Below are 57,671 nucleotides of genomic sequence, written 5' to 3' on the forward strand. Positions count from 1 at the left end.
ATCCCGCAATTGCTGGGCGAGCCGTTCGGCTTTTGCGTCCAATTGACGATACGTCAGATGGCGGTTCGCTTCCACAAGCGCCAGCTCATCGGGATACAACGCTACCTGTTCAGCAAACAGCTCGGGGATCGTCCGGTTCCAGGCCCCACCTGTCCGTTCTGCATCCCGCTTGCCGCTCTCGTTGAACACATGCACAATCTCCCGTCGCTCTTGTTCGGTCAGAAAGTGAAGCTGATCCAGCCGTTCATGGGAACAACTGCTGATCGTCTCAAGCACATGCATATAATGGCGGGCCATTCTCTCCACGCTCGCTTCATGCAAACTGGCGCTGTTGTATTTCACGAGAATATCCAACCCTTGATTCGGCATGATCATGAGGGTGAAATCATAATGGGTTTGTTCATAATCCGCTTCATCCAAAATCTCGAATCCAAGTTTCGGTGAATGTTCTGGCGTGGCTTCTTCTTGCGAAAAGTTCTGAAAAGTCACAATATGATCAATGAGTGTCCGTTTGGGTGCAGACTGCGCTTGAATATGAGCCAATGGAACGTAATCATACTGCTGACTCTCCATCAGCGACTGCTGTACCTTGTCAAGCAATTGCCCTACCGTGTCTTGATCCTCTGTGCGGATGCGCAGCGGAATCGTGTTAATGAACAGACCGATCATCTGCTCCACACCTTCGATTTCAGCGGGTCTTCCGGTAGAAACCATCCCGAACACCACATCATTCGTCTGATTGTACGTGCTGAGCAAAAGGCCCCAAGCAGCTTGCATCACGACATTCAGCGTCGTCTGATGGGTACGCGCCAGTTTCTCCAGACGATCAGCTATTTCTGAAGGGATCACAAATCGCTGCTCGCGATGATCTGTTTGAGGCTTCGCAAGCCGACCCTGCTCTTTCCCGGGAATCCCCCCATACCCTTCATAACCGCTTAAATACTCCGACCAATATGCCATCGCTTCCTGCTTGTCCTGTTGCTCCAGCCATTTGATATAGTCGGAATAGGGTCTGGCAAACCCCGGGTCAGCCTGATTCTCCTCGATAAGCTGTTCATACAGCTGCATAATTTCCTGTACAATACGCCGTAAACACCAGCCATCCATCACAATATGGTGGTAGCTCCAAATGAGACGGTATTGCTTTTCCCCGTATATCAGGATGGTTACTCTCATCAGCATGTCCTTGGCCAGATCAAATCCGGTCTGTTGATCCTGTTCCATGAAAGCATTCAGACCGCTCTGAAACGCTTCTTCCGAAAGGTCTGACCAATCTTCCACCTGAATGTGAAGCTGCTTTTCCTTAAACACGATTTGCTTGGGGCTTTTCAATTGTTCATGGTAAAAGTTTGTACGCAAAATATCATATTTCGCAATGAGCAGATTCAGGCACTTCTGCAGCTTGTCGATGTGAAGCGTTCCCTTGAGCGTGCAGGCAAACTGCTCGAAATAGGCCGAAGAATCCGGTTCCTTCAGTGCATGAAACAGCATGCCTTCCTGCATGGGTGACAGCGCATGAATCCCTTTCACCTCTCGTTTATTGTTCATCTTCACCTCTCCCTATCGGACCCACTGGTCGGATGTCATGATCTGATTCTCGTCACAGACGAATCCGTATCCTTGCATCACGGTCAGCTGTCATAAAAAGACAATATCGCATCCAACTCTTCAATGGAGACATCCTCTCCGCCTACATCTGACGGGGTCATTTCCGTGGTCTCCTTTTCCATGCAATGCTGAATAATCTGCTGCAAACTCTCAATAAAGAGATGACCGATATGAGCGATCGTTCCCGCTGTGTACTCTCCCTGACTGTAGGTAATAGACAAAGTAAAGACACCGTTTTCCACGATTCCTCCGATATCGAGGGCTACCTCTCGCCTGCTCTCTGGACTTGCCGTCTGCCCATGAGACAATGGAGACAGCTGGAACACATCCGTTTGAACATCTTCATCAAACTGTCCCAAATAGTTGAACTTGATTTCAGGCTGAAGCTGAAAGGTCATGTCTGGTTTGTATGCAGCAGGTGTGAGATATTTCAAAATGCCGTAACCTGCCCCCTTTTTGGGTACTCTTCGCAAGCTTTCCTTTACAGATTTCAACTGATAGGACAGCGACTCGTCATGAGACATATTCAAAATGACAGGGAAGGTGGAGGTAAACCAGCCAATCGTGCGACTCGTATCCAGATCCGTTAATTCTTCCTCCCGTCCATGTCCTTCCAGACAAACGAGGATCTGTTGACGCGAGGCCCATTTCTTCACAGCCAATCCGATCGCGGTTAACAGCACATCATTGATCTCAGTGCGGTATGCGTGATGGACAGGGCCCATCAACAGGCTCGTGTCTGCCATCGGAAGTGCAAAGTGAGCGGTCTGATTATTCAGAACTCGTATATCGCCGTTATACGTATCCTTTGGCAGAGGCGCCATATCCATCGACTCGACCTCTCTCCAGTAAGCCTGCTCTCGAAGCATTTCGGGACTGGTTGCATAATCCGAACAGGCCGCTGCCCAGCTCTTGTACGAATCCGTTTTGGGAGGCAATTGAATCGACAGTCCGGATTGAAGCTGTCCATAGGCTGTGGCGAGATCCTCGAACAGAATGCGCCAGGAAATGCCGTCCATGACCAGATGATGCACCACGATCAGCAGATGATCGCCTGGTTCCGCTCGAATCAAGCCCAGTTTCACCAAGGGACCTTCCTGCAGATTCAGGCTGCTCTGAAGCTGCTGGGTGAAGATGCCGGCTTCTGTCTCCAGATGGGAGGCATGCGGGATGTGCAGCGTCTCCAGTTCAAACAAACCGTCACACATTCCCCGATTTTCCTGTACCCACTGGTCATGCTCGATGTGATAAACCATGCGCAGTGCATCATGATGTTCCATGATTCGCGTAAATACCGTCTTGAGCATCTCTTCATCAAAACGTTCTCTCGCATGCAGCATAACGGCCTGATTCCAATGATGGGAATGGACAAATGAATGGTCGAAGAACCAGTGCTGTATCGCCGTCAGCGGCACGTTTCCTGAGACAATGCCTTGGTCGATCTCTCTCCGTACCGAACGGATATAAGGAACCAGATTCTCAATTTGCGGATGCTGGAATAAATCTCTCATTTTTAATTGGTAGCCGTGCTGATTCAATCGGGACGTAATCTGAATGGCCTTTATGGAATCGCCGCCCAGCTCAAAGAAATGATGGGAAATGCCGATTTTTTCAATCCCCAGCACCTGCTGCCAGATGTCCACCAGCAAGGCTTCAAGCTCATTGCGCGGCTCCACCTGTGCGTGGTCAAGTCCCAATTTTCGAGCCGGTTCAGGCAGTGCATGCCGATTCACCTTGCCATTTTCCAACAAAGGCAGGTGATCAAGACATACGATATAGGCCGGAATCATATACGCAGGCAAGACATCAGCCAGTTGTTTCTTGAGCTGTACTTCATCCATCTCCTTGCCGGATACGACATAAGCGCACAAATAAGGAGACCCTTCCTTCACATCTTTTGCCACCACAACCGCTTCCAGAATGGACGGCTGTTGCAGCAATACGACCTCGATTTCCTCCAGTTCAATGCGGAAGCCTCTTATTTTCACCTGAAAGTCTTGTCTGCCGATATATTCAAGCGTACCGTCAGACAGCCATCTCGCCATGTCTCCGGTCCGGTACAACCGCTGCCGCTGTGCTGAAAACGGATCCATCATAAAGGATTGCGCCGTACGATCAGCATCATGGATGTAACCCCGACCTACCCCTATACCGGCGACACAGAGCTCACCGACCACGCCAATCGGACAGAGCTTCATCTGCTGATCGACCACGTACAGCTGATTATTGGGTAAAGGCTTCCCAATGGGAATGGATAGACGAGAAACCGGAGGCCTATGCATCACATACTGAGTCACATCATCAGAGGCTTCAGCCGGGCCATACGCATTGATCATCGGGATGTCGGGACACAATTCGAACCAGCGCCGGACAAGATTAGGCTTGACCGCTTCTCCTGTGATCATCAGCGCTTTGAGAGATTCAGATAGCGACGCTTGCAGCTGCTTTCCTTCAATTTCGTCCATCATGACATGCAGATAGGTCGGGACCACTTCCAGCAAGGTCACACCATCCTCTATGACGGACTGCGTAAACCGGGCCACGTCCAGCACCCGTTCACTGGAATAAATAACGGTCATGCCGCCAATCGCCAGTGGGCCAAACAATTGCCATACTGAAATGTCAAAGCATTGATGGGCATTTTGGGCAAATACCCAGCTCTCATCGAGTAAGAGCTCATCCACTTCTGCCAGAAGATGATTCAACATCCCTTTATGCTCGATCATCACCCCTTTGGGCTTTCCTGTGGAACCAGAGGTGAACAACACATAGGCCAGGTGATCCGGTTGAGGCTTATCTGAGAGATCCGTAATCTCTTCACATTCCAGCTCCGACTGAACCCGATCCAGACAAATCACCTTGCCGCCCTCATATTCCGTTTCAAGCTGATCGGCATAGGTCGAAGATGTCAGAAGAAACCGGGCCTGACACTCCTCCAGTATCGTCCTTTTTCGCTGGTCACCTGCTTGGACGTCCATCGGAACATAAGCGCCTCCGGCTTTCCATATCGCCAGCACACTGGTCACAAATTCAGGTGAGCGCTCCAGCATCACCGCACAAATGTCTTCACGACGAAGACCGAGACGTTGAAGGTATCGAGCTAACTGATTCACTTTGCGATTAAGCTGTCCGTACGTGAGGGTCTGCTGCTCACAGCGCAGCACCAGTCGTTCCGGATTTTTGGCTGCCACCATTTCAAAACGCTCGCAAAGTGTGCGGTCAAAGGCATAGTCCGCTCGCTTGCCATTGAAATCTTGCAAAATCCGGTTCTTCTCTGATGCTGTCAGCATATCGATCTGACCAAGCAACTGTTGAGGGTCAGCGATGAGTTGACTTAATATTTGCAGGTAATGATCGGCCATCGCTTGAACCGTCTCTGCATGGAACAGATCAGTCCCATATTGCAGATCAAAGTAAAAGGCGTTTTCATCCATAAAGGCATCCAGCATCAGATCAAACTTTGCCACATCATGGTTCATGTTGTACGCGGTGATGTTCATGTCATGCAGCTCAAATTCCTGATCCTCTGCCTCAAAAAAACTAAACATCGTGTCAAACAGTGGATTTCTGCTCACATCTCTGGTCATATCCAGCTGATCCATTAATCGCTCAAATGGATAGTCCTGGTGCGCCATTGCTGTCCAGGTCTGCTCCGCAACTTGTTTGACAAACTGGGCCGCCATCAGATCAGGTTGCGGGGAGGTTCGAATGGCCAAGGTTTGCACCAGCATGCCAAGCAATGGCTGTACGTCAGGATGCTCCCTGCCTGAAACAGGTGTACCGACAATGATGTCATGCTGTCCGGAATACTTCATAAGCAGAATATGATAAGCAGCGAACAGAAAGGCAAAAGGGGTTGTTCGCTCTTTCACACAGAATGACCGAATCTTGGCAGAGAGGTCTTCGTCAGCACGGAACCGGTAGGTTGATCCCCGGAAGCTCTGCACAACGGGTCTTGGACGATCCAGAGGCAGATTCAAGACCGGAAGCTCCCCTTCAAAAACTTCCAGCCAATACTGCTCAAGCTCCCTGAAGGCTTCCCCTTCCATCCGTTGGTTGTGCCAGGCTGCATAATCCTTGTATTGAATACGCAGGGCAGGCAATGTTTTTCCCTCGTACAAGGCCATAACTTCCATCAGCATTCGTTTGCCTGATACGCCGTCCGAAATGATGTGATGCATATCCAGGAGCAGGATCGTTTCCTTCGGAGCCAGCTGCAGCAATTTCATTCGGAACAAAGGGCCTTGATCCAGCTGGAAAGGTTGAATAAAATCACGCATGATTCGATCAGTCTCTGCTTCACTCGCCTGCTCCAATTGCTCATATTGCAAGTGCCATGCCATCTCTGTATGAATGACCTGCTCAATCTGTCCCTCATTCGAATGAAAGGAGGTTCGAAGAATTTCATGTCGTTCGATGAGCGCATCGATCACCGCTCGAAAACGCGGTACATCCAGGTTGCCCTGCACATAATAGGCAACCGGCATATTGTAGGCCGTGCTTTGGCTTTCTTCCAATTCGTGCAAGACGAACAGACGTTTCTGGGATGCACTGACCTCATACGATCCCCGTTTCTCGACAACCGGAATCGGTGAAGTCGATCCCTTGCCGCGCACACGCAACTCGTCAGACAATGCCGCAATGGTCGGGTATTTGAATATGTCTCTGACAGAGAGCTCGATTTCGCAGGTTTCATACACTTTCGATACAAGAATGGTGGCTTTGAGCGAATGCCCGCCACATTCAAAAAAATGGGTTTCGATATCTAATCGCTCCGTACCCAGCACCTCCGACCAGATATGCAACAGGGCCTGATCCATCGCATTGCGAGGCGGGGTCAGCTTTTCCCCTTGTTGGCTGGTTGGCTTAGGTAGCCGTTTCCGGTCTATTTTCCCGCTTGTATTGAGCGGCAACTCATCCATCCTAATAAAGTGTGCAGGCACCATATAGGACGGGAGAAGACCTTCGATGTCTGCTTTCAATTGCGCAGGAGAAAGGTCATGTCGGGACGTGTAATACGCACACAATTGCTTGTCTGCCCGATCGTCGTCCTGGATCACGACCACACTTTCCTTCACTTCCTCATGCTGAACCATCTGACTTTCGATCTCCCCTAGTTCAATACGGAAACCTCTTAGCTTCACCTGATGGTCTTTTCTTCCCAAAAATTGCAAATTACCGTCTGGCAGCCATTTTCCAAGGTCTCCGGTCCGATACATGCGATCCCTTGAAGTGGACACAAACGGATCATCCAAAAACACGGAACGCGTTCGATCCTCTTCATGCAGATATCCCCGCCCTACGGGAATGCCAGCCACGCACAACTCTCCCTGTATGCCAATCGGGCACAGCTTCATATCTGCATCCACGACATACATCCGTACGTTCGGCAGCGGTTTGCCGATCGGTACCTGTTTAACCCCCTCAGGAGGCTTGTTCATCCGGTATTGGCATGTATCGTCAGAGGCCTCGGCCGGACCGTACGCATTGATCATCGGAATGTCAGGACACCACTCAAACCACCGCTGCACAAGCGGAAGGGGCGCTGTCTCCCCCGTGATCAGCAAATGGGTCAGCTGATCCAGCCTGACAGACTGGGCGTGCATCTCATCCAGCATGACATGTAGATAAGAGGGAACCACCTCCAGCAGCGTGACGTGATCAGCTTGAAGCTGCTGCAAGAATGCACCTGGCTGCAGGACCCGTTCTTCGGAATAGATGACCGTGGTTCCACCAAGCGTTAAAGCGCCGAACATCTGCCATACGGAGATATCAAAGCAATGGTGGGCATTCTGTGCAAATACGAGGGTAGCATCCAGGTCCAGCAGCTCCGCTTCTGCCAAGATGTGGTTGACCATGCCCAAATGTTCGATCATGACACCCTTCGGTATCCCGGTTGAGCCAGACGTAAACAGGCAATAGCATAAGTCATCCAGTCCGATATCCAGACCGGGATTACAGGTCTTCTCTTCAGATAATTCCAGCGCAAGCTGATCCAGTCTGATCAGCGTGGCCGATGACCGTTCATCCCACCCCTGCAGGCCCTGATCTCCGTACAGCAATACGCAGGCTGCATTCGCCTGACGCAATATGGCCTGTTTTCTTGCGATTGGATGCTGGACATCAAGCGGGATGTAGGCCCCGCCTGCCTTCCATACGCCGAGAATACTTTCTATCATCACCGGGGACCGATCCATATGAATGCCGATCAGATCGCCCTTTCTGATCCCTTTTCTAAGCAACATATGTGCGATTCGGTTGGCACCCTCATTGATTTCCTTATATGTATACGTCACGTCCTCCACCTTCACGGCGATGCGATCAGGATGCTCTCTGGCATGCCGCTCAAAATGCTGGAACGCCGTTTTGTCCAGCTGGTACGAAGCAGGCTGAGGCTGAAAGGTATGCAGCAATTCCTTTTTCTCTTCACCTGTCAGCAGATCCAGCTCATGCAGCGGTCTGTCCGGTTGTGCCAGCAGCTGAGCGGCCAGTCTTCTCCAGTGCCCTTCGAGCCTTTTCATAAAGTCCTCATCATACACATGACCATTATACGTGAGCAGCACTTCCAGCTCTTGCTGAGGGAACAGGGTCACATCGAGATCATAATTCGTATGTTCATCCATATGGGTCTCTGTCACACGAATGGAAGGAGCAAGGCCCTGCTCGCTAACCACCTGCACATCCATCGGGACATTTTCAAATACCAGCACATGTTGAATCAGTTTGTTTTTCAACGGGGTATGAGACTGAATGTCTGCGATGGAAACATAACTGTAATGATTGGCCTCGAGCATGTCGTGATGGATCTTCCCGAGCAGTTCCGTCAACCTCACGTCAGGTTCCATCCGAATTCGCAGCGGTACGGAATTAATAAACAGGCCGACCATCGTCTCCATACCGGGAAGCTCCGGTGGCCTGCCAGACACTACCGATCCAAACACGATATCATTCGAACCGTTATATTTCCGAAGCAGCAGTCCCCATAGCGCATGCATCACCGTACTGAGGGTAACCTCATGCGTGGCAGCCAGCTTCTCAAGACCTTCGGTCGTTTCACGGTCAAAGGCAAAACCGTGTCTTCGGTAAACATATGACGTTTCCGGCTTCTGCAACAGCTGCGGAGGAACCACAGACGATTCCTCCACACCATCCAGATAGTCCTTCCAGTAATCCAGCGCCTGTTCCTGATCCTGTTCCTCCAGCCAAGTAAAATAATCACTGTACGGGTACACGGGGCCCAGCTTCGCAGGCTCCATCTTTTCCAGTGACGTATAAAAGGCGAACAGATCCTTGGCCAGCAAACTCAGACACCAGCCATCCATCAGTATATGATGGAAGCTCCAGACGATCTGATACGCCTCATCCGTCAGTTTGAACACTCGCATCCGAAGCAGTCTGTCTTCCTCCAGATCAAAGCCATGTCGCTGGTCGTCCCGCTTATACTGATTGATCCACTCTATTTGTTCGGATGCATGCAGATGCGAGAGATTGGTGTAGGAGATGGTCGTGCTGCGCTCTCTGAACACAACCTGCAAAGGCTGATCGACTTCTTTGGATACAAATGCCGTACGCAATACATCATAGCGGGCGATCAACAAATTCAAACTTTTCTCCAGAAGATGGATCTGAAGATTCCCTTCCACCCTCAGACTGACCTGTTCCACATATGCCGATGAATCGGTGTCCAGCAAGGCATGAAAAAGCATTCCTTCCTGCATGGGCGTGAGCGGATATACATTTTGAATTTCCTGGACACTCATAGGTTCACATCCTTTCCGTATCAAGGTATGACATTACTTTTTCTTTTTGTTTTTCCCCAGTCTATGGGCCAACTTGTCCAGCTGCGTCTGAGAGAGCTGCTTATAATGAAAATCAGTCGCGGTGGTCTCCGTTGATTCACGCTGACAGCAATAGTCAATCAGTGCCATCAAATGGTGTTTGTAGAGCTCTGCAAACCGGATTGCCGACGTTTCATGGAATTCCTGGGGATGATAGGACATGTGAACCGTCAACTGATCGCGCACGATCATGCCATTCATCTCCAGTGGATAGCGCTTCTCCACGTTCGCCCCGATCTCCCGTCCAGTCGAGCGTTCAGAGATCGAAAATTCCGCAGAAAGCTGCTGCTGAAACTGGCCCAGATAGTTGAACAAAATATCCGGTTGCAGCTGGAAATGCAGTGGAATTTCCATATCGGTACGAGACTGCTTGGCATATTTCAAGAGCTCATAGCCCATCCCTTTGTGAGGAATTCGTCTGCGTGCATCCTTCGTTCGCTTGATCACTTCTGCTGGATCTGCAGCAAACTGCGCGACAAATGGACACATCACCGTAAACCAACCGACAGTTCTGGAAACATCCAGTTCACCGCGTATATCCTCTCTGCCGTGGCCTTCAACCTGAACCAGCACTTCTTCATGTCCCGTCCAGGATTGAACCGCCATTGCGACAGCCGCCAGCAACAAGTCCTCGGTTTTGGTACGGAAAGCTTTATGAACCTCTTGGAGCAGTTTGCCGGTATAGATTGCATCCATCGAAAATGAATGACTTTTCATCTCTCCCGCATACCTGTGTTTTACTTGGCCATCTGTCGGGAGCGGGGCAATGGCCCGATCCTCGATGGCTTTCCATTCCCTGATTTCCTTGCGTATCCGGTGATCTCTTGCCAGTTCGTTCACATGTCTTGACCAGGACAGGAAGGAGTGCGTCTTCGCTGGCAGGACAGGTCGTTCAGGGAGCTTGGCATAACCATGAGCCAAATCCTCCAGCAAGATGCGCCAGGAAACGCCATCCACGACCAGGTGATGAATGACAATCAGCAGATGATCCCCTTCTGTTGTATGAAACAACACCGCCTTTATGAGCGGACCCTTCGCAAGATCGAATGAGGACTGAATGGCATTGGCCTTTTGCACCATTTGCTGCTGCCAGTCTTCTGCCTGAACAAGATCCAGCCGTTCCAACTCAAATCCATGATGCTCCAGACCTCTGTTCCATTGCATGATCTGGTCATTATTCTTCGCAAATACCATCCGCAGCGCATCGTGATGCGCCAGCAGCAAATGGAAGGCTTCACGCAGACGATCTGCTTCCAGTTCGGTCTTGCTGTGCAGCATGACGGAATGATTATAGTGCTGAATCGCATCCCAGTCTTGCTCCAACAGACGCTGCTGAATCGGAGTCAGCACTGCCATCCCCTCTACCGCACCTTGTTCGATCTTGGAGGCACCAACTGCACATACATATTTGCTTACTTCCTGTATGATCCGGTGCAGAAATACATCGCGAACTTCCATCTTCCAACCTTCAGATCTTAATCGGGCCGAGATTTGCATCGCTTTGATAGAATCGCCGCCGAGTTCAAAAAAGCTCTGCGTGGTGCCAATCCCCTGGATGCCAAGCACCTCTTCCCAGACGTCTACCAGCATACGCTCCACTTCATTCACTGGGCTTACGATCTCTTTATCGGCCAGTCTCGTTTCCGGTTCCGGAAGCGCCCGGACATTCACCTTCCCGTTTTCATTCAGCGGCATTTTGGTCAAAAACACATAATGCACGGGCACCATGTAATCTGGAAGTTTCTGCAGCAAATACGTCCTGATTTCTTCCTGCTGCAAATGTGAGTCAGATGTGACCATATACGCACACAGGACATGCCCTTGATTTTCTTCTCTTGCCATGACGTGTGCTTGCTGGACATGGGCATACGTCAGCAAGCAGGCTTCGATTTCAGCAAGCTCGATTCGGTATCCACGAACTTTGAGTTGGTGGTCCATACGTCCCAGGTACGAAATGGTACCGTCCTCCTGCCATTTCGCCAAATCCCCGGTCCGATACCCTCTCACGCCTGCCAGCGCTGGCAGCGGGATAAAAGCTCGTGCGGTCAAGTCCTCACGGTTCAGATAGCCTCGGGCCAATCCGGCTCCAGCAATCATTAACTCACCAGGAACACCAACAGGCACCAACTGACCGTACCTGTCCACAATACAGGCCTGAACCTGTGAAATAGGTTTGCCGATGACAGGATGCTGACAGAAGGCATCCAGCTCGCTTCCCTCTATGCGATGCGCAATACAGCCAATCGTTGCTTCTGTCGGCCCATAATGGTTAATGAATTGAACGTGCGGATAAAGCCGATGGAAGGCCTGCAAATCCGCCGTTCGAATCTTCTCACCCCCAAGGACTACCGTTCGCAGAGACATCGATGCTGCCGACTCTGTTGCCGCACAATCTTGCGCATACTGAGCCAGCATATGAAACATGGACGGGGTGGTTTTGATATAGGTCAGCCCTTGAGACTGCATATATCGCCATACATATTCCGCATCCGCGTACAGATGCGGTTCCAGCAGATGCAGTTCTGCACCCGCAGCAAGAGAAGAGAACAAGGCCGTATAGCCGAGATCAAAGCTAGCCGATGACAGCAGCGCAGTTTTATCCGTATCCTGAATGGCTGCAAAGCGTTTAAACCACTGGATATAGTTCAGCAACCCTCGATGTTCAATCAGCGCGCCTTTCGGCTTGCCAGTGGTGCCGGAGGTATAAATGATATACGCAATGCCGTTTTTCTCCCTCGGGCACTCGACTGGTGTGCCCATTCCTTGAAAGGTGCGAACCGCCTGCAAATCAAAGACAGGGAAATCCTCCTTTGCCTTCGCCTGATCCCGTTCATAACCAAGCAGCATCCAGGCACCGCTGTCAGACAGCATGAACCGAATGCGGTCATCCGGAAAAGAGGGATCAATCGGGATAAATGAAAAACCGGCTTTCAGAATACCTAACAGTCCCACAATGGTCTCAGGTCGAGGTTCTGTCATGATTGCAACCGTTTCTTGACGATGAGACAGATTCGGAAGCCGCTCTCGAATGGCAAGCAGTGAGGCAGCCAACTCATTGGCCCGGGCATTCAGCTGCTGGTATGTGTAGGTGTGATCCTGGCACACAACTGCCGTTCCGTACGGCGTTAATTCGGCCTGTCGCTCAAAGAGAGAAAGAAAATCGGATTCATCTTCATTTTCACTTCCCACATCTTCATCCAGTTTGAAATCATTAAACTGCTCCACAATCTGTCTATGTTCTGCTTCAGACAGCAGCGAGAGAACGTGGATCGGTAGATGCGGATTTTGCAGCACCGTTGTCAGCAACTGGCCATAATGCCTTGCCATCCGTTCCACCGTGCTGGATTTGAACAGCGCGGTCGCAAACAGCCATTCCAGCCTCCATCCCTCTCCGGTTGACACGGCGGTCAAGGTTAGATCGAATTTGGTCTCACAACGCTGAATGTCCAGTGTCTGGATCTCGATATCCGCCATATCCAAACCGCTCATATCTTGATGCTGATAATTAAACATGACATCGAATACAGGATTGCGGCTCAGATCACGGGGCAGAGACAGCCTTTCCACCAGTCGTTCAAACGGATAATCCTGATGCTCAAAGGCATCCAGACAATGTGACTTCACCTCACTCAGAAATTCAGCAAAGGTCTGCTCGCCACTGGATTGATTGCGCAGGGCCAGCGTTTGAACAAACATCCCCATGACCGACTTCAGGTCTGTATGATTTCGGCCAGCGGTAGGCGTGCCGATGACGATGTCATCCTGACCCGCATACTTCGAGAGCAGGAGGTGATACACGGCTAGAAACAGCATGAAGGGGGTGGCTTCACAATCCCGGGTCAGGTCGCGGATTCCCGTTGCCAATTCCGGGGACAGCTCCATGGTCAGCCGCTCTCCTTCAAATTGTTGCTGCGTGGGCCTTGGAAAGTCTGTAGGAAGCTGCAGAACGGGCCGTTCACCCTGCAGACGGTTCATCCAATATGCCGCCTGGTCGTTCGTTCTGTCCTCGCTCCATTGCTCGTGGAACCAGGCAGCGTAATCTTTGTATTGAATACGGGGCTCGGCCAGCTCTACACCACGATATAGCTGATTGAACTCATCAATGAAGAGAGCCACAGAAGCCGCATCGGAAATCAGATGATGCATGTCCAGCAACAGCACATGCGCGTTTTCATCAAGTGACCCGACTGCCAATCGGATCAATGGGGCACAACCCAGATCAAAGGGTTGGATAAAGGCGTCTGCAATCGCCGGTAGTTGGGAGGCCTCAACCTGACCAAGCTGCTCGACCTGAAAATCCAGATGATCCTGAATCCGTTGATACAGCTCGCCCTCCTGCCATACAAAGGAGGTTCGGAAACTGTCATGACGCCGCACGATGTGCTGGAATACCTGCGTCAACCTCTTCACATCCAGCCTGCCGTTCAATTGAAGAACGGTGTTCATATGGTAAGCCGTATTCACCGTATTCATTTGATCCACCAGGTACAACCGTTTCTGAGCTGGTGAAGCGATATAGCTGTCCTGTACAGGCTGTACAGGAATAGGCTCATAATCTGAGTGTGCCAACGTATGGATATAGGCAGCAAGCCGGCGAATCGTCGGATGATCAAACAGGGCTCTTACCGGTATTTGTCTCTGCAATTCCTCTGTCATGCTGGCTGCCACTAGTGTTGCACGGAAGGAATGACCACCGATTTCAAAGAAATGATCGTCGAGTCCCACCCGATCCAATGACAGAGCCTCCTGCCACAACCGTGCAATCTGCTGCTCCAACCGCGTTTGAGGCGGTGTATATGCCTGCTGCGACTGATCCGATGCGGTCGGCAATGGCAGGGCATGGCGATCTACCTTTCCATTTGGTGTCAGCGGAATCGCCTCCATCGCAATCATATAGGTAGGCACCATATAATCTGGCAAAGCTTCATTCATTCGTTCCCGGAGCGGCGAAATGGCAGCAGCATCACAAACCACATACGCACACATGTAAGCTTGCTCCTGATCATCCAGTCGTGCGACAACGACGGCATCGTGTACGTCATCCTCTTTGACCATCACTTGTTCAATTTCACCGAGCTCAATCCGGTAACCTCTGATTTTCACCTGGAAGTCCAGTCTTCCCAGACATTCAAGCGTACCGTCTGCCCGCCATCTGGCAAGGTCACCTGTCCGATATAAGCGGGTGCCCGGCTGATACGGGTGTGCAATAAAGCGTTCCTCAGTCAACGCAGGCTGATTCCAGTAGCCATGCGCCAAACCATCTCCTGCAATGTAAAGCTCACCCGGCACTCCGATCGGCTGCAACTGATGATGGGCATCCAATATGTAGACCCCGGTATTGGCTATCGGTCTGCCTATATCCACCTGATTGCTTCCAGTCAGGTCACTGACGCATGACCATACCGTCGTCTCGGTCGGTCCGTACATGTTGAACATACGCAGACGGTCGAAGGCATGCAGGGAGGCCAGCAGAGATGGAGACAGAGCTTCCCCACCGACCAAAAGGTCCTGAACCTCCTGCAAGCCTGACCTCGCGTGCGAGGATCGCAGCAACATATTCAATCGTGAAGGAGTAAGCTGCAGCATGTCGACCTGATGAGAAGTCATTAGCGCGGCGATGGCATCAGGGTCCAATTGTTCCTGTTCCTGTGCCAGCACCACCTTCATGCCAGACACAAGCGGCACCCATACTTCCAGCACAAAAATATCAAAAGATATCGTAGTCAGTGCCAGCATGGTTTTATCGTTCGAAAAGTCAATCTGTTCCTTCATGGCCACAATGAAATTGTGAACAGCCCGATGGGAGATCATCACGCCCTTCGGTTTGCCCGTCGAACCAGAGGTGTAAATGACATACATCAAATCCTCGCCGTTCTGGATAGAGTCTGGATTCATTTTCGTCATCGCGATTTCTGTCAGGGCTGGCACCCACACTGGAAGTGCAGAGCATGAAAGGTCGTTGAAACAGGACGCATGGGTCAGGATCATGGATGCTTCGCTATCTGCCAGCATATATTCGATCCGCTGCTTCGGATAACTCGGATCAACCGGCAAATACGTGCCCCCTGCCTTTAAGATCGCAAGCAGCCCGACGATCATCTCTGCTGACCGGTCTAACATGATGGCCACGGTATGACCCGCCTTGAGTCCTTCCTCCTGCAGTTTCCGTGCCAGGGTGTTCGCCTTCTCATTCAACTGCCGGTAGGTAAGCGCCTGTTCGCCGCATACGACAGCCACGGCCTCTGTTGACTTTTCTGCCTGTGTCTCCACCAACTGCGAAATCGTCTGGTTTTGATCATAGATGCGTTCAGCACCTTGAAAGGAAACCAGCAGCTCATGCTCTTCTTCCGAGGTCAGCCATTGCACGTGAGACAAGGGCACCCGACTGTCAGTCAGGACAGCACACAGGATCTGCTCATAGTGACGCAGCCAGCGCTGCATGGTATCCGGATGGAACAGGCTTGTCCGATAATCCAGATGTAGCGTCAGCGACCTGTCCCAGTCCTCCGCGATGAGCGACAGATCATAGGCGGATACGCCCGGATTGATTTCCACCGGTCTGAATTGCAGATCGTCCACCTGCACGGTGCTGATCTCCATGTTCTGGAGAATGAACATCGTATCAAATAACGGATTCCGGCTCAGGTCACGCTTCACATTTAATTTCTCCACCAGCAGCTCAAATGGGTACTCCTGATGTTCAAATGCCTGGAGAACGACAGTCTGTACCTGCTTCAGAAAGTCGTTGAACGCAAGTTCCCCTGCCGGGCGGCAGCGCAGCGCCAAGGTATGAATGAAGACGCCGAGCATATCTTCCGTTTCCGGATGGGTGCGTCCCGAGACCGGTGTTCCGACAACCAGGTCCTGCTGACCGGAATAACGGTGAAGCAGAACCCCATATGCCGCAAACAAGACCATAAACAACGTGGTTTCTGTCTCTTGTGCAAATTGATGCAGTCTGGCTGTCAGTCCCTCGTCCAGCCGCAGTGAAACTCTTCCACCTTGCTTGCTGGCCTGCTGCTTTCTCTCCATGTCGACAGGCAGATTCAACAGGGGCGCAGGCTCAACAAATTGAGACAGCCAATAGTGTTCACTTTCAACAAGCTGGCTGTTTGTCAGATAGGTATGCTGCCAGGCCGCAAAATCTTTATATTGAATGGAGAGAGGGGGCAATTCCTCACCCTGATAAAGTCGCAGCAGTTCCTTGAAGATCATCGACATGGAGTAACCATCAGATATCAAGTGATGCATATCGATCAATAGCACATGCGAGACGTCTGAAAGGCGGAGCAGACGAACTTTGAACAAAGGGGCCTTCTGCAAGTCGAATGGCTGGACAAACGCCTGAATCGCTTCTTCCAGTTGGTCGGACGGACAAGGGATGACCTCCAGTTCAAATGGTTCCACTGCCTCAGGATTCAGCTTCTGCACAATCCGATCCGGCTGCCTCTCAAACGAAGTTTGAAACACCTCGTGCCGTTTCACCATTGCGATGCACGCTTCACCGAGTCTCTTCACATCCAGCGGCCCGTCAATCCTGATCTGCCCCGGAATATGGTGCACCAGACTGCTGCGGTCTTGCTGTCCTTCTTCCAACATTTCCAGTACATAGATTCTTCTTTGAGCTGCCGTCATATCATAAGCTTCCTGCTTGCCCGTACGGGGGATCGGAATAAAAGACTGCTTTTCCTGTTGCTGTACAAAAGCGGCCATTTTGCGAATGGTTCGGTGTTTGAAAATCTCGCCCAGCGGCATCTTGACGTAAAAATGCATATGCAGCCTGGAGAGTAATAAGGTCGCTTTCAATGAATTGCCGCCTGCAGCAAAAAAGTCTTCTTCTGCACAGATCCGTTCCAGCTGTAAAATCTCGCACCATAGATCATGCAGCTTCTTCTCCACTTCATTTGCAGGTGGCTGCATCACATTGTCACGATCTGGCGCCGGAAGCAACCGTTCATCCAGTATGCCATCTGAAGTCAGCGGCCAGACCGCCACCTTGATTACCGCATCAGGAACGAGAAAAGAAGGTAACGTCCGCAACAAATCATCTGGTATAGGGGCCTGCAAGCCGGTATGCGAATCGATAGGCAAACCGGGGTGTAATGCAGGGCTGGATAATTGAGCATCAGCAGCTTCTGAAGGTATATAGGCGATCAGACGATCTGACCTCTGATCGCTATCTGTGTGAGCTACGACGCGGCACACGGATACACCGGTCAGCTCCTGAATTCGATTTTCCAGCTCGTTCAGGTAAATGAGTCGTCCCTGGCGATTAACGGTTCGATCAGTCTCTCCGAGCTTCAAAAGAGATCCCTCTACCGTACAGATTGCCCTCGTCCCGGTTGCGGTCCACTCGCGAATCTCGGCAGCTGTGGCCGTATTGCCACGCACATCATGATCTGGACTGTCGGAAGGAACTTTCACATACAACTGTCCAATCGTACCCAGTGGTGCAGGCTGCATGTGGGTATGACGAACGCTGAAGGTTTGCCTGCCTGTCTGCTCCGTATTTGCTTGCTGGACACTTGCCTGCTCTGCACTTGTTTGCTGGGCACTTGCCTGCTTCCATATTTGTTGCAGTCGCTCTTCTTGCCAATCCGGTACAATCGACAGCTCGCTCACCTGTATGTCAGGCTGCCGGATCAGCATGTGAAGCAAGTATTCAAATCCCTGTACCCATATGTTCATGGTCTCTGGAGAAACCAGATCCACCTGATAATCGAAATCGAGCCAGACCTCAGATTGAGCTTCCGTCACATTCAGGAAGATCGCATAGGGCAGGTATTGAACCGGATAAGGCACAATCTCGGTCTCTAGTTCTGTGAAGTTCAGTGATCGAACCGGTCGATCCATATTGAACATGACAGGAAGGTCAGGCAGAGACTTTCCATCTAGCTGCCATGCCAAACTGGCCATCGTGCAAGTCTGGATACTCTCCAGGCTCCGCATCGTTTCACGGACTTTTCCCGCATAATCTGCAAAGGTATCCTCTTCCTTTATCTTGGTGCAGAAAGGAAGCACATGCACACAGCTGCCCGTGAGCAGAGGAGCATCCATATGCGCTTGACCTGCTGTCGGAATACCGATGACCAACTTTTGCTGATCGGCAAGGCGGTACAGCCATATTTTGAAAATCGTGAGCATGGTGACAAACACACTGTTTTGCAGCTTGATGCTGAGTGTACGCAGTGCCTTTATCTGATCTTCACTTAGATATAGGGTATGTCTGGCCGCGCGAGCGGAAGGCTCCTGCTTCCAAACGGGGGCTGGAAGCTGAAGCATAGGCCACTCTTCCTGAAGCAGCAGGGCATGGTTTTCAACTGCTTCTTGCACGCGATCAGCCTGATTCTCTTCTTCCAGCCACTGCACATACCGACGAAAGGGCACGGATTCCGGGAGAGCTGGTTTCATTCCCGCACATAAAGCCGAGTAAATGGCAGCCAGCTCTTGAAGACAGGTCGCGATGGACCAGCCGTCCATCAGCAGGTGATGAAAGGTCAATACGAGCACAGCCTGTTCTTCCGATTGCTTCACTAGTGAAATTCGGTACAATACCTGCTCCGCAGTCAGATCAAATACCTGCTCTGCATCCTTTCTCAGCCATTCATTCAGTTTCTCTTGTTCATTGCCTGAATCAGACACACGCCCATCCAGCACCTGCAAGGATGCGTTCACCGTTGTTAGGATGCGTTGCTGCTGACCATCGGCATGGATAACCGTTCGAAGTGATTCATGTCGATCAATGAGCAACTGCAAGGCTTCAGATAGTACCGGAACCCGCAAATGTCCACGCAGCTTCAACATGACGGACTGATTCAATGCCGCAGAAGCTTCACGATTCGCAGAAGAAGCGATCCACATTTGCTGCTGCTCCGAGGTTAATGCAAATGTCGATGTCGTCTCAGCTTCGGACTGCACAGGATAACGGTCTTCCGACTGTACGATCACTGGATCACGGTCATTGGAATTGTCTACAAAGGCAGACTTGTTCTTCTGTGTCTCCCACCCTTCCGGGGGAGCGGGCAATCCTTGCCCTTCCGGGGGGGCGGGCGAAAATCGCCCTTCCGGGGGTACAGGCAAAAATCCGCCTCTGCGCAAGTCTGCAACGGTCTCTTTTACTTTGGAAATGATTTCTCTGATATCTGCTTCTGTATGGGCGGTGGACAGGAAGCAATTGCGGCCTTCCCAAATGTAAATGCCCTTATGTATGAGATGGTAGAAAAAGAGCTCGATATCTCCGAACGAGACGAATCGGAACAAAGAGCCAAAATGAACCATATGGATCGGAACGGCTTCTTCTTTAAAATATGTATTTAACGTTTTCACCAGCAGGGCGGTACGATCATGAAGGAGGGCGTAAAGCTCCGGCCCCTGCTGTTCAATCTGATCCAGGACGGCCAGTACGACGCGCATCGTTAAAGGGTGTGTACAGAACGTACCGCCCACAAACGTCTTACGAGAGGCTTCTCGTGGATAGGAATCATCCCCAAACTGCCAGGTTCCCCCGTCGATCGGATTCATAAAGTTCGATTTGCCTGCCACGATCCCGATCGGCATCCCGCCACCGATGACCTTGCCGTATATAGCGAGATCGGCCTCGATGCCAAACCATTCCTGTGCGCCTCCCGCAGCGATGCGGAAGCCGGTGATGACCTCGTCAAAGATCAAGGCCGCGCCGCTGCCTGCCGTAATATCTCTCAATTGCTGCAAGAAAGCCTTCGGTTGCAAGTCCGGTCTTCGACTCTGTACGGTCTCCACCATCACCGCCGCAAGTTCATGTGCCTGATCCTGGATGATCCGGATCGAATCAGGCTGATTATAAGGCAGGACAATCAGATCCTGCATATACGTCCCGGGGATACCCGGTGCCATCGGATAAGCTTCGTCTGACCTTTCAGGGTGGGAGACCCCGAGCACGCCATCGAACGTACCATGGTAGGAGCCGGAGAAGATCACCACTTTTGATCGACCAGTTGCTGCCCTCGCCAATCGCATCGCCACCATGACCGCTTCCGTACCGGAATTGTAGAATGCCACTCTGTCCATCCCGGTCAGTCTGCTAATTCGTTCTGCCGCTTCCCCTGCCAATTCAGACATCGGGCCTAATGGCGGTAAATCCCGATCTGCATGGTCTTTGTATACGTTGCGAAGCCATTGCGGATGGTGGCCAAAAGCATACACACCAAAACCCATTGTCAGATCAATATACGCATTCCCGTCCACATCCCACATTTTGGAACCAGCAGATTGCTGAGCTACGATGGGATACACGATCTCTTTCCAATAGGAGCGAAAGCCGGAAACATGGCGATTGTTCGCATGGACGAAGCGCGTTTCGTCCGCAGCGATCTTCGAAGCCTTCGTCCGTTCATTATATTGATGGATAAACGATTGCAAATACGCACGCTGTCTCGAATCCAGGCCACTCTCTTCCTCAATCAGAATCGGCTGATACGGAATAAAAGGCTTGGACGTGTCTGAAACCTCTGGTGCAGTTGCGGAAACGGCTTCCTTGGTTGCAGCGTGCTCCAGTGTGCTCACAAGCGCTGCATATCCCGCTTCAGACCGGATCGAAGGAGCAAAAGCGTTCTCGACCGCTTGTGTCTGCACACGCTCCCCCTGCCTCGACATGAGCGCCAGCTGCTGCTGCAGCACTTGGGAAAATTGCTGCTGCTGGTCATTCATCAAGGCGAGCTGTTGCAGCATCACCTGTTCCATACCGGTCGGAGAGACCCCTGAATCCGAAGCCGTGTGACCAGAGGATGGTGGCTTTGCGCCAGTTTCCGCAGAAAAGGAATTCTGTTCTGAATGCGTATTTATTCCATCATGACCGCTATGTACACGCAACCGTTCAGGAGAAGCCGTCTCCTGAATATAGACAGCCAGTTTTTCCATCGTCGTGAAAGAGTCGAAGAATCGTTCCATCGCCAGTTCCACCTCATACTGCTCCATCACTTCTTTTCTCACCTGAATGAGCATGATCGAATCCAAACCCATTTCCAGAAAATGAACATGCGCCTGTACCTGATCAGGCTCCAAGCCTGATGCACGAACAATCATCTCCTGCAAGCGAGACATGATGGTTGTATGTGGATGCTCCTCAGACTCAGGCTGAATCCGTGTCTGGGCCTGCTCGGCTGCAGTTTCATCCTCTATCTCCACCCAGCATCTCTTTCTCGCAAAGGGATAGAGGGGAAGCGGAACGCGGTGCACAGCTTCACCTGACGCGTACAGCTTATTCCATTCAGCCTGTCCGCCCTGTACAAACCAAACGGCCAACTGTTGAAGTACTTCATGATCTAACACGCCCTGTTGCGCCACTTCAGTCAGAAGGGCATTCATTTGCATGCCAATGTGATGAAGCTGTTCCTCGGTCACCTGACCAGCCTTTTGAACTGACGCTTCATTGGGAACCACCTCACAGGCTCCGCTGTATATCCCCGTTCCCGTTCTGTGCCCGTCTGACAGGGCCTCCAGCTTCTGAATCCAGTCTTCACGGTTCTGGACGATCAGCGCAACGCGATGCGGCATCTGTCTGCGTCCGGTATGCAGCGTGTAACAAATATCCCGCAGACTCAGATCGGTGCGTAAGGCCACTTCCTTCCGGTAGGCCTCAATCAATTGAACCATGGCCTCTTCATTTTTGGCCTGCAAGGTAAATAAATACGGAGATCCAGCTGGATGTCCATCTGATGAAGACGCTGACTGGTGTAGCTGCGGTTTATATTCCTCCAGCACCACGTGCACATTCGTTCCGCTGAAACCAAACGAGCTGACACCGCATCGAGCAGGATGAGGCGAAGGATCAAATTCCACCGCTTCCGTCTGGATGTAAAACGGAGAATTCTCAAATGAAATATGGGAACTCGGGCGCGTAAAGTGAAGGAGTGGCGGATGCTTTTTGTGCTTCATCATGAGCAGCGATTTGATGACGCTGGCCATACCCGCAGCCTCAAACAAATGTCCAATATTGGGCTTTACAGAACCGATCGCACAAAATTGCTTGTTGCTGGTATAGGTCTCAAAGGCTTTGCGCAGCCCTTCAATTTCAACGGGATCACCGAGCTTGGTACCTGTCCCGTGGGCCTCGATAAACGTGAGCGTTTCAGGATGAATATCGGCATCCTTCCAGGCCGATCGAATGACTTCTGCCTGAGCCACCGGATTGGGTGCCGTCATGCCGATGGTCGCGCCATCCTGGTTCATGGCCGAGCCCTTGATGATGCCATATATAAAGTCACCGTCCGCTTCCGCCTGTTTCAGCGGCTTCAGCAAAATGGCAGCGACGCCTTCTCCGATTCCGGTTCCATCGGCCTGCTCATCAAACGTTCTCGTCAATCCATCCTCCGATTCCATATCCAGCCCGAGCGGAATCGGCAGCAGCGATGTCCGGATGCCGCCTGCCAATGCCACGTCACAGTCTCCGCTCTGAATACCCTTGCAAGCCAGATGAATCGCAGCAAGCGAGGAGGAACAAGCCGTGTCTACCGTCACAGCCGGCCCTTTTAAGTCCAGGAAATAGGCGATCCGACTCGCAAGAACGGAAGGAAGATTGCCAACAGCATAATGACTGAGCTTATCCGGTTGACAGGAAGCCATCCAGCGCTCATAGTCATATCCCACCTTCGAATACCCGACATACACACCTGTTTTGCTGCCCCGCATATTCTCACCTGCATAGCCTGCATCTTCCATGGTATGCCAAGCGGTTTGCAGAAACAGACGCTGATTGGGGTCCATCCAGGCTGCTTCTTTCGGTGTCAGCTTAAAAAAAGCAGGATCGAAGGTATCAATTTCCGATAAATAGCCGCCTGCTCGAAATGGGGCAGGTGGCTGCTGCCCGTTCATCCGTTTCCAATATGCCAGCGCATCCTGCTTTCTCATCGGGCCGAATTCACCAATCTGGCAAAGGCCATTCTCCAATATCGTCCAGAACTCCTCCATCGTAGAAGCGCCGGGAAACTGCAAGGACACACCGATGATCGCGATGTCCTTGTAAGCATCCTCTGTGTCCTTTCTGCTTTGCCTGAAAACCGGGGTTGTGGACACATTCATCGCGCGATCCTGCTCGGCATCCAGATGGGCAGCCAACTGAGCGATAGAAGGATAGGCAAATAAATCGGCAACCGAAATCCGCACACCGAATTGCTGTTCAATCTGATCCGCCATTTGATTCAGTTGCAAGGAATTGGCTCCCATATCAAAATAGCTTTCATGAATCGGCAAACGGTCTCGATTCATGACCCGGCTGCACAGATCATGCAGCATTTGCGTCGTATGCCCCCATGCGCCAGATGCAGTAGTCTGTGTATGGACATGCATAGAACCCTGCTCGAACTGCGGTGGTTGCAGCGCTTTCAGATCATGCAATAAGGTTGTAAATTCTCCCCTCTCATATTGACTGGCTAATTTGTACCGTTGCACCTTGCCGCTCGTCGTTTTCGGCATTTGCCTGATCGGGACGATGTCTGTGACTTCCCATCCCCCTCGCTGATTCAGATGCTTTCTGAGTGAGCGAACGAGCGGAGCAAACTTCTCCAGCTTTTTCTTGGTCACAACAAATACGACGATCCCTGCCTGTCCATTAGAGGCCTGATGTACACCGCATGCCGCTACACGGCCAAGCTCCACACCTTCCAGCTCTTCCGCCACCCGCTCGATATCGTGAGGATACACATTTTGCCCGTTCACAAAAATGAGGTCTTTCGCTCTTCCCGTGACGACCAGTTCCCCGTTGCGCATGAATCCGAGATCACCCGTTCTAGTCCAGCCATCCGTTGTCTTCAGATTGGCTGTGGCTTCCTCATTTTGATAATAGCCGCTGGTGACGTTTTTCCCTTTGATATGGATATGACCGATGCAGTTATCAGCCAGTCCATCCTCTTCATCGTTGCAGATCCTCACTTCACAATCCGGAATCGCAGGACCCACTACAACAAAAGATAAGCAGTCGGGATGATCCGGCTGTACCTCCCTGATCTGCTCACCGACACTCAATTGCGTCCGATCGACATAGAGCGTAACGAAATCCTGATCAGGTTTTGGAATGGCTACACCAACCGAAGCCTCCGCCAATCCGTAAACGGTCAGCATGGCTGTACGCTTCAGTCCATACGGAGCCAATTTCTGCAAGAATGCATCACAGATTTCAGTCGATATCGGTTCTGCTCCATTGTAAATGACACGAATCGCGTCCAGATCCCAGTTTCTCGCTTTCTGCTCTTTGAAGAACGAAAGAAAATATTTGTACCCGAAATTTGGAGAGGACAGAATGGTGCTACGATGCTCGCTTGCTTTCTTCATCCATAACACAGGTTGTCGAATAAATAAGGAGGTCGGCATGATGGCCTGATCGATGCCCAATACCAGTGGCGTCAAGTGACAGGCGATGAGACCCATGTCGTGTGTGAGAGGCATCCAGGATAAAAAGGAATCGTTGTCGGTCATCTCTGTACTCGCTGCTATGGCGAGTGTATTGGAGATGAGATTTGCATGCGTGAGGACGACCCCTTTTGGGTCACCGGTTGAACCGGAGGAAAATTGAATAAAAGCGATGTCATCCGGTTGAGGCTGATGCAGGTTTGCTTCTATCGTGGATATCGGAAGGTCTGAGTTGATGATTATCGTGCGGTCCATCATATTGGCAAATGCCTGTTCTTGATCCTGTTTGAGTGAAAACTTCTGGAGGTCAGACAGCGTCTGTTCTGAGGTTAATAAAAGGGGGTTTTGAAGTGCGTTCCATATTTGCAGCACTTTTAACTTATGTTCGACATGACCGCCAATACTGACCGGTACAGGGATGAGTCCTCCTAACATGCACGCCCAGAAGGCCGTCAGGAAGGATTCCGGTTCTTCAAGCTGAAAGACGATCTCCTGACCTGGCGTTGCACCCTTTGCCTGAAGATGTTTTAAGTCTTCGATGGCTTGTATGTATAATTGCTCATACGTGATACACGTTTCTTTCTCGTCAGATTCGATCAATCTGATCCCCTTGTCCCGCTGCGATCTTCGCTGCAAATAAACATCGTACAAGGTTTGAAATGATTGGATACACATATCGTTCCTCCTACCTCAGATTGCTTAATGCCTGGTTCCGTTCCTCAGGAGTGGCATTTTTGGTGATCAATACGGTTTCCAGCAGCTCCATTGCTTGCTCAACTTGGGCAAGAGAAGGAAGCAACTGTCCCTGATCGATCTGTTCAAGCATTAACCTCAGTTGCGCACACAAATGAAAAATGGTGGCGGATTGTTGATCCGGTAATTCACATCGGTTAGGCGTGACTACTGCTTTCATATAACAATATTCGATCTTGCTGGCGATGGGTTGTACAGAAATTGTCGATGTTGTCGAAGATATCGTTGATGCCGAAGTTTTAGGAGATGTCGTTGATGTTTTAGGAGATGTCGAAGATATCGGAGATGATGGCTGTTCATAGGAAAAAGCTTGAATAGCCGGGATCGCTCTGCTGAAAAGTCGGCTCAATACCTTTCCAGGTCCTAATTCCTGAACACGCTCAATACCCTGAGCCTGCAAATAATGCATGGTATCCCGCCATTTAACAGGCTGTACCATCTGCCTGACCAGATGCTCCACGATATCCGCTTTGTGCCGCGGATAGGGCTCTGCTGTCACATTGGATAAAACCGGGTATTGGAAGGGTAAAAATTCCGTCTGATCGAGCAGAGTTCTCATCTTGTCAGCTGCCTGCTGCATGAGTGGGCTGTGAAAGGGACCGCTCACGGGGAGTCGATACGTTTTGCACCCGAGCTGCTCCAGCTTGTCCATGACAAGCCTCATCGCATCGGGGTGTCCGGACAGTACACACTGCTGGTCTGAATTGTGACAAGCGATGCCAACTGGCTGAACAGACGTTGACACCTTCCTGCACCATTCTTCTAATTCCTGCTGACTTGCCCCGGTCACGGCCACCATGATACCAGACCCATTCAGACTGGCCTCTTCCATCAAGATCCCGCGTTGCCTCACCAGCCTGATGGCGTCAGCAAATGGTAACGCACCGCTGCAGGAGATCGCCGTATATTCGCCCAAGCTGTGACCGGCCATAAAAGCTGGCTGCCATTCGTGCCTTTGTGTATAATGCTCATAGGCCATCACGCTGACAGTAAAGATGGCGGTTTGTGCATATTGTGTCTGATTGAGCCTCTCTACACTTCCTTCCAAGCATAAGCTTTGCAAATCAAAGCCCAGTAGATCGTTCGCCTCTTCAAATCTTCGTCTCGCATTCGTATCCTGGTCCCAAAATGCCTTTCCCATCCCGACATATTGCGACCCTTGTCCGGGAAACAGGAAAGCTGCCTGTTTCATATTCGTCCAACCTCCCTTCACTGGATGTGCGATGCAGCTAACTCCGTGTGAAATGGAAAGTGAAATGTATTTTGTATATTTTTTATGTATTTTGTCTTTTCTATCATCTTCCTTTAGCATTCTATTCGATCTGATAATGAATGTAAATAGCGAAAAATGTCTTTTACAATTTTAATAATTTAGTCCCTTTTTCTCGAATTTTGACTTACGCAGGCATGAAAAGTAAAATCTTTCAGCTAACAGGTACACGCTATATGGCCCTTATGGGCAAATATATAAAAAAAAGACCATGTGCGAATATACACACATAGTCCATTAGTCCCGATTTTATGAAAAGTTGGTAAAACGGGTCATCCTTCCGCAATCAGGCTCCCTGGTGAACCCTTTTCAACGGTACCGGAGGCCATCCATGCGCCTAAACCCGCACATGCAGCGGCGGTGGGCAAAAGCAGTCCAATTCCGACCCAATGATACAACAGCGGCATTTGTACAATCCCGTAATCGTGCAGCACCACCTGGATCAGCTTGGGCAAACCGATAGCACCTGATCCCACACCGATCGCCGAACCTATTCCAGACAGGATAACAACCTTGCATACATATCCGCTTCTAATCTGTGCGGAGGAAATCCCCAGCGTCTTGTATATGCCAAATCGCCTGCTGTTTTTTTTCATGGCAATTCGATACATCCCGTACACAAGCGCAAAAGTGATGAAGAAGAACAGACCGATGATAAACAGAACGGGGAGGATAAAAATGACCACTGCCTGGGCAAATAATTCGTCCACCAAATCCTCCTGCGACGCCATCCAGATTTGGTCACCGTATGTTGCTTTCATTTCGTCAATAAAGGCAGGCACAGCCGATTCTTCTTTCAGATTGATCAGGAAGGTTTGCCAATCCGAATCCGTTACCTGTGACTCGACGGATGCTGCCGTCATACGAGCAGAATAAGACAGATTGGCTATCGCCTGGTACGTCCCTGTAATCATATAGGTTTGCCTTTGCCCCTTTATATACAAATCAACGGTATCTCCGATCTGCTTGTTCATCGTTTTGGCCGCATTGACCCCAATGGTCAATTCATTTGCCTTCCGCGGGTGTCTTCCTGTCAGATTTACCATCCCCATATCAGCTAAATGCCCGTCAACAGCCATAATTGAGATGCGTACATTTCTTTTTTCGACTGATGAAGTCCCTGCCTGTGATCCTTCGGTAAACACCCCGTTCAACTCAGCAATCCGACTGACGTTGCGAACCCGCTCATCCTGCTGCATGTGCTGCAGCCACTCCTTGGAGGACATGGATGAAGACTCTTCCACTGTCATGGAAATATCCGATGAATCATACCCCCACTGTGCGATGGTAGAAGGAATCGAAATGAGACTGAAGATAAAGATAAAACCAAACACCAGGAGCGCCGTTGTCATCATAGAAATGACCACAACCAGCCATGAGCCCGTTCGATGCTGTTTCACACTGTTCAAACCAATGGAGAAAAAGATTGGCAGTTTCCAAAAGCGCTGTATGCCGTACCGATTTCCTTTTTCCCCCTTGAACCCTCTATGACGCTTGTTCTCTCCTTTCAGTCTTCCGTGCTGAATGGCCTGAACGGGCTCTAAATGAACAGCGCTTCTGGCTGCATACATCGCGGTACCCGCAACCATGAGCAACATGAAAACCCCTACTGCAATCGCATATCCCCAGAAATCAATCGGCAGAATGCCATCCCCTGCCTTCAGAAATACCCAGGATCGCTCTATAATTAGACGGGACAGTATATCACTCAGCACAATGCCGGGTATGAATGCGGCCGCTGCCAGACTGACCGCCTGTAAGATATATACCGAGGCAATCTGATAGGGCGTGAGTCCAAGGGATCGGACAATGCCGATCGTACGGTAATCAGAAACAATCGCATCCGAGATCGTAAATCCAATGGTATACAAGGCAATGATCAACATCATGGCTGCAAACACAATCATGATAAAGCCGATCATCCGATTCGTCACGAGAAAAAAGGAAGAGAGCTGGCGTTCATCGATCAACGTTTCCAGATAAGGAGTGTCAAAAAACTGCTCAAACTGCTGCCAGTACGTATGAATCTGCGAAGTGTCCTCAAAACGCAAGGCAATCATATAGGAATCAGGTACCGAACGTGCTGCTGTCATCGCTTCATAATCTTCTGCATGCAGCCATATTCTGGCTGTCGTAGTGAAGGGGGAGCTGAAAGGAAGATCCATGACAATGGCAGATACTTGAAGTGGGGGCGAGTTGTCATCCAGATTGAATTGTACCTGGTCTCCGACTTCGATATGATGCTGCATGGCCAGTGAGGAGGGAATCCATATACTCCCCTTTGCAGGTGACTTCTCCCCAGATTGGTCCGCGAACAACAACTGATCGACTGGGCCAGGTTGCGGTGGCATTTCCATCAGCATGACTTCCAGATTCGGAATATCCTTCTGTTCGAACGTGAGACCATTCAAGGATTGATATCGGAGCGGACGATTTGCCATCACTCCTTCCTGCTGACTCCACCAGGCAGCCGTACGTTCCGGGTCATGCAGACCCTGTTCCAATTTTAGAATCTGATGCGATCCCTGAACCTGTTCATGTATATCCGCATACCGTTTTCCCGTATTGTTTATGACCACAACGGCCGTCACAAACAGTAACGCACAGAGAAACAGGATCATGACCATGAAGCTGTTTTGCAGGATACGCTTTTGCATGTACGATCTGATTAACAACCATACGGCCGTCATTTATGTGCACCTCTTCTGCGAGGAACTGGCGAGAATAGAGAGAATGTCCGCTTCTCTCTTCTGTTGCTCATTCGCCTCATATTTGCCCAATCCTACAATCTGATCGACCATGCCATCCTTCACGACCAGCAACCGGTTCGCCCTGCAAGCTGCTTTTGCATCATGCGTCACCATGACAATCGATTGTCCCTGCTGATTCAAATCCGTAAAAATATCGAGGATGCGTGTTCCCTGCTCCTGGCTCAAAGCGCCGGTAGGTTCATCCGCGAACAGGATCTCAGGCGAATTGATTAACGCCCGGGCAATGGCAGTCCGCTGTTGTTGTCCTCCTGATACTTGGGAAGGATATCGATGCTGCAAACCGATGATCCCCAGCTCCACCATACAGGCATGCGCTTTTTTCTCAGCCGCCTCTTTTCTCATGCCGGCAATATAGGCCGGAAACAGGATGTTCTCCAGGATCGTCAAGTCAGGTACAAGATGGAAAGCCTGATACACACACCCCATCTTGCGAGAGCGAAACTGACCCAGCTCTTTCTCCGAGCGTTGATCGATTCGCTGTCCTTTAAAATAAAGTTCACCTGTCGTCACCCGATCCAGCCCACTCAAGAGATGCAACAGTGTAGACTTCCCTGAACCGGATGGTCCCATAATGACGGTGAAGTCCCCGGCATATATGTTCAAATCTGTTTCTTTCACGCCATAATGCAGTCGTTGTCCAGATCCATATACTTTGGACACCTTGGTAGCGCGCATGAGCACTTTGTGATCCCGCGCGCCCAATGTCGCGATTGAAAGCATCATCATCCCCCTGTTCATATGGTTTTCAGTTGCCGCTTATTTCGATGACAAAGTAAGATCGCCCGTATCGCTTTGAAGTTCAACTAACGGTCCTTGACCAGATTGATACACCTGTTCAGGCAAATTCACCTCAATCGAACCGCTGTCCGTGATCAGATTCGTGCGAATCGCCTCTGGCATACGGGTTGTTGTCACCTGTATGTCTCCCGTGTCCGTCACGATCGAAATCGGTGCCATGATCTCTTCCAGTTGCAGCACAACCTTCCCCGTATCCGATACCGTTGTCACCTGCCCGCTCGGAACAGCTGCCTCAATGTGTCCGGTATCACTTTGCAGTCGATAGGTGTCAGCTTTGACCTGCTGCAAATCGATAGGTGCATCCTCGGTGACAATGTGAATCGATTCATAGGTCCCTTCCGGTATTCCTACCTGCAACTCCAAATTGTTGTAAAATTCAAAAAAATGAAAGCCTGTTTGCTGCTTGACATGAATCTGAAGCTGTCCCCCGACTTGCGAAAGATCCAGTGTGTAATCATCCTTCCATCTCTTCGTTACCTTCCCGGTCATCGTGACCTCCACACTCGATCCCTCAATTTGTTCGACTTGCACACTGCCCAGCCTGGAGTCAATGTTAATATGTCTGACCTCATTTGCATCTATGGATTCGGATACATCCACGTTCTCCAGATTAAAAGGGGACTGCCCCGTGATGTACAAGATGACATTGCCAATGATCGCAATTCCGATGAGCACAACCGCCCATTTCAGCCATTTCTTTTTATTCATGTTTTCCAACCCCCGTTTTCTTGATATTCCAGCGCAAGTAACGCAGTCCAAAGCGATAATAGCCTCGCGTTAGCCGATTCATTCCCAGTAACAGCAAGACCCCAATCCCCATGAAGCCCAACATGTTGAACGACGACAGGACGAATTCAGTCGAAAAGCCGTCCTGAATCAGATAGACCAGCGGTGAACCTAGCAGCAACAGACTAATGCCATACAGGAGACCTATTGCCACAAGGGAGAGCAGAAAGGGAAGCAGGACAACTAGCAGATTGAATACCCCGAGGCTTGCCGTCGCCATCACTGCCCTCGACAGGTTTCTCATCGTTGGTTTTTGTTCCGCGCGATCGATTTGCAGCTCTGCCATAATTTCTGCTGCAATCTGCTGCGGCTCTCCTAGCCGCCTTGCCACTTCTTCCTCTGCTCGTCCTTCCTGGACCGCATGATCAAAATGCAAGGCATAATCCTGTATGATGTCTTCCGTATCCAGGTTCTGAACGGAATTCAAATGCTTGCGCAAAGCTTGCAAATACGCGTGCTTATTCAAGTTGCATCCCCTCCTCTATCATCTCTGTAACACCCTCAGAAAACATCTTCCATTCCTTCACCATCTCCTCCATCATCTGTCGACCATCATCTGTCAGCCGATAATATTTGCGGGGAGGCCCTTCAGTGGATTCGGCCAAATATGTGGAGAAAATCCCTTCACTCGTCAGACGTTTCAGCAGCGGATAGATCGTCCCTTCCGCAATGGCAAATTTTCTGGAAATCTCCTCTACGAGCTCATAACCATAGCGGTCCTTGCTCGCCGTCAATACGAGCACACAGAGCTGTAGCACTCCTTTTTTGAATTGAACATTCATCAGCTATCACCGTCGCTTTACTTAGTACCTAACAATACAAGGTACTGAACTATGTATAGCTTAACATGAAGAATGTTCCAAAGCAAGTGGGAATTCAGTATTTTTTGGAATTTTCCCTGTCCCGTATATTGGAAAGATTGCCTAAAAGGGATAATAAAAAACCGCCCGGGTTAGCGGACGGTTCATGAAGGTGATCCTGTCATACAGCGTTTGAATTTATTCACCCAGAAATGCTTTTTTCATGCGATCGAAGAAAGACTGGTTTTTCTCGTGGGTATGTTCCCCGCTCTGCTGGGCAAATTCTTTGAGCAGTTCTTTTTGTTCTTCGCTGAGATTGGACGGGGTGACGACGACAGCTTTCACATGCTGATCGCCTTGACCATAGCCGCGCAATCTCGGCACACCCTTCCCTTTCAGACGGAAATAGGTGCCCGTTTGGGTTCCAGCCGGAATCTTCAGCTTCACCTTACCCGTGAGGGTCGGTACTTCGATCTCGTCGCCCAGCGCAACCTGAGCAAACGTCAACGGTACTTCACAATAAATATCATCGCCTTCGCGCTCGAAGAACTCATGTGATTTCACCCGGATTACAACATAGAGGTCACCCGGCGGCCCACCGCGAGTTCCAGCTTCGCCTTCTCCCGATACGCGCAGCTGTGCACCATCGTCCACGCCAGCCGGAATTTTCAGATGAATATTGCGTTGTTTTTTCAGCTTGCCACTGCCGTGACAGGTCGCACATTTCTCCTTCACAATCTTGCCTTGACCGTTACAGGTGGAACATACACGGCGATTAACAATTCGGCCGAATGCCGTATTCTGTACCACTTCCTGCTGGCCGGTTCCTTTACATACGGAACAGGTTTCCGGCTTGGTGCCTCTCTTCGCTCCCGAACCACTGCAATCGTCACAGGTTTCCGTACGCGGAATCTGGATGTCCATTTCTTTTCCGAATACCGCTTCCTTGAATTCAATGGTCATCGTATATTGCAGATCTGCTCCGCGCTTTGGCGCATTCGGATTGCTGCGGCGACCGCCGCCGCCAAAGAACATATCGAAGATATCCCCGAAACCTCCGAAATCTGCTCCTTCGAAACCACCACCGCCAAAGCCGCCCTGATTCGGATCAACATGACCGTACTGGTCATATACGGCCCGCTTCTGATCATCACTCAGCACGTCGTAGGCTTCTTTCACTTCCTTGAACTTCGCCTCTGCATCCGCTGCTTTATTCACGTCGGGATGGTATTGGCGCGCCATCTTGCGGTAGGCTTTTTTGATGTCCTCTGTGGAGGCATCCTTTCCCAAACCCAGGACTTCATAAAAGTCGCGCTTGCTCATTGTTCCACTCCCATCTGGACTACAAAGCGAAAGTCAAAGCCTGTGGACAGACTTTGACTCCGCTTCATTCTACTGCTTGTTTCATCACATCTTGCGATTATTATGATTGTAATTATTTTTTCTCGTCTTCGTCAACTACTTCGTAATCCGCATCGACGACATTATCTTTGCCTTTGCCTGACTGCTCGGCTCCGCCTTCAGCAGCCTGACCTTCCGCATTCTCCTGACCCATTTGCTCATACAGCTTGACTGAAAGCTGTTGAACGGTTTCGGTCAAGGATTCGGTCGCTTTCTGAATGGCTTCCAGATCGTCGCTTTCCAGAGCCTTCTTCAGCTCTTCTTTCCCTGCATTGGCTTTTTCTACTTCCGCAGCGTCTGCCTTGTCTCCCAGATCCTTGATCGTTTTGTCGACCGTGTAGAGCAACTGATCTCCCTGGTTTTTGGCTTCTACGAGATCCTTGCGCTTGCGGTCTTCCTCAGCATGTACTTCAGCGTCCTTCATCATTTGATCGATTTCATCATCGCTCAAGCCGCTGGAAGAAGTAATGGTAATCTTCTGGCTCTTGCCTGTGCCCTTGTCTGAAGCCGATACATTCACGATACCATTCGCATCGATGTCGAAGGTCACCTCAATTTGAGGCACTCCTCTTGGCGCTGGTGGAATGTCACCCAGCATAAAGCGTCCAAGGGTTTTGTTGTCAGCAGCCATGGAGCGCTCTCCCTGCAAGACATGAATCTCAACGCTGGTTTGATTGTCCGCATACGTGGAGAAAATTTGCGATTTGCTGGTCGGAATTGTCGTGTTGCGTTCGATCATTTTGGTAGATACGCCACCCGCTGTTTCAATACCGAGAGACAAAGGCGTTACGTCCAAGAGAACAACATCCTTGACATCACCGGTCAGGACACCTGCCTGAACAGCTGCACCAAGTGCAACAACCTCATCCGGGTTTACTCCTTTATGTGGATCTTGCCCGGTCAGCTTCTTCACCGCTTCCTGAACAGCCGGAATCCGTGTGGAGCCACCAACCAGTACCACTTTGTCGATCTCGGAAGGCTGAAGACCTGCATCCTTCAACGCTTGGCGAGTAGGACCCATTGTACGCTCTACCAGATTCTCGGAAAGCTCTTCGAATTTGGCACGAGTCAGGTTCAACTCCAGATGCTGTGGTACGCCGTCCGCTACCGTAATGAACGGAAGGGAAATAGTCGTCGTCATCACACCGGACAATTCTTTCTTCGCTTTTTCCGCGGCATCTTTCAAGCGCTGTACAGCCGCCTTGTCCTTGCTCAGGTCAATGCCTTGCTCTTTCTTGAACTCGGCTACGAGATGATCGATGATCACCTGGTCAAAGTCATCCCCACCAAGTGTGTTGTCCCCACTGGTCGCTTTTACTTCGAAAAATCCGTCGCCAAGCTCCAGAATGGACACGTCAAATGTACCGCCACCGAGGTCATAGACCAGAATCGTCTGATCTTCCTGCTTTTCGAAGCCGTAAGCGAGAGCAGCTGCAGTCGGCTCATTCACAATACGCAGCACTTCCAGACCGGCAATTTTCCCTGCATCCTTGGTCGCTTGACGCTGGCTGTCATTGAAATAGGCTGGTACGGTAATAACCGCCTGGGTAACCGTTTGGCCCAAATAAGCTTCGGCATCTGATTTCAATTTTTGAAGAATGATAGCAGAGATTTCTTGCGGCGTATAGTCCTTGCCTTCGATTGTTTCTTTATGGTTGGAACCCATATGACGCTTGATGGAGATAACGGTACGGTCCGGATTGGTGATAGCCTGACGCTTCGCTGTCTCACCGACAATGCGCTCTCCGTCCTTTTTGAATCCTACGACGGAAGGAGTCGTACGGTTTCCTTCCGGATTAGGGATAACCACAGCTTCTCCGCCCTCCATGACGGCTACACAAGAGTTGGTGGTTCCCAAGTCAATCCCGATTACTTTACTCATCTTTCGATTTACCTCCTCAGGTTGGTTGCATTATGATCGTCTTGCCCTTGTCACTCATCTATCCTATTAACTGCTCACTTTTACCATAGCAGGTCGGATTATTTTGTCCTTGAGCATGTATCCTTTTTGAAGTTCCTCGACCACGATACCTTCTTCATGATCCTCGGATTCCACTTGCATGACCGCTTGATGCAATTCCGGGTTGAAAGGCTGGCCTACGGCCTCAATAGGCTTGATTCCCTCCTGCTCCATCAACTGACCAAGCTGTCTGAGAATCATGTCCAGTCCCTTCTTCAGGGCATCATAATCGTCAGAGCTATTGCTGGAGTTCACCGCACGCTCGAAGTTGTCCACAATCGGCAGGAGCTGTTCCATCACTTTGGAAGAAGCATACTTGGCTGTCTCTTCTTTCTCCTGGCGTGATCTGCGTCTGAAATTGTCAAACTCAGCTTGCAGGCGAAGATAACGGTCCTTCTGCTCTTCCAGCGCAGCTTGAAGCTGACTGTTTTCACTGCCAGCGTCTGTTTCTTCCGAATTAGCGTCGGCGGTGTCTTCCTGTGCCTCAGCCTGCTCGGCTGTCTCCGGCTCATGCAGTTCGTCCTGCGCATTCATGTCGGTGTCAGCGGTTTGTTGCTCATCCGCAGAGGATGTATATGTACCCTCCGCAGCTTCATTATGCTTCACTTCCTGTTCACTCACTCTATCTTCACCTCCTTAACAGTTTTGCCACAAGCTCATACGCCAATTCTTACCCGTAGTGTTTGGACAACAATATAGCCAAATCCTTGGATAAATAATCTAGCAGGCTGATGACACGCCCATATTCCATACGAGTAGGACCGAGAATTCCGATCGTACCCAGGGTATGCCCTTCTACCGAATAGCTGGCTGTGATAAAGCTGCATTGATGAATCGCCTTGTTCTGGTTTTCTGAACCGATTCTGACCTGAATGCCTGAATGCTGCTCCTTGCCTGCATCAAACAGCTTGGCGACTGAACCGGACTGATCGAGCAAATCCAGCAGGGTTTTTACTTTATCGACATCCTTGAACTCAGGCTGTGTCAAAATATTGGTCGCACCGCTCAAAAAGACGCGATCCTCGATATTTTTCTCTGCCAGCAGATGATTCACAATGAGCATGAACTCCTCATACTCTCCGATATGCTGAATGAGCTCTGCATGAATTTCTTCATACAGCTTCGTTTTGACGCTCACAAACGGAATATCCTTCAGCTTGGCATTGAGAATATTGACGAATTTCTGCAATTCGCCAATGGGCATTCCAACGGGGATGGAGAACAGTTTGTTCTCTACATGACCGGTGTTGGTCACGATAATAGCCACCGCCGTTTCTTCATTCAAAGGCACCAGCTGAATATGCTTCAGGCTCATGTGCAAAATTTGCGGCCCAAGCACAATCGAGGTGTAATTCGTTAAACCCGATAAAATCGAAGCAACATGCTGGATGATTTTTTCCGTTTGATTCATGCGCTCCGAAAAAAAAGTGCGCAGCGTAGAAAGCTCATGCAAAGACAAATCATTATAATGAAGCAGATGATCGACATAATAACGATAACCTTTGTTGGACGGCACACGACCTGCAGAGGTATGAGGCTGTTCCAGAAACCCCAGCTCTTCCAGATCAGACATTTCATTTCGAATCGTGGCAGGACTGTATTGGACATCTCCTCTTTTGGAGATGCTTCTGGAGCCTACAGGTTCTGCAGAACGGATATAATCATCGACGATGGCGTTTAGAATCATCCTCTGTCTATCTGTCAGCATCGTTAACCCCCCTCGTGATCCTTCTTTCATGCTGCTGTTGGTTGATCCGTTAGCACTCAATCTTGTAGAGTGCTAATTGCTAATACAAAAATACCAAACCGACTTGATTGTTGTCAAGTCAGTTCAGCTTTTTCAACACCGCAATTTCATCACAGCAATGCTGCTTTTTGCAGTTGATGCAATCCTTCCACACCTTCTCGGGAAAGATCTCCTTGTCTACAACCTTGAATCCGTTTCGTTCAAAAAATTTCACTTCATATGTGAGAGCCATCAGCTTGGGAATACCTTGTCTTCGTGCCTCAGCTTCAAGCACTTCGACGATCCGGCTTCCTATCCCCTTCCCCTGATGACTGTGGTTGATGCCTAGCGAGCGAATCTCTACCAAATCCTGACCTAATCGGCACAGGGACCCGCAGCCTACCATGCTTCCCTCATCCTCAGCGACAACGAAATCAGCCAGCTGAGCGATCAGCATTTCTCTGCTGCGAGGCAGCATGATGCCCTGTTCTGCATAAGACTGAATCAGTTGGTATAGCTCTTCCACATCATTTAATTCCGCTTTCCTGCAATGAACTGCCATGAAGTCTCACCTACGTTCCGTGCATGATAGGAATAAATATACGGTATAGAGCATAAATAATCAAGATGTTTTTTCAGCCGTCAATACCCCGACGAAGGCTGCAAATATTTCATTTCCGATCGGGATGGCATCCGTTGCAATCCGATAGCCCTCTTCCTGCTCCACGAGCCATTTCTTCTGCAATAGATGACGGATCACATCGCCAAAAACCGATTCCATTGAGCAGCCGAACTGGTTCACAAAATCCTGTTGTCTGACACCATCGAGCATCCGCAGACCCACCATCATGAAATCTTCCATCGCTTCCTCTCTGGATACCGCAAAACGTTCCAGTCGCGGCAAGCCTTGCCTGGCGGCTTCCATATAGGCTTTGACGCCTTTGACATTGACATGTCTCGTTCCATCCATATAACCATGTGCCCCTGCTCCAATGCCATAATAGCGCTGGTTGCGCCAGTACATCTGATTGTGCCTGCTCTCATAACCCGGGATGGCAAAATTGCTGATCTCGTATTGCCGATAACCGGCAGCGGACAGGGTCTGCATAATCCATTCATACATGCGCAGCTCTTGTTCCTCTTCAGGGAGCGGCAATTCATTTCTTTCATAGAGCGTATGGAACAACGTCCGTTCCTCCACCTTCAGGCCGTAGAGCGAATAATGCGTCAGACCAAGCTCCAGCGCTCGCGCCAGGCTTTCCTGGACATGCTCGATGGTCTGCCGGGGCAAGCCGAACATCAGGTCGATCGAAACATTTTGAAATCCGACCTTTCTGGCTGTTTCCAGACTGCGGTACACATCCTGGGCGTCATGTATGCGGCCGATAGATTTCAACAGCTGATTCTGGAAGGTTTGCACGCCAAAGCTCATGCGATTGACGCCACCCTCATACAGAATTCCGAGCTTCTCATCATCGGTCGTCCCCGGATTGGCTTCTGAGGTAAATTCAAGCTGTGGAGCACGCTGCGGAAAATATCGGTCTATCAGCGACAGCAAATAGGTCATCTCTTCCTTGTTCAGAGCGGTCGGTGTACCTCCCCCGATGAAGATCGTCTCGATCTCGCCAGGCGGCACCTCCTCGACCGTCTTTTTCATCTCCTGCTCCATAGCCTGCAAGTAATCCATTACCGGCTGTCCTTCCAGCGCATACGTGTTGAAATCACAGTAAAAGCACTTATGCATGCAAAAGGGGATATGAACATACAGGGCTTTGGGTGCAGGTTCTCGGTCAGTCATTTTCATCCCATCCTTTTCTCATGTTCATCTCCCAGAGCGTCGTCTTTCCTGCCACCCTTACATGAACAGCAAAACTGCGATCCCTACGGCAAAACAATAATAGGCAAATGCTTTCAGATTTCCCCTCTGCATCATGCCCATAAACCATCGCAGGGAATAATAAGAAGCGATCAGGGAGCAAATAAAGGCCAGAAGATACGGCAGCCACAACTCTCCGAGTTTGGGATCGGAGATCAGTTCCGAACCTTGAAGCACCATGCTTCCAAGGCTGATCGGGATATATAGAAAGAAGGAGAACTTCAGCGCGGTTTCCTGCTTCATGCCGCGTCCCATCGCTGCCACTATGGTCGCACCGGAGCGGCTAATTCCCGGAACAAGTGCAATCGCCTGGGCCAGTCCCACGATAATGGCATCCACCACATTCAGGTTCTGATCCAGCTTGCGGCCTTTCAGATTTCGAATGGCCCAGAGGGCTACGCCCGTAATGAGCAAGGTGATGCCAATCACCTTCACCCCTTTAAGCTGGTCGGCAATAAGATCGCCAAACCATAAACCGATGATGACAGCTGGAATGGTCGCGATTATCAAATAGACAACAAACATAAAATCACTTTTGCGTTCCGGCTGTCGCCCGGTCAGATATCCGAGACTGCCAGTGGTCAGCTGCACGAGGTCCTGACGATAAATAAGCAACACCGCCAGTAAGGAGGCAAAGTTGACCAGCGTCTCAAAGCTGAGCCCTCTGATCTCCAGTCCCAGCAAATCCTGAGCTAGAACGACATGTCCACTGGATGAGATCGGAATCGGCTCCGTAAAACCTTGCAAGGTTCCAAGAAAGACATATTTGAGCAGCAACAGCAGCTCTTCCATTCCATTTCCCCACTCTCTCTATTCCATTTTCTTTCCCCATGATGGCTATTGTGCGAAGCAAAAAGAAGGGATCACCGAATCCCTTCTGCATCCCTTCCATCTGCCGCTGTTTGCTATATAAGGTGGACGGACGTTTAGTCCTCGTCGATCTTCAGAACAGCCATGAAGGCTTCCTGTGGAATCTCCACACTGCCCACCATTTTCATCCGCTTTTTCCCTTCCTTCTGCTTCTCCAGAAGCTTCCGTTTACGGGAAATGTCACCGCCGTAACATTTGGCCAACACATTTTTCCGAATCGCCTTGATCGTTTCGCGGGCGATAATTTTTTGTCCGATGGAAGCCTGCACCGGAACCTCGAACATTTGGCGTGGAATCAGTTCTTTCAGCTTGGCACAAATGCCGCGTCCGCGCTGATACGCACTGTCCCGATGAACAATAACTGAAAGGGCGTCTACTTTTTCCGCATTGAGCATGATGTCCATCTTCACCAGTTTGGACTGACGATAGCCGATCAGCTCATAGTCAAAGGACGCATAGCCTTTCGTGCTGGATTTCAATTGATCGAAGAAATCATAGACGATTTCCGACAACGGGATTTCATAAATGATGTTCACCCTCGTCGTATCCAGGTAATCCATGGTGACGAATTCGCCCCGCTTGGTTTGGCACAGCTCCATGATCGGTCCGACAAAATCATTCGGTACCATGATCGAGGCTTTGACATAAGGCTCTTCCACGTAATCAATATTCCCGACATCCGGCATTTTGGACGGGTTCTCGATCTCGATCAACTGACCGTTTGTCTGCATCACACGGAAGATAACGCTCGGTGCGGTCGTAATCAGCGGGATATTGAATTCCCGTTCAATCCGCTCCTGAATAATTTCCATATGAAGCAGTCCCAGGAATCCGCACCGGAAACCGAAGCCAAGTGCCTGAGACGTTTCCGGCTCATAGCGAAGGGAAGCGTCATTCAGCTCCAGTTTTTCCAGCGCTTCGCGCAAATCATTGTAATCTGCGGTATCGATCGGATACAAGCCGCAATATACCATCGGGTTGATCTTGCGATAGCCCGGGAGTGGCTCTGTCGCCGATTTTTTGGCATACGTTACCGTATCTCCGACCCGGGTATCCTTCACATTCTTGATGCCTGCGATAATAAAGCCAACATCACCAACACTCAGCTCGTCCACATAGCCCATGCGTGGCATAAAGGCGCCGACCTCAATGACCTCAAATTCTTTGCCGGTCGCCATCATTCTGATCTTGTCGCCCGATTTGATCGATCCATCCACGACACGAACATAGACAATGACGCCTTTATAGGCATCGTAATGGGAGTCGAAGATCAACGCTTTCAGCGGATTGGCTGGATCACCGCTCGGCGCAGGCACCTTCTGAACGATCTGCTCCAGAATATCCTTGATGCCGATACCGGCCTTGGCCGAGGCCAATACGGCCTCGCTGGCATCCAGTCCGATGATGTCCTCAATTTCTGTCTTTACCCGCTCCGGCTCCGCACTTGGCAAATCAATCTTGTTAATAACCGGAAGAATCTCTAGATTGTTGTCCAGGGCTAAATACACATTGGCCATCGTCTGCGCCTCAATACCCTGTGCCGCATCCACGACCAGAAGTGCCCCTTCACAAGCGGCCAGGCTTCGTGAAACCTCATAAGTAAAGTCGACGTGTCCAGGCGTGTCGATCAGGTTCAGAATGTATTCCTCGCCGTCATCTGCTTTATATTTCAGTCGCACGGCTTGTAACTTGATCGTAATGCCGCGCTCCCGCTCCAAATCCATCTGGTCAAGCACCTGCTCCTGCATCTCCCGGGAGGTCAGGGCGCCTGTAAACTCCAGAATCCGGTCAGCCAGGGTGGACTTGCCGTGATCAATATGTGCAATAATGGAGAAATTGCGAATTTTCTGCTGTCTTGTTTCAACTTTTTGTAGATCGGACATGAGTTACCCCCACACAAAATCACTAGGTTAAATTCAACTCATTATATCATACTATGAGAAGGATTCAACGAAGGAAAATGCATGTCAATCCATCAGACGCTCGAAGATGGAAACGACCCACTCTACACTTTTCTGAGACGTTTTCTGCAGCACTTTCCCTGTCTTGTCAGCACTCTCGGCAAGCAGGCTGTCGGAAGGCTGCGGTTGCAACGGTAACCAGGGATCGTAAAGGGCCGGATTGGATGAATGATCTACATATGAATCCGGTGAAGGCGGTGAAGCGGGAACAGCAGATGGAGGGACCCAACCGGGAGGTGGAGCTTCTGGCAATCTGTACGGTTCCATCGCCGGCTGCGCGGGTACTGGCCCAGCAATTTGCTCGATGCCCCTGTCTGTCACATCCATGCCTATGAACATACCCAGCAGAATGAACACCATCGCCAGCAATACTTTTCCACTCCATCCTCGCATCCTTCATTCCTCCCTTGAATCATGCCTTGATTCAGTTCTTGATTCATTTCTTCATTCATGACTTGAATGATCCTGACGATCTCAGATTTGCACAGACTCGGCTTGCAGATCATTCGAAAACGGTATCCATGTCACCGATGAGCTAGTTGGACGTTGTATCCATAGCGACGGCCTGAACTGATTCCGCTTTCCAGTACAGATCGGCAATGACTTCTGCCAGAATATCTGCGGTTCGGTAGGATTCCTCCAGCGTATTCTCCGGGCCCCCTACTTCAATCAACAGACTGTGTGGCGAGAAGCTCTGATTGTATTCCCCGTGCCCGCTGCTCCCATCCTTGGCGTAGATGCCTCTCGACAAGCCCGGATACTCGCTTTCCAGACGTTCATGAATGTCATTGGCAAACGTTTCGTTCTCTTTCCAATTGGGATTTTTATATCCAATAATGAAATACACCTGTGCATAATCGACGCCCTCGATCGTGGCGGTTGTGAGATCGCGCTTCTGGGCATCACGGTGAATATCAAAGAAGTAGGCCAGATCAGGGTGGGTGACAAAGGCCTCTTGCACCGATTTTTTGGAATATTTATAGGAAAAGTTATAGTTGAAACCTGTCTCTTTTGCCGGATAATCCGTCTCGGAATGGACGGTGCCGACGCCCCGTTCTTCCAATTTCTCCGCCAGTCGCTTGCCGACCAGCGTAATGTTGGTTTCGGAGTCAAAGGCATCGGAGAAATCTGTGACGCCTTCCAATTCGGTGACCCATGATTCCCGGTTGTGAGAATGATAGATGAAAGCTCGCTTGACTGGAGGTGCCGGGTCCGGCTGGGCTTCCGGTTTTTGCGGTATGGCCGGCTCCTTAGTCGTTCCACCTTCCTGCTGATTTGGAGGTGTCGGTGTGGATATCCCGTCTCTCTCCCCCTCCTGCTGCGTTCCACTCGGATCAGACAGGTTCGGCAAGTCAGGCACACCCTCCGTCACCACTTCTCTCGACGGTGTATAGTCCTGGGGCAGGGCAATTTCTTTTTGATTCGTTCCTTTGCGAAGCAAGATCGTTTGCTCCCGATCCAGTCCCGGAATCTCTCTCGCCAGTAGCGTTTTCGGATCTGCCGGATTGATGCTGGTCACAAATCGGAACAGAAAATGAGAGACATTTTTTTGAGAGAAGGTAGAGCTTTCTTCTTCCTTGTCCATGCCCGGAACTTCGAGGGCCACCATGTCCAAAAAGAATTTGCTGCTTACTTCCGCTGTCAAGCCTTGCATGGATGAAATGGGTGAGGTGACCATCTTCGTCTGAATCATGCCTCCAATCCCGACAAACAGCAGGATCGTCGTCGTAATGACGGCAAGTGAAAAAAACAACTTTAGAAACATGACAAGTGTGGACGGCTTCATGGACGGGTACGGCTTCATCCGGTTTCCTCCTTCATTATTCTGGTTCAAGTGTTGCTGCAACTCTATCTCTTTTTCAAATCTATGAATGCATTTAAGAGATTAGAACCAGTGGAGTGAAATCCCGTCCCTTTATCCAACAAAAAAATGCCCGACCTCTTGCCAATGCCAGGCTTGTAGAGCAGCCAGACCGTACAACCAGCAAGAAGTCGAACCCTTCGATAATCGTTTATCCAATCTGATCAGTGGGTATAAGCCGACACATTGCCTGATGTCACGGCTTCATGCAAGGCGGCATTCAAGCCGCTGGCCACCACATTGGCGATATCCTCAATGAACTGGTCAATATCTTTCGGGGTGACCAGCAGGTCATGGCCAAGCGGATTCAACACCTCTTTGACCATTTCCAGTCTTTCCTGTTCCTGCATCTCAGGCAGCATGCCCATAATCACTTGCGTATTGCCTGTCTGACTGCGGAAATGATGGCTGAGCATGGAAACGGTGTTGTTGACAATGGTGGAGGCATACACAACGGTCGGCACTCCGATGGCAATCACTGGTACCCCTAGCGCTTCCCGCGTAATCCCCTTACGCTTGTTTCCGATGCCGGACCCGGGATGAATGCCGGTATCCGCAATCTGAATCGTCGTATTGACCCGCTCGATCGCTCTGGAAGCGAGCGCATCGATGGCAATAATGAGATCGGGTTTTGAGTTTTGGACGATGCCGTGTACAATCTCGCTCGTTTCGATCCCCGTCGTGCCCAGTACACCGGGCGCCACCGCACTGACCTGCCGGTACCCTGGTCTGACCTGATCCGGCATCAATTCAAAATAGTGACGGGTAATCAGGACATTTTCAACGACAATGGGTCCCAGTGCATCCGGGGTGACATTCCAGTTGCCAAGCCCGATAATCAGCACACTCGCCTCTTCTGGAACAGGCGTGTCGGCCAAAAACTGTTCAAACACCTGGGCAAATTTCGTTGCCACCTTGTCCAGCAAAGCCGTGTCATGGTGTCGAAGCCCGGGGACTTCGAGCGTGACATATCGTCCCGGCATTTTGCCGAGCGACTGTGCCCCCTCTTCATTGATAACATGAATGGAGGTCACCGTAATTTCTCCCTCTTCATCAACTTTCATATCGACACCCGGAATCTGTCCATTGACTTCATCCGATACCATTTCTCTTGCTTCTACCGCCAGGTCCGTGCGTACCTCATACAATCGCAGATCTTCATCCATCTTGTGATTTCCTCCCTTAGGCAAGCCCTGTTTTGCCTTATGCTCCCTCCATTTGCAGGGAAGTATACAGCCCTCAATCCTTTATTGCATTTTCGGAAATTGCATGATAGAATATTTAAAGTTGTGGAGAAATGCCTTATTTGGCACTCTCGGGTCGGTTGTTATGGTCACATGCAACTGCAAGCATACAAGTGGAAAGACTGGTAGGAGGTGAATAGAATGCCTAACATTAAATCTGCTATTAAAAGAGTGAAATCCAGCGAAAAGCGTCGTTTGCATAACGCTTCTCTTAAATCTTCTCTTCGTACATCCCTGAAGGCAGTAGATACCGCAATCGCGAGCAATGATGCTGAGACTGCGAAATCTGCACTGGTTGCAGCTGTGAAGAAATTGGATAAAGCTGCTTCCAAAGGGCTCATTCATAAAAACGAAGCGAACCGCAGAAAATCCAGATTGACGAAAAAAGTAAATCAACTGGCTGTGTAAGCTTGCATCGCCAGCGTGAAAAACTCCAGTACGGTGTACTGGAGTTTTTCGTTATGCTCTTTATTGCTTGTGTTCATTACGATTTATAAGGCCGTACGCTCATGCATCAAAAGGACGACGAAGAAGACGATGCAGATTCCCGCTGGGTCTGGCTGGAGATTTGAATGATAAGCAATTCCAGAGCTCTGGTTTTGTTCGCCCTTCCGGTCTTCATCTCAAAGTCCAGTCTGGCGATTTCCTCCAGCATGTGACCAAGTTTCGCATCTGAGTATCGCTTGGCCTGTTCACCCGCTCTTTTCGCCGCATAAGGATGCGCGCCAATCTGTGACCCGATCTGCTGGTCGGAATATCCAGATTTTCGCAAATGTTTGACCTGCAGCATCATCCGGTATTGACGGGCCATGAGGGCCAGAATTTTGATCGGTTCCTCTTTTTGGTTCAGCAAGTTGTCATACAGCTTCAGAGCCGCCTCAACCTTTTGCTCCACAATCCGCTCAATCAATTGGAAGATGTTTTCCTCACTGCTGCGAGGAACCAGTTCCATCACGTGTGTATCCCGAATCACGCCCCGTTCGCCGCCATATGTACTCAGCTTGTCAATCTCGGTCGCGAGGGTTTGCAGTCGGGGACCACAGTGCTGAAGCAGACGATCAATCGCTTCCTCCGTCAACTCGCATTGCGACTGTTTGGCGCGATTTTGCATCCATTGCTTCAAATCCCGTTCGTTCAGGGGCTGAAAAGAAATAACCGCTCCTTTATCCTTGATATTCTTCACAATTTTTTTTCGCTCATCCAGCTTGTCCGCATGCACAACCAGCACCAGCACGGTAAATTCAACCGGTGATTCCAGATAGGCGAGAAGACGATCCAGATCATGCTCGACTTTGGACGTATCTTTGGCACCTGTCAAAAACAGGGCTTCTTCGGCCAGAATAATTTTGGTCGGCACCATAAACGGAAGGGTTTCCGCATCTTCGATGACATCCTGAACAGCCGTTTCTTTCAGATCATATTTGCTCACCGCAAACTCTGCCTGTCCGGGTTCTACACATGCCGCCTGGAGCTGAGCCATGAATTCCCTAATCAGATAGCTTTCCGATCCATAGCATACATACACGCCATGCAGAGGCCCTTTTTGCAAATGCTTGAATGCTTGCCTGATATCCATCTTATTTTCATTCTCCTCCTGACAGCTTGCCTACATCATAGCAGTGTAAAAAGACTGCGTCAAAAATTGACACAGTCTTTTTACATCAGCACATCTATATTAACACCCGCTCGGAAGGCCTAGGAACTTCCTGGCGAGTGGTCATCCGACGATGAACTCGCCGATGACGTTTCGTTGCTATACTATACGCAAACCGATACCAGGATGTGCACGATCTATTGCGATTTCTCTTTATTTACTCGCTTGTTTGATTTCCGTAACCGATTTGCTTTCCATGTCCAGCTGATACTTCGTTTCCTTGTCCGGAAGAGATACTGCATACTGTAACAATTGGGCGTCTATCCAGACCAGATCAGTCACGACTCCGTCATGCACAATCGGGGACCTGAATGTATCCGGCTCTTGGGTACGCTCTACGACAACTTGTGTGCCATCTTCCACCTGCTCCACCCAGGCCTGCCACTCTCCTGAAGGTGAAGAAACGTAAGGCGAAGGCGCATCCATCGCTTGCATTCCATGGACGTCCGCTTCTTCCGTCTCATTTCCATACTGATCACGGGTGTGAAATGGACGCTCCGCATTCGTGTCCCCTTCGACAGAACTCCCTTGTTCAGCATCTTCCATGAATTTCGGAACCATCCGTTCCGAATTGGAGGAGGTCGATTCATCGGCTTCCAGCTGTCCGCCAGACGGAGCAGATTTGATTGACTCCGCTTCATATTCGGATGCCCCGGCAGCATCGTCGTGGTCTGCATTTCCACTATAAAAGGTTTCGGAAGAATCAGCCGATGTCTGTTCATCCCCTTCCATAGAAGGCTGACTGTCTCGTTTCTTTTGAACAGAAGTCCCCTGTTCATCCGCGGTGTCCGGTTCCAAAACTTCCTTCTCCAATAAGGAAGTGGGGTCATCACCCATATGATCCTGGCCCTTCTCCATGATCGAAGCGTCATCCGAAGACGTTTCCTTAGCGGCATCCATGTCCGAGCTGGCCTGATCATTGCTCACGGCCATGTCTGCCGAATCGAAGGCTGTATGATCAGCCGACTCATCTTGGGATGGCAGCATGCCGTTCACAATCAAGGCCAAGATCAGACCGGCTGCCATGACCCCGCCAAGCGCTCGATAAGAGACAGAATCGCGCCATTTGCTGAACCAGGCTACTTTCTCCTTCCCCTCATCACCCGCTTGCTTCCCCGCATCCGCCAAGTGTCCCTCATCTATAGACTGCTCTTGCTGCAATTGTTCCAGTTGCGGCATAATCGCGTCCACAATACTGTAAGGGGGTACAATCTTGGGCAGAACGCTCAGCTCGTCATTCAACTGCTGATAGCGTTCATACATATCCATACATGCTGGACATGTTTGCAGATGGGCATGCAGCTGCTCTCGTTCATCAGCATCCAGATCATCATCCAGTTCTCTCTGAATCAAATCCAACACCTCATCCTCGCATTTCACCCGTGTACACCACCTTTCTGATAGTCTTGAAGAAATTGCTGCAGCTGCTGCCTGGCCCTGAACAGATAGGATTTGACCGTATTCAATGGCAAATCCAGTGCTTCCGCAATCTCATTATAGGAATAGTCCTGCAAATATCGTAATACCACCACTGAACGGTGATGTTCCGGCAGTTGATCAATGGCGGCTCGAATATCTTTGGCTGTTAAAGAGGCCAGCATCTGGGACTCTACATGATTGTCGGTAGGAAAAACCATCTCGTGCTGCTCGATGGAAACCGTTGGTTTGGCTCTTCGAAAACGGTCAATACATATATTGGTGACAATTCGCTGTGCCCAAGTTTTAAACTGGGCCTTTTCTTCATAGGATTGGATATGTTGATAAATGCGCAAAAGCGCGTCCTGGGATGCATCTAGCGCATCCTGTTCATTTCCAAGCATATAATATGCTGTACGATAAACATGAGTCTCGATCTGACGCAGCAGTTCAACCAGCGCATCATGATCACCGGATTGGGCAGAACGTATCAGTTCAGGCTCTACCACTAGGATCCCCCTCTCATGCACCCTTTTAGACGTATCCGTTTCATAAAAGGTTGCAACCTGCATTCAAAGTTTTTTAGTTATCAGTCCTTCCTCATCTTATCAGAAATCTGTGCTGGCGGGTAGAACAGGCCGTATGAAAACAAAAAAACGAGCGCAAGACTTGGACAAGTCTCACGCTCGATCATCGTGCAAACGTTTGAAATTGAATGAATGCGTTACCCCGTAGGCGAATGATTTATCCCTTTTGATACATTTTGGTGTAATAGTCATTCAGCATGCGTTTAGTTGCAAACTCTTCTCTGGTCGTACGGATGCTTTCTTTCATCATGCTCACCCACTGATCGCGATTCTCGTAATATGTCGGAACGACGCGGTTCAGGAGCGTGTCATACAAGGCATCACTGTCATGCTGATCCAGCTTTTCAAAATCGGTGGTTTCAAATCCATCCCCGAACTGCCAGCCGTTTACGCCATCGATACAGGCTTCAGGCCACCAGCCATCGAGAATCGAACAATTAAGTACGCCATTCATCGCTGCCTTCATCCCGGACGTTCCGCTTGCTTCCAGTGGGCGTCTCGGATTATTCAGCCATATGTCTGATCCTCTGGTCAGCATGGCACCGATCGTCATATCATAGTTTTCGAGGAAGACCACGCCTTTTGGATACTTCTTCATCATCGCGACCAGATTGCTGACAATCTGCTTGCCTGTATCATCCAGCGGATGCGCTTTGCCGGAGAACACAATCTGAATCTTGCCACTTTCCAGATAAGGCTCGATCACTTCCGGCTGACTGAAGATCAAATCACTGCGCTTATACGGAGCTGCTCTGCGGGAAAATCCGATCAACAGCTTCTCGGCATCCAGCTGAGAACCGGTCCGATTGAAGATAAAGTCAACCAGTTCACGCTTGATCTCCATGTGTGCAGCCCACACATCGCCACCATTTTCATAGGCTTGGGTCATTCTTTCATCCACCCAGGTCGGGGTATGAATGGCATTGGTGATCGGAATAATCTCTGATCTGCCTGCAACTTCCTTCCACATTTTGTTCGCCGTTTCCGCATGGAGCACTGCAACCCCATTGGCTATGCGAGACAACCTGAGGCCTGCTACTGTCATATTGAATGGATCGCCGCCAATTCGCTTCATTTGGTCCAGAGTCAGTCCGTTAAATGCTCCCATGTATTCCAGCTTGTCAAGCGGGTGAGACTCATTCCCTTCCTTGATCGGCGTATGTGTGGTAAATACGACTTCTTCGCGGGTTTGGTTCCACGCTTCTTCAAAGGTTAGTCCAGAAGACATTTTTTCCCGAATGAGCTCGGTTGCTGCAAGAGCCGCATGTCCTTCATTGAAATGATAGACATCGACCGCATGACCCATGGCGCGTAGCGCTTTCACGCCCCCGATGCCCAGCACGATTTCCTGTGCAATGCGTTCTTCGCCGAACCAGCCATATAATTGTCCGGTGATCCATCTTTCGCCATTTTCCGGAATATCGGTATCCAATAAATATAAAGGATTATTGCCAAAGGCTTCCGTTTTCCATACCTGGCATACAATCGGCACATTGCGAATATGAACCGTTACTTTCACTCCTGTATCTTCGAGAAAATCATAGTTGTAATTGTGATAGGAATCGTAAGGTTGTCCATTTTCTGCAATGCGCTGATCGGTATATCCCTGCTTCCACTTCAATCCGATTCCAACCAGCGGCAGTTCCAGATCCTTGGCTCCTTTCATATGATCGCCAGCCAGTATTCCGAGCCCCCCTGCATACATCTTGAAATCAGAGTGAAGCCCATACTCCATACAAAAATACGCAACACTTGGAAGATTGCTCATGCTAGTGATTCCTCCCTACTCATTTGTGATCATGCCTACCGTATCATTATATTACACATCCTAAACATATTTCCTTTTATTTTCATGAATTTTCCCTAACTTTTTTTGTTAGGAAAATTATGACTGTGGTCACAGACGGATCAAGTAGTCCAGCGTTTACAGGCTTCTTCGTGCTGCTAGGGCCGTTGCAGCTTGGTTCGGACCTCCATGTCCGAAGGGGTGACTCTGTACTGTACTTCTCCGTGCCGATCCGTCCGAAAGACGCGTGTACCAGATGCGGATAAGGATTCAATCACCTCTCGTGTAGGATGACCATATACGTTGCGTCCGCCTACGGAAATGACCGCTTGCTGCGGATTCCAATAAGCTAGCCAAGCTGGAGATGTGCTGTACTTGCTCCCGTGATGAGCGACCTTGAGCACATCGATGGCCTCTTTCTCGGTTCCGGAAATGCTTGCACCCTCTTCCTCAAGATGATGAATCAAAGCCATTTCCTGCGGGATACCGATGTCTCCGGTATACAAAAATTGATGATCATACATGCTCAGTTTCATCACGATGGAGACCTCATTTTGATCGCCATGACGGAAGATGGGCTCAGGCTGATCGAAGGGCATGAGAAAGGCGATGCGGGTATGTTCATCCACCTGCAATTGCATCCCTTCAGCCGGAATATAGATCGGAATGTTGTACGAAGCAGCAGTCTGGATCAGCTCTTCCGCTCTGGAGCCTGGTTCTACCAATCCGTTGAATATGAGATTTCGAACCGGTATCGCTTCCAGCACCGCGAAGAATCCTCCGATGTGATCTTGATCTCCATGGGAAGCGATCATCCAGTCAATCTCCCTGATGCCTCTTTGCTTCAGTAATGGAACCACCACATCCTCACCGACTTCAAATTCATCCTTGCGCTGCATCCATGATTCTTTGCTGCTTAGAAAAGACAATGTGCCTCCGCCATCAACGAGAATGGTTTCATGACTGGGGGTAATGATAAGCGAGCTGTCTCCCTGACCCACATCCATAAAGTATACATAGCCTTCCCCCTTGTGAAATTGGGGAGACAGGTATTGATACACGACCAGCAGGAACAAACCTGCCAATATCCCGCAGCAGCGAAGATGAAGGTGGTCCACATGCCGCTTCAATCCGCCGTTCCAGGCTTGTTCGAGCTTCAGACGCTCCAGTTCCCTGATCAGCCAGAACAAGAAAAGCGTATAAACCGCTATCCATAGCAGAGAAGGTTGCTTCCAAATCAGGTGAAAGACATCGAACTGGTTCAGCCACTCTACCCATGCAAAAGAGATCTTCAAAGCAATAGAAACCGTGGTGGATAGAAGAAGAGACACGAACGTGACCCCGGACAGTACATAAGCAAACAGGCTGAGCGGAAACACGACCATACTGATCCAGGGCACCATGAGCAGATTGGCCAGCCAAGACAATAGTGAAAAAGAATGAAAATAATAGATGGTGAGCGGCAGTGAAATTCCCTGCGCGGCAAAGGTGACACCAAGCAGGGATCTCAGCCAGGCCGGACCAGGCAGCCAGTTATACAGGACGGGCACGATCACGAGCAGCCCTGCGGTTACCATGAAAGAAAGCTGAAAGCTAATGGAAGTCAGCATATAGGGATCAGCCAGCACCATGAGGAAGGCAGCCAATGCGAGCAACTGATACCGATTGCTTGAGAGGTTATTCCTAATCGCATATAGAGCGAGAATGGTCATGATGCCCGCACGGATGGCAGAAGGCGATGCGCCTGTTAGCAGTACATAGCAAGGAATAACCGTCATTGCGACGTAGATGGCGCGTTCCCTCGTCAACCGCATCCAGCGACCCATCAGCAGAAGCAGACCGGAGAGAACGCCAACATGCAATCCGGAGATAGCCAGCAGATGGGTCAAGCCTAGAACCGAGAATTGCCGAAACTGCTCTTCATTAATATCCTCCCGATAACCGAGCAGCATGCCCTTCAGAAATCCGCTGAAAGCAGGATCAGTGTAGGTATTCTCCAATTGTTGTGCCATCTGAAGCTGTCTGGCATCTCTCCAGCCTTTCCACTGTTCCAACTTGTGTCGCCATCGGTCGATGCCGGTCAGATGCATTTCTTCCATGCTGATGGACGCCATGGAGAAGCTTCCTTCTACAAAAAGCTGCCAATGAATTCGCTTCGTATGTAAATAGCGGGCATAATCAAAAGCCCCAAAATTGGTGGCAGACATCGGTTGCAGCAACTTGCCCCTCACCTGAACGAGATCGCCCCGCTTCCAGTCCAGCATGTCATGTTGCTGGCTTTCCTCTTGCAGTTTGATATAAATCAGGATCGATTCATCCAGCTCGGCGGAAAAAGTAGAATCTCGTGCATCCTTCTCCACATCCCTCCAGTCTCTTGCTTCGACCAACAGCTTCGCCCGATCCCCGTCTATTTCAACTGGAGACGCGATCCAGCCCGTCAGCCGGACTTCTGTTTCTTGCATAGACGGCGAAATAGCGGATCGGTTGTGACGTTCCGTCATATCGGCATAGCCGAATGCGATTGCGATACACGCCGTCATACACACGAGGTGGTACACCAATTTGGTCAGAGAGAGTTTCCCCTCCAATGATCGATCATGAAGCAAGGCATCCCGAAGGAGCCAGAACGCGATACCCATTAAAAAGCCAACCGCATAAATACTTGAAAGTTGATCGATACCCCAAGCGGTTCCCACCAGCCAGCTGCATACGAATGGAACCATCACACGACCCATAGACGTCCCTCCTCACCCCATGCCCGTACTTCGGAAAATGAAAAAAAGAACCTTCTGCATGAAAGCAAAAGGTTCTTCCTTTTGTAACTTTTAAACTTCTTCAAGAGATCAATGGATGACATCATCCAGGATGCCCGCTGGGAGCTCATAGCCCTCCAGTTGGCGGAATACCAGTCCCTTCATCTCCATCAGTTTACGGACCTTTTCACTGTCCTTCGGATAAGGCCGATGAAAAACAATTTCGACGACCCCGCTGTTCGCAAGCATATTGGCGCAGGTCCAGCAGGGCTGATCGGTCACATAGACCGTGGAGCCTTCACGATCCCCACGATCGGTAAACAGCAACAGGTTTTGTTCAGCATGAATGGTGCGGACACAGCGTTGTTTCTTCACCATTTGTTCTTTACCTTCAACCTGTTTCAATTCATATTCCTCTACAATCATGCATCCGGCTTCGGAACAGTCGGGAACGCCCATCGGCGCGCCATTATAGGCGGTTCCGAGCAATTTCTTCCCTTGTACCAGCACGGTACCTACCTTTCGCCGGTTGCACTGGGAACGTGTCGAGGCCATGTAGGCCATATCCATAAAGTAGGTATCCCAGTCTTTTCGAGCCATCGACTCCACTCCTCTGTTTCAAAAACCGTTGCCATTAAGCTTGCTGACTGACTGTAATCGCCTCACTGAGATCGTAGATAATATCATCAATGGATTCTGTTCCAATGGACAAGCGAATCATGCCTGGTGTTACGCCGGTAGAATCCAGCTCTTCCCCTGTCAACTGGGAATGTGTCGTGCTGGCTGGATGAATAATCAGCGACTTGGAGTCTCCAATATTAGCCAGGTGAGACAGCAGCTTCACGGAGTTAATTAATTTTTTGCCTGCTTCGATGCCGCCCTTAATACCAAATGTAAGAATGGCTCCTTGCCCCTTCGGCATATATTTCTGGGCTTTGTCATAAGAAGGATGCGAAGGAAGTCCCGGGTAGCTAACCCATTCCACATCCGCATGCTGCTCCAGATACTGGGCTACCTTCAGTGCGTTCTCGCTATGACGCTCCATACGCAGGTGAAGGGTCTCCAGTCCTTGCAACAGCTGGAAGGAGTTAAATGGAGACAACGCAGCACCCATGTCCCGCATCAGTTGCACGCGCGCCTTGATAATGTAGGCGATGGGTCCAACAGCGTCCGTATAGATCACACCATTGTAACTGGCATCCGGTTCCGTCAATCCAGGGAACTTTCCGCTGCCTTTCCAGTCAAAGGTTCCGCCATCTACGATGACACCGCCGATGGAAGTCCCGTGACCGCCGATGAATTTCGTTGCAGAGTGAACGACAATATCCGCTCCATGCTCAATTGGACGAAGCAGATAAGGACTTGGTACTGTATTATCTACAATAAGCGGAATGTGATTCTCATGGGCAATCGCCGCCACCGCTTCAATATCCAGAATATCCCCTTTTGGATTTCCGATAGATTCCGCATAGACCGCTTTGGTTTTATCCGTAATCGCCTTGCGGAAATTCTCCGGGTCAGACCCGTCGACAAACTTAACCGTAATGCCGAGCTTCGGCAGCGTAATGGCAAACAGATTGTATGTACCCCCGTACAGACTGGAGGAAGATACAATTTCATCACCCGCTCCTGCAATATTCAGCAGGGAGAATGTAATGGCAGCCTGACCAGACGCGGTAGCCAATGCAGCTGGCGCCCCTTCCATTGCTGCAACCCGTTGCTCAAAAGTGTCATTGGTCGGATTCATCAAGCGGGAATAAATGTTGCCGAATTCCTTGAGCGCAAACAGATTGGCTGCGTGATCCGTATCCTTAAACCCGTAAGAGGTCGTTTGATAAATGGGCACTGCACGAGACATCGTTGTCGGATCGATTTGTTGTCCTGCATGTACCGCAAGCGTTTCCAGGCCGAGCTTTCTTTCTACTCTTTCTTCTGTCATTGAATAAACTCCTCCCAATCAATTGATCATACTATCAAAGACGCTATCTATTTATAATCTCGTTTATTTTCTCATACTTTTCCAACGTTGAAAAGGGGAGAACCCTCATCATTCTTCGCGATCTGCAGCCTCTCCGTCTTGCGAAAACCGAAGATACGGTCTCAGCTTCTCCAGACTCTTCTCGCCAATGCCGTTTACCTTGAGCAAATCCTCCGGAGATTGAAAAGGACCGTTCGCTTCCCGGTACGCAACAATGCGTTGCGCTTTGGCAGGACCAATGCCTGGCAACAGGATCAATACATCAGGCCCGGCTTCATTGATCATAATGCCTGACGCCAGTGTCTCGGCCTGCTGTTCTTCCTTGGTCAACTGTACAGCCTCAGCCCCGGTCTCGTCCCCCGCCTCAGACGACTCCGCTTCTATCGAATTCGAATTCGCCAGCTCTGCATTCACCGGCACCCAGCCTTGCTCGCCCGCGGTATCATGATCCTGCATATGCAACATGAGCCATACAATCAACAGCACCATTAAAAGGAAGAGACTATAAAAAACCGTAGAAAAGGGAACGCTTCTGATCCGTCTCATTTCCCATGCCTCCCTTGCCGATCTCAGACAACCATTCTTTCAACACCCCAATTATACCTTTATTTGTTAAAACTTCAACACATTCTTTGTCCAGCACCTATGATTTGTCATAGATCGGGTAAAGCCGCATATGCATAAGTTAACAGCTCAGGCAGACATGGAGACAAGAAAGGCAGATAACAGGAGGGATGTACAGATGAAAATAGGATTCATCGGTACGGGAAGCATGGGAACCATTCTGGTTCAGTCTTTGATTAAATCGGGTGCCTGTCATCCGAATCAGATCCTCATATTCAATCGAACGAGAAAAAAAGCAGAACGCCTGCAGGAACAGTATCCGGACATCCTGATACCTCGTACCGCACAGGAACTGGCCTCTCAGGCGGATGTGATCTTTCTCTGCATCAAGCCGCTCGAATACAAAAATGTGATCGATGAGATCGTCTCCTGTACACGATCTGAACAAATCGTCATCAGCATTACAAGTCCGGTATGGATTGAGCATTTGGAGGATCAGCTGCCTTGCAAAATCGTCAAGGTCATTCCGAGCATTACCAATTATGCGCGCAGCGGTGCCTCGCTTTGCATGTTCAGTCAACGGTTGACAGAAGAAGATCGCCTCCAGGTCTTTTCGCTGCTGTCGGCCATCAGTGAACCTTTGGAAATCAACGAGAACTATACGCGCATTTCATCTGATTTGAGCAGCTGCGGCCCGGCCTTTCTTGCCTTCTTCGTCCAGCAGCTCATTCAGGCTGCCGTGGATCATACAGGCATTTCGAGAGAAGAAGCCACACGTCTCGCATCGGAGATGGTGCTGGGTACAGGAAAATTGCTGACAAGCGAGGGCTTTACACCGGACACCCTGATTGAGAAGGTATCTGTGCCTGGCGGCATTACAGCGGAAGCGATTCGTTTCATGGATCATCGGCTGGAGGGAATGTTCGACCAGCTCATCATGAAAACCCATGCCAAATACGATGAGGATGTAGAAAAAGTAGAAGCGATGATATACGGCACCAAAGTTGACTAGCTTTGGGTCGCATTCATCGCTTCGCTCCCTTGCGGGTTGAAGGTTAGTTCGCTACGATATTCACGAGTTTCCCTTTAACAGCAACAATTTTTCGAACGGTCTTCCCTTCCAGGGCCGTTTTTACTTTATCCTGCTGTAGGGCAAGCTCCTCCATTTCCTTCTGATCCAGGTCAGATGGAATGTTCATTCGGTCAATAATTTTACCCATCAGCTGGATGACAATCTCCAGCTCATCGTCGACGGTCAGCTTCTCATCATAGGTCGGCCAGGAGGAATAACTAATGCTCTCGGCATGGCCAAGCTTCTCCCACAATTCTTCAGCGATATGCGGGGCAATTGGGGAGAGCATCTGAACAAAGTGTGCCATCGCTTCGCGTGGAAGCACCTCTGCCTTGTATGCTTCATTGACGAAGATCATCAACTGACTGATCGCGGTGTTGAAGCGCAGTCCTTCCATGTCTTCTGTGACCTTCTTGATCGTCTTGTGCCAGGTGCGTTTAAATGCTTCTGACCCTTCGGCATCCTCAATCTTCGGATTCACCGTACCGTCCTCCATGACGAACAGACGCCAGATTCGGCTCAGGAAGCGGAACGTGCCTTCCACACCATTGGCATTCCATGGCTTGGTCGCTTCAAGCGGCCCCATAAACATTTCATACATCCGTAGCGTATCGGCCCCGAAGCTCTGCACGATCTCATCCGGGTTGATCACGTTGCCTCTCGACTTGCTCATCTTCTCATTGTTCGTACCGAGAATCATGCCCTGATTGACCAGTTTGTGGAAAGGTTCCTTGGTCGCGACGACACCGAGATCATACAGAACCTTGTGCCAGAAGCGAGCGTACAGCAAATGGAGCACGGCATGCTCAGCTCCACCGATGTACAGGTCAACAGGCAGCCAATGCTTCTGCAACTCTGGCGAACAGATTTCCTGATCGTTTTTCGGATCGATGTATCTCAGGTAATACCAGCAGCTTCCTGCCCACTGCGGCATCGTATTCGTTTCCCGGCGAGCGG

General features: G+C 50.1%; 31 protein-coding genes (1 of these 31 running past the window's edge). 2 read left to right on the top strand and 29 right to left on the bottom strand.

The window, feature by feature from the left end:
* The 20 genes from ACFSUC_RS08140 to gpr all read right to left on the bottom strand — a co-directional run.
* Positions 1–1,548: condensation domain-containing protein (locus ACFSUC_RS08140; RefSeq protein ID WP_379929048.1), on the bottom strand; the 1,548-nt coding region annotated here is incomplete at its 3' end.
* A gap of 83 nt (positions 1,549–1,631) precedes the next feature.
* Entirely contained in the window at positions 1,632–9,368 is a 7,737-nt protein-coding gene (locus ACFSUC_RS08145) for an amino acid adenylation domain-containing protein (RefSeq protein WP_379929049.1), read from the bottom strand.
* A 33-nt stretch (positions 9,369–9,401) separates the two neighbouring features.
* Positions 9,402–25,502: an amino acid adenylation domain-containing protein gene (locus tag ACFSUC_RS08150; RefSeq protein ID WP_379929050.1), complete on the bottom strand. Its 16,101-nt coding sequence runs from the start codon at positions 25,500–25,502 to the stop codon at positions 9,402–9,404.
* Positions 25,503–25,512: 10 nt separating this feature from the next.
* Complete coding sequence (fabD, locus tag ACFSUC_RS08155) at positions 25,513–26,772, bottom strand: ACP S-malonyltransferase (RefSeq protein ID WP_379929051.1); 1,260 nt, start codon at positions 26,770–26,772, stop codon at positions 25,513–25,515.
* A 350-nt stretch (positions 26,773–27,122) separates the two neighbouring features.
* Positions 27,123–29,540, bottom strand: coding sequence for an ABC transporter permease (locus tag ACFSUC_RS08160; RefSeq protein WP_379929052.1), 2,418 nt, complete (start codon positions 29,538–29,540; stop codon positions 27,123–27,125).
* Positions 29,541–30,347: an ABC transporter ATP-binding protein gene (locus ACFSUC_RS08165; RefSeq protein WP_379929053.1), complete on the bottom strand. Its 807-nt coding sequence runs from the start codon at positions 30,345–30,347 to the stop codon at positions 29,541–29,543. It lies immediately after the preceding gene.
* Positions 30,348–30,377: 30 nt separating this feature from the next.
* Positions 30,378–31,127: a DUF4097 family beta strand repeat-containing protein gene (locus ACFSUC_RS08170; protein ID WP_379929054.1), complete on the bottom strand. Its 750-nt coding sequence runs from the start codon at positions 31,125–31,127 to the stop codon at positions 30,378–30,380.
* Positions 31,120–31,671 carry an HAAS signaling domain-containing protein gene (locus tag ACFSUC_RS08175; protein WP_379929055.1) on the bottom strand — a complete coding sequence of 184 codons (552 nt, stop codon included), beginning with the start codon at positions 31,669–31,671 and terminating at the stop codon, positions 31,120–31,122. Before ACFSUC_RS08175 ends, ACFSUC_RS08170 begins: the two co-directional genes overlap by 8 nt.
* A complete protein-coding gene (locus ACFSUC_RS08180; protein ID WP_379929056.1) occupies positions 31,664–31,987 on the bottom strand; it encodes a PadR family transcriptional regulator in 324 nt (107 codons plus the stop codon). Before ACFSUC_RS08180 ends, ACFSUC_RS08175 begins: the two co-directional genes overlap by 8 nt.
* A gap of 216 nt (positions 31,988–32,203) precedes the next feature.
* Entirely contained in the window at positions 32,204–33,328 is a 1,125-nt protein-coding gene (gene dnaJ / locus ACFSUC_RS08185) for a molecular chaperone DnaJ (RefSeq protein ID WP_379929057.1), read from the bottom strand.
* Positions 33,329–33,440: 112 nt separating this feature from the next.
* A complete protein-coding gene (dnaK, locus tag ACFSUC_RS08190; RefSeq protein WP_379929058.1) occupies positions 33,441–35,288 on the bottom strand; it encodes a molecular chaperone DnaK in 1,848 nt (615 codons plus the stop codon).
* Positions 35,289–35,354: 66 nt separating this feature from the next.
* Positions 35,355–35,987 carry a nucleotide exchange factor GrpE gene (grpE, locus tag ACFSUC_RS08195; RefSeq protein WP_379929059.1) on the bottom strand — a complete coding sequence of 211 codons (633 nt, stop codon included), beginning with the start codon at positions 35,985–35,987 and terminating at the stop codon, positions 35,355–35,357.
* Between the two features lie 49 nt (positions 35,988–36,036).
* On the bottom strand, positions 36,037–37,074 hold the full coding sequence (gene hrcA / locus ACFSUC_RS08200) for a heat-inducible transcriptional repressor HrcA (protein WP_379929060.1): 1,038 nt from the start codon (positions 37,072–37,074) through the stop codon (positions 36,037–36,039).
* Between the two features lie 118 nt (positions 37,075–37,192).
* Positions 37,193–37,654 carry an N-acetyltransferase gene (locus ACFSUC_RS08205; protein WP_379929061.1) on the bottom strand — a complete coding sequence of 154 codons (462 nt, stop codon included), beginning with the start codon at positions 37,652–37,654 and terminating at the stop codon, positions 37,193–37,195.
* Between the two features lie 60 nt (positions 37,655–37,714).
* On the bottom strand, positions 37,715–38,890 hold the full coding sequence (hemW, locus tag ACFSUC_RS08210) for a radical SAM family heme chaperone HemW (RefSeq protein ID WP_379929062.1): 1,176 nt from the start codon (positions 38,888–38,890) through the stop codon (positions 37,715–37,717).
* A 57-nt stretch (positions 38,891–38,947) separates the two neighbouring features.
* Positions 38,948–39,760: an undecaprenyl-diphosphate phosphatase gene (locus ACFSUC_RS08215; RefSeq protein ID WP_379929063.1), complete on the bottom strand. Its 813-nt coding sequence runs from the start codon at positions 39,758–39,760 to the stop codon at positions 38,948–38,950.
* Positions 39,761–39,894: 134 nt separating this feature from the next.
* On the bottom strand, positions 39,895–41,721 hold the full coding sequence (lepA, locus tag ACFSUC_RS08220) for a translation elongation factor 4 (protein WP_379929064.1): 1,827 nt from the start codon (positions 41,719–41,721) through the stop codon (positions 39,895–39,897).
* Between the two features lie 84 nt (positions 41,722–41,805).
* Positions 41,806–42,192 carry a hypothetical protein gene (locus ACFSUC_RS08225; RefSeq protein WP_379929065.1) on the bottom strand — a complete coding sequence of 129 codons (387 nt, stop codon included), beginning with the start codon at positions 42,190–42,192 and terminating at the stop codon, positions 41,806–41,808.
* A 142-nt stretch (positions 42,193–42,334) separates the two neighbouring features.
* The gene (gene spoIIP, locus ACFSUC_RS08230) at positions 42,335–43,603 is read right to left on the bottom strand and encodes a stage II sporulation protein P (protein WP_379929066.1); all 1,269 of its coding nucleotides are present in this window, start codon (positions 43,601–43,603) and stop codon (positions 42,335–42,337) included.
* A gap of 221 nt (positions 43,604–43,824) precedes the next feature.
* Positions 43,825–44,826, bottom strand: coding sequence for a GPR endopeptidase (gene gpr, locus ACFSUC_RS08235; RefSeq protein ID WP_379929067.1), 1,002 nt, complete (start codon positions 44,824–44,826; stop codon positions 43,825–43,827).
* A 219-nt stretch (positions 44,827–45,045) separates the two neighbouring features.
* On the opposite strand from gpr, the gene rpsT reads away from it, so the two are divergent.
* Complete coding sequence (gene rpsT, locus ACFSUC_RS08240) at positions 45,046–45,312, top strand: 30S ribosomal protein S20 (RefSeq protein WP_379929068.1); 267 nt, start codon at positions 45,046–45,048, stop codon at positions 45,310–45,312.
* Positions 45,313–45,418: 106 nt separating this feature from the next.
* Here the strand turns inward: rpsT and holA are convergent, their stop codons facing one another.
* The 8 genes from holA to ACFSUC_RS08280 form a co-directional block, all read right to left on the bottom strand.
* Positions 45,419–46,480: a DNA polymerase III subunit delta gene (holA, locus tag ACFSUC_RS08245; protein WP_379929069.1), complete on the bottom strand. Its 1,062-nt coding sequence runs from the start codon at positions 46,478–46,480 to the stop codon at positions 45,419–45,421.
* 231 nt (positions 46,481–46,711) lie between these two features.
* Positions 46,712–47,938: a zf-HC2 domain-containing protein gene (locus ACFSUC_RS08250; RefSeq protein WP_379929070.1), complete on the bottom strand. Its 1,227-nt coding sequence runs from the start codon at positions 47,936–47,938 to the stop codon at positions 46,712–46,714.
* Positions 47,935–48,483 (bottom strand): RNA polymerase sigma factor, encoded by a 549-nt coding sequence (locus ACFSUC_RS08255; RefSeq protein ID WP_379929071.1) that lies wholly within the window; start codon positions 48,481–48,483, stop codon positions 47,935–47,937. The genes ACFSUC_RS08250 and ACFSUC_RS08255 overlap by 4 nt, the downstream gene beginning before the upstream one ends.
* 235 nt (positions 48,484–48,718) lie before the next feature.
* Positions 48,719–50,329, bottom strand: a complete 1,611-nt coding sequence (gene glgP, locus ACFSUC_RS08260) for an alpha-glucan family phosphorylase (RefSeq protein WP_379929072.1) — start codon at positions 50,327–50,329, stop codon at positions 48,719–48,721.
* Between the two features lie 176 nt (positions 50,330–50,505).
* Positions 50,506–53,082 carry a DNA internalization-related competence protein ComEC/Rec2 gene (locus tag ACFSUC_RS08265; protein WP_379929073.1) on the bottom strand — a complete coding sequence of 859 codons (2,577 nt, stop codon included), beginning with the start codon at positions 53,080–53,082 and terminating at the stop codon, positions 50,506–50,508.
* A 108-nt stretch (positions 53,083–53,190) separates the two neighbouring features.
* Entirely contained in the window at positions 53,191–53,700 is a 510-nt protein-coding gene (locus ACFSUC_RS08270; RefSeq protein WP_379929074.1) for a deoxycytidylate deaminase, read from the bottom strand.
* Positions 53,701–53,734: 34 nt separating this feature from the next.
* Positions 53,735–55,039 (bottom strand): homocysteine synthase, encoded by a 1,305-nt coding sequence (locus ACFSUC_RS08275; RefSeq protein WP_379929075.1) that lies wholly within the window; start codon positions 55,037–55,039, stop codon positions 53,735–53,737.
* Between the two features lie 108 nt (positions 55,040–55,147).
* Entirely contained in the window at positions 55,148–55,624 is a 477-nt protein-coding gene (locus ACFSUC_RS08280) for a ComEA family DNA-binding protein (RefSeq protein ID WP_379929076.1), read from the bottom strand.
* Between the two features lie 196 nt (positions 55,625–55,820).
* Between ACFSUC_RS08280 and comER the strand changes: the two genes are divergently transcribed.
* Positions 55,821–56,654, top strand: coding sequence for a late competence protein ComER (comER, locus tag ACFSUC_RS08285; protein ID WP_379929077.1), 834 nt, complete (start codon positions 55,821–55,823; stop codon positions 56,652–56,654).
* Positions 56,655–56,697: 43 nt separating this feature from the next.
* Here comER and leuS read toward each other — a convergent pair whose 3' ends face one another.
* A protein-coding gene (leuS, locus tag ACFSUC_RS08290) for a leucine--tRNA ligase (protein ID WP_379929078.1) crosses the window boundary here: on the bottom strand, positions 56,698–57,671 show its 3' end. It continues 1,453 nt past the right edge of the window; 974 of the gene's 2,427 nt are visible here — the last part of the coding sequence; its start codon lies off the right edge, out of view; the stop codon is at positions 56,698–56,700.

This window comes from Marinicrinis sediminis, from assembly GCF_042685085.1.
In the GTDB taxonomy this organism is placed as follows: domain Bacteria; phylum Bacillota; class Bacilli; order Paenibacillales; family KCTC-33676; genus Marinicrinis; species Marinicrinis sediminis.

What these genes read in the sequence shown, in the direction of transcription:
- ACFSUC_RS08145 (WP_379929049.1), bottom strand. Translation starts at nt 9,368, where the DNA reads ATGAGTGTCCAGGAAATTCAAAATGTATATCCGCTCACGCCCATGCAG.
- ACFSUC_RS08150 (WP_379929050.1), bottom strand. Translation starts at nt 25,502, where the DNA reads ATGTGTATCCAATCATTTCAAACCTTGTACGATGTTTATTTGCAGCGA.
- fabD (WP_379929051.1), bottom strand. Translation starts at nt 26,772, where the DNA reads ATGAAACAGGCAGCTTTCCTGTTTCCCGGACAAGGGTCGCAATATGTC.
- ACFSUC_RS08160 (WP_379929052.1), bottom strand. Translation starts at nt 29,540, where the DNA reads ATGACGGCCGTATGGTTGTTAATCAGATCGTACATGCAAAAGCGTATC.
- ACFSUC_RS08165 (WP_379929053.1), bottom strand. Translation starts at nt 30,347, where the DNA reads ATGATGATGCTTTCAATCGCGACATTGGGCGCGCGGGATCACAAAGTG.
- ACFSUC_RS08170 (WP_379929054.1), bottom strand. Translation starts at nt 31,127, where the DNA reads ATGAATAAAAAGAAATGGCTGAAATGGGCGGTTGTGCTCATCGGAATT.
- ACFSUC_RS08180 (WP_379929056.1), bottom strand. Translation starts at nt 31,987, where the DNA reads ATGAATGTTCAATTCAAAAAAGGAGTGCTACAGCTCTGTGTGCTCGTA.
- dnaJ (WP_379929057.1), bottom strand. Translation starts at nt 33,328, where the DNA reads ATGAGCAAGCGCGACTTTTATGAAGTCCTGGGTTTGGGAAAGGATGCC.
- dnaK (WP_379929058.1), bottom strand. Translation starts at nt 35,288, where the DNA reads ATGAGTAAAGTAATCGGGATTGACTTGGGAACCACCAACTCTTGTGTA.
- hrcA (WP_379929060.1), bottom strand. Translation starts at nt 37,074, where the DNA reads ATGCTGACAGATAGACAGAGGATGATTCTAAACGCCATCGTCGATGAT.
- ACFSUC_RS08205 (WP_379929061.1), bottom strand. Translation starts at nt 37,654, where the DNA reads ATGGCAGTTCATTGCAGGAAAGCGGAATTAAATGATGTGGAAGAGCTA.
- hemW (WP_379929062.1), bottom strand. Translation starts at nt 38,890, where the DNA reads ATGACTGACCGAGAACCTGCACCCAAAGCCCTGTATGTTCATATCCCC.
- ACFSUC_RS08215 (WP_379929063.1), bottom strand. Translation starts at nt 39,760, where the DNA reads ATGGAAGAGCTGCTGTTGCTGCTCAAATATGTCTTTCTTGGAACCTTG.
- lepA (WP_379929064.1), bottom strand. Translation starts at nt 41,721, where the DNA reads ATGTCCGATCTACAAAAAGTTGAAACAAGACAGCAGAAAATTCGCAAT.
- ACFSUC_RS08225 (WP_379929065.1), bottom strand. Translation starts at nt 42,192, where the DNA reads ATGCGAGGATGGAGTGGAAAAGTATTGCTGGCGATGGTGTTCATTCTG.
- spoIIP (WP_379929066.1), bottom strand. Translation starts at nt 43,603, where the DNA reads ATGAAGCCGTACCCGTCCATGAAGCCGTCCACACTTGTCATGTTTCTA.
- gpr (WP_379929067.1), bottom strand. Translation starts at nt 44,826, where the DNA reads ATGGATGAAGATCTGCGATTGTATGAGGTACGCACGGACCTGGCGGTA.
- rpsT (WP_379929068.1), top strand. Translation starts at nt 45,046, where the DNA reads ATGCCTAACATTAAATCTGCTATTAAAAGAGTGAAATCCAGCGAAAAG.
- holA (WP_379929069.1), bottom strand. Translation starts at nt 46,480, where the DNA reads ATGGATATCAGGCAAGCATTCAAGCATTTGCAAAAAGGGCCTCTGCAT.
- glgP (WP_379929072.1), bottom strand. Translation starts at nt 50,329, where the DNA reads ATGAGCAATCTTCCAAGTGTTGCGTATTTTTGTATGGAGTATGGGCTT.
- ACFSUC_RS08265 (WP_379929073.1), bottom strand. Translation starts at nt 53,082, where the DNA reads ATGGGTCGTGTGATGGTTCCATTCGTATGCAGCTGGCTGGTGGGAACC.
- ACFSUC_RS08270 (WP_379929074.1), bottom strand. Translation starts at nt 53,700, where the DNA reads ATGGCTCGAAAAGACTGGGATACCTACTTTATGGATATGGCCTACATG.
- ACFSUC_RS08275 (WP_379929075.1), bottom strand. Translation starts at nt 55,039, where the DNA reads ATGACAGAAGAAAGAGTAGAAAGAAAGCTCGGCCTGGAAACGCTTGCG.
- ACFSUC_RS08280 (WP_379929076.1), bottom strand. Translation starts at nt 55,624, where the DNA reads ATGAGACGGATCAGAAGCGTTCCCTTTTCTACGGTTTTTTATAGTCTC.
- comER (WP_379929077.1), top strand. Translation starts at nt 55,821, where the DNA reads ATGAAAATAGGATTCATCGGTACGGGAAGCATGGGAACCATTCTGGTT.